Below are 54,116 nucleotides of genomic sequence, written 5' to 3'. Positions count from 1 at the left end.
TCAATTCGCCGGTGCGCGCCTTCCGCTCGGTCGGCGGCACGCCGCGCTTCTTCACGCGCGGCGAAGGGCCCTACGTATGGGACGCCGACGGCAAGCGCTTCATCGACTACGTCGGCTCCTGGGGGCCGCTGGTGCTGGGCCACGCCCACCCCGATGTGCTCAAGGCCGTGCACGACGCCGTGTCGCGGGGACTGACTTTCGGCGCGCCGACGGAAGCCGAGGTCGAGATGGCCGAGCTGCTGACGCAACTGCTGCCCGGTCTGGAGATGGTGCGTCTGGTCTCCTCCGGCACCGAGGCGACGATGAGCGCCATCCGCCTCGCGCGCGGCTTCACCGGCCGCGACGCCATCGTCAAGTTCGAGGGCTGCTACCACGGCCACGCCGACAGCCTGCTGGTCAAGGCCGGCTCGGGCGCGCTCACCTTCGGCAATCCTTCCTCGGGCGGCGTGCCGGCGGATTTCGCCAAACACACCCTGGTACTCGACTACAACGACGTCCAGCAACTCGAGGACACCTTCGCCAAGGCCGGCGACCGGATCGCCGCGGTCATCGTCGAGCCGGTGGTCGGCAACATGAACCTCATCGCGCCGAAGCCGGAATTCCTCCAGGCCATGCGCCGGCTGTGCACGCAGCACGGCGCGGTGCTGATCTTCGACGAGGTGATGACCGGCTTCCGCGTCGGCCTCACCGGCGCGCAGGGCCACTACGGCATCCGGCCCGACCTCACCACCCTGGGCAAGGTCATCGGCGGCGGCATGCCGGTGGGCGCCTTCGGCGGCCGGCGCGACATCATGGAAAAGATCGCCCCGCTCGGGCCGGTGTACCAGGCCGGCACCCTGTCCGGCAGCCCGGTGGCGGTGGCGGCCGGCCTCGCCACCCTCAAGCTCGTCTCGCAACCCGGCTTCTACGAGCAGCTTGCCGCCAAGACGCAGCGCCTGATGGACGGGCTGCAGGCGGAGGCGAAGCAGCGCGGCGTGACCTTCAGTGCCCAGGCCGTCGGCGGCATGTTCGGCCTGTATTTCCGCGCCGCGCCGCCGACGAGCTACGCCGAGGTGATGGAATGCGACAAGGAGGCCTTCAACCGCTTCTTCCACGCCATGCTGGAGAAGGGCGTGTACTTCGCCCCCTCGGCCTTCGAGGCCGGCTTCGTCTCGGCAGCGCATTCGGATGCCGACCTGGCCGCCACCTGCGCCGCCGCCGGGGAAGTCTTCTCAAATTTCTAGGTTGCAATGCCGAAACGGGCGAGAGTAGGCTTGATTCACGCCAAGGCGTGCCCCACATAGTACGCGTGAGAATCCTCCCCATGAAGACCGTCCCCGTCCTGCAGCTTTCCGAGACCAACCGCGAGGCCTTGCGCCGCCACTTCCTCGCCCTCGACGCCGCGGACCTGCGGCTGCGCTTCGAACACGTCATCAGCGAGGTCGCGCTGATGAAGTATGTCGACTCGATCGATTTCGGGCGCGACGCGGTGTTCGGCGTCTTCGACGACAAGCTCGAACTGGCCGGCGTGGCGCATCTCGGCCTGCGCGGCGAGATCGCGGAATTCGGCGTCAGCGTCGTCCCCGGCCATCGCGGCGAGGGCATCGGCACGGCGCTGTACCGGCGCGCCTACGAGTATTCGCGCAACCACCGCATCACCACGCTGTTCGTGCATTGCCTGAAGGAGAACGCGGCGATGATGCACATCGCCCGCAAGGCCGGCATGGAGATCGTGCTCGACGCGGCCGAGGTGGAAGCGCATCTGCGCGTGCCGCCGGGCGATCCGGTGAGCTATACGGAAGAGTTCATCGACGACCGCGTCGGCCTGTTCGACCTGGCGCTGAAATCGCAGTTCCTCGCCGCCCGCACGTTCACCGAAGCCATGGCGAATGCGGCCGATACCCTCGCCCATCCTTCACAGCAGGAAGAGGGTGGCAAGGCCAAGACAACACGCCGCAACGCGGCTTGTTGCGGCAAAGGCTAACCGGCGCAGCCGGTTAAGCGGCGTAGCCGCGGCCGGAGCCAAAAATAAACGAGTTACAGAAGAAACAGGGTAGCGAGCCCAAGGAAGATGAAGAAACCACCGCTATCCGTCACGGCGGTGATCATCACGCTGGAACCGATGGCCGGGTCGTAGCCCAGGCGCTGGCGCAGCAGCGGCACGGCCACGCCGACCACCGCCGCCACCATCAGGTTCAGCATCATCGCCGCCGTCATCACCAGGCCGAGCGGCACGCTGCGGTAGAGCCACCAGGCGACGAAGCCGAGCAGGCTGCCCCAGATCAGGCCGTTCACCATCGCCACGCCGATCTCCTTGCGCAGCAGCACGCGGGCGCTCTCCTGCTGCACCTGGCCCAGCGCCATGGCGCGCACGATCATGGTGATGGTCTGGTTGCCGGAGTTGCCGCCGATGCCGGCGACGATCGGCATCAGTGCGGCGAGGGCGACCAGCTTCTCGATCGAACCCTCGAAGGCGCCGATCACGCGCGATGCGACGAAGGCGGTGATCAGGTTGATCGCCAGCCAGGACCAGCGGTTCTTCACCGAGTCCCACACCGAGGCGAAGATGTCCTCGCCCTCGCGCAGACCGGCGCGGGAGAGCTGTTCCGTCTCCGTCGATTCGCGGATGTAGTCCACCACCGCGTTCACCGTCACCCGGCCGACCAGCTTGTGGTCCTTGTCCACCACCGGCGCCGAGACCAGGTCGTAGCGCTCGAAGGCCTGCGCCGCCGTCTGCGCCTTGTCGTCCGGCTCCAGGGTGAGCGGCTCGGCCACCATGATGTTCGACACCATTTCGTCCGGGTCGGTGACCAGCAGCAGGTTGAGGGGCAGCACGCCCTGCAGGTGCTCTTCGCGGTCGACCACGAAGAGCTGGTCGGTATGATCCGGCAGCTCGTCGAAGCGGCGCAGGTAGCGCAGCACCGCCTCGAGGGTGACGTCCTCGCGCACCGTCACCGCCTCGAAGTCCATCAGGGCCCCGACCGAATCCTCGTCGTAGGACATCGCCGCGCGCAGCTGCTCGCGCTCCTCCACCGAGAGGGCGCGGAAGACGTCCTGCATGACCTCGCTGGGCAGGTCCGGCGCCAGATCGGCGATCTCGTCGGTGTCGAGCTGTTCCGTCGCGGCGACCAGCTCGTGAGAGTCCATCGCCTCGATGAGGGTCTCGCGCACCGCGTCGGAGACTTCCAGCAGGATCTCGCCGTCGCGGTCGGCCTTGACCAGGTCCCAGACGAAGAGGCGCTCGTCGAGCGGCAGCGCCTCGAGGATGTAGGCGATGTCGGCCGGATGCAGCTCATCCAGCTTGCGGCGCAGCTCGGCGATGTGCTGCTTGTGCACGATGTTTTCGACCAGCTCGTGGCGCGGCATCTCCTGGCGGTGCACCAGGCCCTCCACGACGCGATGGCGCGCCAGCAGCTCCTGCACTTCGCGCAGTTCCTGCTGGACGTCTTCGCTCTGGCGGATATCCTCGATGTCGGACATGGCTTACATCACGCTGGGCCGCGCCGCTTGTGCGGTGCCGGAAAGGCGGGATTGTAAGGAATTTGCCCGCGCGAGGCGATTAAAACTTAGGGAATGTCGGCCGCGTTCATGCGGCCGAGAACGACCTGGCTGCGGGCAGCCAGATAGGGCGAGTTCGGCAGGCGGCCGAACTTGCGCGGATTGGGCAGCAGCACCGCCAGACGCGCTGCCTGCTCGGCGGAGAGCTGGGAGGCGGAAACCCCATAGTAGTGGCGGGCGGCGGCCTCGGCGCCGAAGACGCCGCTGCCCCACTCGACGACGTTGAGGTAGATCTCGAGGATGCGCCGCTTGTCCATCACCGCTTCCAGCATGAGGGTGATGACGGCCTCCTGCGCCTTGCGCCAGGGCGTCTTCGAGGCGGAGAGGAACAGGTTCTTCGCCAGCTGCTGGGAGATGGTCGAGCCGCCGGCGACGATGCGGCCCTTCTTTTGGTTCTTCTCCAGCGCCTTCTGGATGCCTTCCCAGTCGAAGCCCTCGTGCTCGGAGAATTTGGCGTCCTCGGCGGCAATCACGGCGCGCTTGAGGTGGACCGAGATGCGCTCGTAGGGCGCCCACTGCTTCTTCAGTTCGGCGCGGGCATCCTTCTCGCGCAACTCATCGAGCCGGAGGGACATGAAGCTGGTGGTGGAGGGGTTGACGAACTTCCACCACACCACCCAGCCGAAATACCAGCCCTGCCATGCGAGCAGCAGCAGGACGAGAACCGCCAGCCCGCGCCGGCTCCACCTCCAGAACGCTTTCATGCCCCTCGCAACAGAGCCAGCACGGGCGCGGTCGGCGGCCTTACGCCGCGCCAGAGGAAGAAGGATTCCGCCGCCTGCTCGACCAGCATGCCGAGGCCGTCGGCCAGCCGCGCCGCACCCTGCGCCCGCGCCGCGGCCAGGAACGGCGTCTCGCGGCCGTACACCATGTCGTAGGCAAGGCTGTGCGCCGCATACAGCCCTTCGGGCAGCGGCGGGGCTTCGTCCGCCAGGCTGGCGGCGGTGGCATTGATGACGAGATCGAACTGCCGGCCGGCCAGTTCGCCGAAGCCGCCGGCATCCATGGCACAACCGCCCGCATGCGGGGAGAACTCGGCCAGCAGCTGCCGCGCCTTGGCGGCCGTCCGATTGGCCAGGGCCAGTGCGGCCGGCCGTTCCGCCAGCAGGGGCAGCATGACGCCGCGCGCCGCGCCGCCGGCACCGAGCAGGAGGATGCGCCGGCCGGCCGGCGGGAACCCGAGATTGCGCACCAGGTCGGCGACGAGGCCAACGCCATCGGTATTGTCGCCATGGATGCCGGCCTGGGAAAAAACCAGGGTGTTGACCGCCTTCGCCGCCTCGGCGCGCGGGGAGCGGGTGCCGGCCAGGGCAAAGGCCTCCAGCTTGAAAGGCACGGTGACGTTCATGCCGCGGCCGCCCGCCGCGATGAAGGCGCGCACCGCCGCCGCGAAGCCGCCCGGCGGCGCCAGGATGGCTTCGTAGCTCATGTCCTGCAAAGTCAGTCCGGCGAAGGCGGCGTGGATCTGCGGCGACTTCGAGTGCGCGATCGGGTTGCCGATGACGGCGTAGCGGTCCGTCATTCCGAGGTCAGGCGGTCGGCCTTGGTGAACACCCAGGTACGGGCGAAGGCGACGATGTCGGTCTGGCGCTTCAGTTCGGCGGAGAAGCTGCCGTAGGGCGCGGCCATGCGCACGATGCGCATCGCCGCCTCGTCGAGGATCTTGTGGCCGGAGGAGCGCTGCACCTCGACGCGCTCGAGGCTGCCGTCGGCCTTGATCTCGACGTAGAGCAGCAGGTTGCCGTAGAGCTTGCCCTTGGCCGCCTCCGGATAGTTGAGGTTGCCGATGCGCTCGACCTTCTGGCGCCAGTCCTCCAGATACTGGGCGGCGGCGTACTCCTCGGTGCGGGCGCCGATGAACTTCTTGCGCGGCCGCTTGTTGTATTCCTCGATCTGGCGCGCGATCTGCGCCTCCATGCGGGCGATGGCCAGGGCGCTCTGCGCCAGGTCGGCGCCGCGCACGCTGGCCTGTTCGGGCTGCACTTCGCTGTGCCTGGCCTCGGCCTGGATGGCTTTCCTGCTCTTCGCCTGGGTCAGCAGCTTCTGCTGCTGGGCTTCCAGCTCCTGCACGCGGCGCTGCGCCTCCATCAGGCTGTCGCCGGGCTGCACCTGCCGGGAGGCCGGCAAGGGCGTCTTGGCGCGGCGGTTTTCGTCGGTATTGCCGCCGCCGTCGAGGTTGGCCTGGGCGCGCGCCTGCGCGTTCACCGGCTTGCGCGCGCTCTTGGCGTTGACCAGCACCACTTCCAGCGTGGCGTTGGTCGCGCGCTTGAGGGCGTCGGGCAGCTTGAAGTGGATGGACAGGAGAACGGCATGGAAGGCCAGCGAGGCGATCAGCGCCAGGGTGAAGCCGCGACGGGAGGGATCCATGCGGGAAAGCCAGCCCGGCCAGGCCAGTCTCATGGCCGCAGTTTGGGGAAGCGTAGCAACTCCGCGCTCTGGCATGGCCTCGAATTCTACTCCGGAAACGTTTCGTCTTCGACGCTTTCCGCGCTGTCCGGTTCGCCGAGCGTCGCCAGGTAACGACACTGCGCTTCTGCCGCCAGCAGGTCGATGCCGGAGATGGCGACGCTGACCCGCGTGCGCGGATCGCAGGCCGGCAGCGACGGGCAGCGCTGGAAGAACGGCAGATGTTCCAGCCGCAGCAGGCTCTCGCGCACGACGCGTGCCGTGGTTTCCCCGACGCCTTCCTGCAGCAGCCAGCGCAGGCACCAGTAGCGCTCCATGCCGCGCTGGAACTCGGCGTAGGCGGCATAGGTGATCTCGAAATCGCGCATCGCCGAGAGCAGCGCCTCGGAGCGCGTCGTGAACGGCGGCGACTCCCCGGAGAGGTGCGCCAGCAATTGCCATTGGTTGACCAGGTCGACATAGCGGCGCAGCGGCGAACTCGACCAGGCGTAGCAGTCGACGCCGAGGCCCTCGTGCGAGAGCGCCGCCGTGGTCATGCGCACCTTGCCGGCGGCCTGCACGCGGTAGATGGCGGCCACCTGCGCTTCGGCCAGCAGCTTGCCCCAGCTGGCGTTGGCGGCAATCATCAGCTCTGCCACCAGCTTGTCGAGCGGCGAACCGCGGCGGCGCTCGACGATGTCGATGCGGCCCTCCGGCTCGGTCCAGTCGACGTGGAAGCTGTACTCGGTGTTCAGCTGGTTGGTCGCGGGCTTGCCGCGGCCGGCTTCCAGCACCGTGGCGAATTCCCACAGCAGGGTCAGTTCGCGCTTGTAGTCGAAGTCCGGCCCGCCCCCGGCCAGCGTCTCTTCGTTGAAGACCGGCTCGATGTCGTGGTGGCGCAGGTTGGCCGCCACCGGCACCCGCTCGACGCGGGAGTTCGCGCCGCGGACGGCGTAGTCCGGCCCCACCTCGAGGTAGAGCGAGAGCGCCGGGCAGTCGCGGCCGGCCGACAGGGTGAAGCGCTCGACCACCTCTTCCGGCAGCATGGTGATCTTGCGGCCGGGCATGTACACCGTGGACAGGCGGCTGCGGGCGATCTCGCCCAGCGCCGATTCCGGGCGGATGCCCAGCCCCGGCGCGGCGATGTGGATGCCGATGCGCCAGCCGCCGCCATCGAGCGGCGTCACCGAGAAGGCATCGTCGATCTCCGTCGTCGCCGCATCATCGATGGAAAAGGCCCGCACGTCGGCCCGCGGCAGGTCGTCCGGCATCCGGGGCGCTTCGTAGTCGCCGAAACCGGTGCCCTGCGGGAAGTATTCGAACAGAAAGCGGTCGAGGTGGTAGTCGTGGCTGGAGGGGAGCGCCCCGCAGCGCGCCAGCAGGTGGGCGGCGGCGAGGCCCGTCTCCTCGCAGGCCAGCTCCAGCGCCTTGGTCTCGAGGCGGTTGCGGTCGGGCTTGTAGAGCAGCGGTTTCAGCAGCGGCGGGAACTCCGCCGGCAGCGTGCCGGCCTTGAGTTCATTGGCCATGCGCTCGATGGCCAGCGCCTGCTGGCGCTTCTTCTCCAGGCCGGCCAGCGCCGCCTTGAGGATGTCCGGCGGCGCCTTGCGGAAGCGGCCCTTGCCCTTGCGGTGAAAGTAGATGGGCGCGGCGTGCAGGCGCAGCAGGATGGCCGCCGCCTCGACCGGCTGCGGCGGGCGGCCGAAGTATTCGCGTGCCAGGTCTTCGAAGCCGAACTCGGCCTCGCCGCAGGCTTCCCAGAGGAATTCCGGCTCGATGCCCTCCGCCTCGGACCCGGCGTGATCGAGCAGTTCGCCCGGCGCCGGGGCGGCGAAGCGCAGCAGCACGTTGGCGGCCTTCACCTTGACGCGCTTGCCGGTACTCGTTTCGATCTGGAGCGAAGTCGCGTTGTCGGCGAGCATGGTGCCGGCCTTGAACGCGCCGTCCTCTTCAAACAGGACATGCATCGGGAGTTGCAGGAAGCAGGAGGGTAGGGCGCGATTATACCCGACGCGCCCTGGCGATCAGGACTTCGCTCTGCGCCACATAGCCCGCGCCCTGCCGGCAGGGCGCCAGTTCCTGCGCCACCTCCTCGCCCAGGCGGGCCAGCGTCGCCTCGGGCAGGCGCGACAGGCCGGCCGCCGCGCCGCCGGCCAGGTCGCGGAAGGCCTGCCAGTAGGCCTGCGGCGTATCGAAGGCGCAGCTGAGGAGGTGGGCATGCAGTTCGACGTCGCCGAAGCCCGCCGCTTCCAGCGTCCGCCGCAGCAGGGCCGGCTCGCCGAAGCGGAAGGGCGACAGGCGCTCGACCTTCGGCGGCGGCAGGAGGCGGCGGATGCACTGCAGGGCGCAGGACACCAGCGGCGCGCGCGCCTCCTCGCCCCACACCGAGAACACGGCGAGGCCGTCCGGCTTGAGCACGCGGCGCATTTCCGCCAGCGCCCGCGGCGCGTCGGGAAAGAACATCAGGCCGAGGCCGCACAGCACGCGGTCGAAGGCGGCATCGCGAAAAGTCAGTCGCTCCGCATCGGCGGCGGCGAACTGCAGGTTGCCCGCCGACGCGCGCCGGCGCCCCTCGGCCAGCGCCTGTTCGGCGATGTCGCTCGCCACCACCAGGCCGCCGGGTATCGCCCGCGCCGCCTCGCACGCCAGCACGCCCGGCCCGCTCGCGAGATCCAGCACGGCCTGGCCGGGCTGCAGGTCGGCCGCGCCGATCAGGGCGGCGTTCAGCCCGGTGCGCAGGGCGGCGCTCTCGGCGTAGCGCGCGGCGATCAGGTTGTAGCCGGTGCGCTCCTCGCGCTTGAAACGGTCAGGATCGAAGCTCATGTCAGCAGTCCGGCAAAGCGCAATACCTCATCCAGGTAGTCCGGCCAGCGCGTGAAGCTGTGGTCGCCGCCCTCGAGCACCGCCTGCCGCGCGCCGGCGTATTTCGCCACCGCCTGGCGATAATCGAGCACCTCGTCGCCGGTTTCGACGAGCAGAAGGAAATCCTGCGGACGGGAAATGCGCGTCACTTCGATGGCGCACAGCGCGTCGATGTATTCAGGCCTGAACTCGAAGGTTTCGCCGGTGTACAGGTTGGTCTGCGGCCCGACGAATTCGGCGAGCGAGAGATGCGCCACCACCGCCGGATTGACCAGCACCGCCTTCAGACGATGCTTCTCGGCGAGATGCGTCGCGTAATAGCCGCCGAGCGAACTGCCCACCACGGTGACCGGCGTGGCAGACGCCGCGATCTGCTTCTCGGCCAGGGCAATCGCAGCGCTCGGAGAGGGCGGCAGCTGCCCGCACCAGAACAGGTGGCCGAGGCCGCGCGCTTCCATGTGCGCCTTCAGCCGCTGCGCCTTGGTCGATTGCGGGGAGGAGCGGAACCCGTGCAGGTAAACAATCATGTCAGTTCGCCGGAACGGTACGGTCGGCCGCCCAGTCGCGCAAGGCGGCCACCCGCTCGGCCATCACGACCGAGAGCGGGCGCGTGCGGCCGACTTCCGCCAGCAGCAGCGCCTGGTCGAGCGGTTGCTTCCGTGCATGCGCCTCGTACAGGGCGGAAACGACGGCCTGCTCGATCTCTGCGCCGGAAAATCCCTCCGCCGCCCCGGCCAGCGCGTCGAGGTCGAACCCTTCCGCCTGCAATTCGCGCCGCGCCAGGTGGATGGCGAAGATCTCGGCGCGCGTCGGCCCATCCGGCAGGTCGACGAAGAAGATCTCGTCGAGCCGGCCCTTGCGGATCAGCTCCGGCGGCAGCTGCTCGATGTCGTTGGCGGTGGCGACGATGAAGACGCGGCCCTTGCGCTCCGACAGCCAGGTGAGCAAGGTGCCGAGGATGCGGCGCGAGACGCCGCCGTCGGTGCCGCCCGACGCATCGCTCGCCAGGCCCTTCTCGATCTCGTCGATCCACAGCACGCAGGGCGCCATGGCCTCGGCCGAGGCCAGCGCCTCGCGCAGGTTGCGCTCCGTCTCGCCGAAGAACTTGTTGTAGAGCGTGGCGAAATCCAGCCGCAGCAGCGGCACGCCCCAGGCACCGGCCACCGCCTTGGCGGCGAGGCTCTTGCCGCTGCCCTGCACGCCGAGCAGCATGATGCCCTTCGGTGTCTGCAGGCCGGCGGCACCCTCACCGACGAACACTTCACGCCGCAATTCCAGCCAGTGCTTGAGCTTCCTCACGCCGCCGACCTGGCCGAAGCTGGCAGTGTCGAGCTCCAGGCTCAGCACGCTGCCGGCGCCAAGGGCGTCGTACTTGAAGCGCAGCACGCGTTCGACATCCTTGCGGGTGATCAGCCCGTCGTCGCGGACGGCCTGGCGCGCCAGCCGGCGCGCGTCGTCGAGGGCCATGCCGGTGAGGTGGCGCGCCAGCAGGTGCAGCGCCTCCTTCTCGCCGCGCACCGGCTCGCCGCCGCCCTGGCTCGCCCACAGCTGCATCTCCTCGCGCAGCAGCGCCTGGATCGCCGCCAGGTCCGGCACGGAAAGCGCGAAGCGTGCGCTCATGCGCGCCAGCTCGGAATCCAGCTCGATGCGCGGGCTGACCAGCACCAAAGTGCGCGCCGCCCTGCCGTGCTCCATGGCGATCTCGCGGATCAGCCGTGCATTGACCGGATCGTCGAGGTAAGGATGGGCGTCGAGCAGGACATAGAGGCCGTTCTGCGGCGTCTTGTCGATGTGGCGCAGAGCATCCTGGAACGCGTAGGTCTGCGTGATCGGCTGGTTGTTGTTGCTGCGCCGCAGGCCGTCGGCGATGCTCCAGACGAACAGCGCCCAGCCCTCCAGGTTGGCCGCCTGCTCGAGCAGGGCCAGCACGCGCGGCTCCTCGTGCGTCTCGATGACCACGAGCGGAAAGCGCGATTGCAGGATCAGCGTCAGGTCGTGCAAATCGTTCATGGCCCGCTCAGGGATTCGTCCAGTCCACCGCGCCCGTGTATGCCGTGCCGAGCACGACCAGGCCGAAGGCGATGCGGTACCAGGCGAAGACCGTGAAATCGTGCGTGCTGATGTAGCGCAGCAGCCAGCGCACGCAGAGGAAGGCCGAGACGAAGGCGGAAACGAAGCCCACCGCCCACATGCCGAGGTCGTCGGCATTCAGCAGCGCCCGCTCCTTCCAAAGCTGATAGGCGGTGGCGGCGAACAGCGTCGGGATGGCGAGGAAGAAGGAGAACTCGGCCGCCGCCTTGCGCGAGAGGCCGAAGAACAGGCCGCCGATGATGGTGGCGCCCGAGCGCGAGGTGCCGGGGATCAGGGCGAAGGCCTGCGCGAAGCCGAGCTTGAGGGCATCCTGCCAGCGCAGCTCATCCACCGACTCGAAGCGGACGACATGCCGGCGCCGCTCCGCCCAGAGGATGAACACGCCGCCGAGGATGAAAGCCAGGGCGACGGGGATGGGCTGGAACAGGTGCGCCTTGATCGCCTTGCCGAAGATGAGGCCGAGGATCGCCAGGGGCAGGAAGGCGATGGCGAGATTGGCGACGAAGCGCTGCGCGCCGCGGTCGCTGCCGAGGCCGCGGGCCACGCTGCCGATCCTGGCGCGGTATTCCCAGCAGACAGCGAGGATGGCGCCGGTCTGCACGACGATGTGGAAAAGCTTGCCGCGCTCGTCGTTGAAGTCGAGCAGGTCGCCGGCGAGGATCAGGTGGCCGGTCGAGGAGACCGGCAGAAACTCGGTGAAGCCCTCGACCGCGCCGAGGATGAGGGCGTGCAGCAGAACGATCCAGTCCATAGGCCGGCGATGGTAGCATGAGCCTGTCGCGTCCCAGCAGGAAGGGTCAAGGACATGAGCATCGATATACCGCGGGAACTCATCGAGAAGCTGGCGCAGACCCGTCGCGTGGCGGTGCTCACCGGCGCCGGCATCTCGGCCGAGTCGGGCATCCCGACCTTTCGCGATGCCCTGACCGGCCTGTGGGCCAACTACGATCCGCAGGAGCTGGCCACGCCGGAGGGTTTTGCGCGCAATCCGAAGCTGGTGTGGGAATGGTATGCCGAGCGGCGGGCCCGCATCGCCGGCGTGCAGCCGAATCCCGGTCACGCCGCACTGGCGGCGCTCGAGAAACGCTATGAGCATTTCACGCTGGTGACGCAGAACATCGACAGCCTGCACCAGCGCGCCGGCTCGCGCGATGTGGTGGAACTGCACGGCAACATCGCACGGGTGAAATGTTCGCGCGAGGAAACCATTGTCCGCGAATTCCCGGACAACGAATCGCCGCCGCGCTGCCCCTGCGGTGCATGGTTGCGGCCCGACGTGGTGTGGTTCGGCGAAATGCTGCCGGCCGACGCGCTGGCGCGGGCCGAGGAGGCGGCCGAGCACTGCGAGGTGTTTCTCAGCATCGGCACCTCGGCCCAGGTCTATCCCGCCGCCGAACTGCCGCTGCGCGCCCTCTCGGCCGGCGCCACCGTGGTGGAAATCAATCCGGAACGGACTTCACTGACGCGCCACGCACACTTCGCCCTGCAGGGTGCTGCGGGGGCCGTGCTGCCGCAGCTGCTGGAGCGGCTGGCTAGCGCTTGAACAGCCCCTTGAGGACATCCTTGGATTTTTCCTGCACCTTTTCCTTGACCTTCTCCTCGACCTTGGCCTTGGCCGCTTCCGCCACCAGGCCGCCGAACTCGATGTTGTAGGCGAGCTTGTCGAAGGGGCCGCTCACCCGCACCGGCACGGTGAGCCCCTTCAGGTGGTCAAGCTCCTTGCCGCCCTGTCCGCCCGAGGTGTTCACCACGCTGGCCTTGGCCAGGTAATCCATGCGGTCCTCGCCGATGTTGATGTCGCCCGCCCCGCCCAGGCGGATGAAGGGCGACTTCATGCTGAGGTCGTCGTTGCGCGCCACGCCGTTGGCGATGCGGAAGGTGGCGGACAGCTCGGAGAAATCGGTCTTCTCGGTCTGCTTCGCCTGCTGCACGGCATCCTTTCGCATCGTGAAGACGGCCTTGGTCTCGCGGAAGGTCTTCGCCAAGTTGATGCCCTTGATGGCACCATCCTTCAGGTTCATGCTCGCCGCGCCATTGAGGCCCTTCTTCATGGCCGCCACGGTGGTGCCGGCGGTCGCGACGTCCAGCGCAACGTTGCCGCGCCCCTCCAGCACGTCCTTGTCGAGGGCATCCTTCATGAGCGGGTTGATGTTGACGTTGGCCAGGTTCTGCTTCAGCGCTACGTGGTTGTTGTTGGCGTTGACCGACAGCGCGCCCGCCAGGCTGCCGTCGTAGAGGTTGGCCGTCAGCGGCGCGACGTCGAGCTTGCCGTTGGCGGCCTTGATCTCCAGGCGCACGTTGCTGGCCTTCACGTTCGACACCTGCAGCTGGCCGATCTTCACCGTGCCGCTGGCGTTGAGCCCCTTGATGGCGGAGAAGTCGAGCGGCTTTTCCGCCGCCGGCTTGCCCGCTGCATTGCCTTCGGCTGCGGCGGGTTTCGGCGGCAGGTACTTGTCGACGTTGAGCCGGTCGATGTCGAGGTCGAAGCCCAGCGCCAGCGGGCTGAAGCGCGAGACGTTCACCTTGGCGGCGATTTTGCTTTCGTCGAACTGGGTGTTGGCGTGCACGGCCGCGGTCTGGCCGTCGATGTCGGCGCGCAGGCCGCCGGTGAGCGGCAGGCGGACAGCTTTCATCGGCATCTGCGGATTCGCCACGTTCAGTTCGCCGTTGAAGGCCGGCAGTTCCACCGTCTGTTTCTCCAGGTTCGCCGCCAGGGCCGAAGCGAGGTTGCCCTTGATCATGGTCTCGCCCTGGCGGGCATCCAGTTCGAGCGTCAGCTTGCCGGCCTGCAGGGACTGACTTTTGCCCTCGACGCCGGACAGGGCGATCTTCGCGTCGACGGCGCGCTGGGCACCTTCCAGCTTGATCGTGGCGCTCACGGCGGCCCCGCTCGCCTTGTCCGCCGCCAGTGCCAGCTTCGGCGCCTCCAGCTTCGCCTCGAAGGCATCGCCCGCTGCCTTGCCCTTTGCCGTCAGCAGGAGCTGTTCCAGCGCAATTTCGTTCGCGCCGCTCAGCTGCAGGGCGGCGGCCGCCAGCGTCAAATCCAGCGACTTCATGTCCGCAACGTCGCCCGTCAGGCGCACGTCCAGCTTCGCGCCGCCGTAGCTCTTCTTGTCGAGGTCGTAGCGGTATTCGCCGCCGGCCTTCAGCGCCGCTGCCATATGGGGCCTGGCTCCCACCAGCGTCGCCGACAGCTCGAACTTGTCGCTGGCGGCGTTCGCCAGGCGGCCGGTCGTCAGGTTGAGGCCGGACAGCGTCAGCTCCTGGCCGGCCTTCTCGTCTCGCCAGACCAGCTCGCCGTTGGCGAACTTCACGCCGGCGACGTCGAAGCGGGCCGGCGGCTCCTTCTCGTCCTTCGCAAGAAGGTCGTCGATGTTCATGCGGCCATCCTTGAAGCGCACCAGCCGGGCCTTGACGCCGTCGAGCTCGACGGTGTCCACCACCACCTGTTTCGACAGCAACGGCATCAGCTGCAGGGAAATGAGGGCATTGCTCACGGAGGCAAATACCTGCTCGCTCTTGTGCTCGGAGAGCGTCGCCTTGCCCAGCTGCACGCCTATCGAGGGAAACAGGGAGAGGGACAGATCGCCCTCGATCTTCAGGCTGCGGTTCTTCTTCTCCTGCACCAGCTGGGAGATCTCGCCCTTCCACTTGTTGGCATCGAAGGTGGCGACGAGGAACGCGGCCGCAGCCGCCAGCAGCACGACGAGCCCCCCCAAGACAAACGCGATGATTTTGACGGCTTTCATGAGTCCCCCTCAGGCAGTGCGGATATCGCAATTCCAGATTAGCAGAGAACTATTGCCGACGCATATTGCGCCGCGGTGCAAATCCGGCAACACTTATGCCGCAACGGTCCAACAGGAAAGGAATGCACATGAGCATCGTCAGCGAATTCAAGGAGTTCGCCATGAAGGGCAATGTCGTCGACCTGGCGGTCGGCGTCATCATCGGCGGCGCCTTCGGCAAGATCGTCGACTCCCTCGTCAAGGACATCGTGATGCCCATGGTCGGGCGGCTCCTCGGCGGCGTGGACTTCAAGCATCTCTACGTCAACCTCGGCAGCAAGACCTTCGAGACCCTGGAGGCGGCCGAGAAGGCCGGTGCGCCTATCGTCAAATACGGCGCCTTCATCAACACGGTGGTCGACTTCATCATCATCGCCTTCGCCATCTTCATGGCGATCAAGGTGATGAACCGGCTCAAGCGCGCCGAAGCGGCGGCGCCGGCGCCGGCCGAACCGACGACGCGGGAATGCCCGCATTGCCTGTCGACCATTCCGCTCAAGGCCACGCGCTGCGCGCACTGCACCGCACAGCTGCAGTAAAGCCTATCGTAACTTGTGTTCACTTTTGAGCTACAATCTCCCCTCCGAAAGGGGAGGGCGAGATGGAGCAGGAGGAACTCGAAGCCAGATTGCGGGATTCGCCCTATCTGCGGCAATCCCTGGCGGAACTCTTCCGATCGATCGAGCAAACCGTGTCGCTCATCGCGGCCGCCGCAGCCCGGCAACTGGATGCGGCGAAATTCGAGGCGGATCTGCTCAGCCTGCAAAGCCAGGCGGCATCCGAGTCGCCGAACCCGACCCGGGACCACATTCTCAACGAAGTGCGGCAACTCCTTCGGGTTTCCAGGCGGATCTGAAAAGGCGGGAAAACTGGCGCGCCCGAGACGATTCGAACGTCCGACCCCTGCCTTCGGAGGGCAGTACTCTATCCAGCTGAGCTACGGGCGCGAGGCTGCACAGGATAGCGGTTTTCCCCTTCAGCGTCCATTCCGAACCGTTATAATTCCCGCTTTAACAGCGAGTTGAGGAAATCCGACATGGCCGAACAGAATGAGCAGTGCGGCGGGCTTTGCGCCTCGCCGGCCCTGATCGCCGTTGCCCTGGTTGCGGCCCTGGCTCTCCCGATCGGCGGTTACTTCGTCGCCAAACTGATCGGCGGCAAGCCCGCCGCCGATCTCGGCGAGGAAGCGGCGATGCGGCGCATCCAGCCGATGGCGCAGGTTTCCCTTGCCGGCAGCGCAGGCGGCGCCAAGGCCGCACGGAGCAGCGAAGAAATCTACAAGGCCACATGCGCGGCCTGCCACGATGCCGGCGTTGCCGGCGCGCCGAAGACCGGCGACAAGGCCGCCTGGGCGGCGCGGATCGGCGTCGGCCTGGAGAAGCTGGCCGCCTCCGGCATCAAGGGCAAGGGCGCCATGCCGCCGAAGGGCGGCGCGGATGTTTCCGATGCCGACTTCACCCGCGTCGTCGCCTGGCTGGCGAACAAATCCGGCGCCGGCTTCAAGGAACCGGCTGCGCCGAAGGCTGAAGCAGCGGCAGCGCCGGCGGCGCCCGCTCCGGCCGCGACGTCCGCACCGGCCCCGGCCGCTGCGGCTCCTGCTCCTGCGCCCGCCGCTCCTGCCGCCGGCAACGGCAAGAAGACCTATGACATGGCTTGCGTGGCCTGTCATGCTGCCGGCGTGGCCGGCGCACCGAAGTTCGGCGACAAGGCGGCCTGGGCGCCGCGCCTGGCCACCGGCCTCGATGCCCTCACGACCAGCGCCCTCAAGGGCAAGGGCGCCATGCCGCCGAAGGGCGGCAATGCCTCGATTCCGGATGCGGACATCCGCGCCGCGGTGGAGTACATGGCGGCCGCGGCGAAGTAAGCGCGGCCCTTTTTGCGCAAGAAGGGGCGGAGTGATCCGCCCCTTTTTTATTTGGCACCGGCCAGCAGGGCGCGCATCTGCGCCAGGCGGGCAGCGCCGGAGGCGCGGTCGGCCGGCTCGGCGGCCTTGCCGCCGGTCAGCTTCAGGTCGTCGCCCATTTCGGCGATGAAGCGCGAGGGCTCGCACTCGCGCCAGTCCTTGCCGGTCTTGCGCCGCTCGCAATGCGAGATCGTCAGGCTGCGCTCGGCGCGCGTGATGCCGACGTACATCAGGCGCCGTTCCTCCTCCACCGTGCCGGCGTCGATCGACTCGCGGTGCGGCAGGATGCCCTCCTCGACGCCGACCAGGAAGACGTGCTTGAACTCCAGCCCCTTGGCGGCGTGCAGGGTGGCGAGTTGCACCTGGTCGCCGCCGTCCTCGGCCTTGTCCAGCATGGAGATCAGGGCCACGGTCTGCGTCAGCTCGAGCAGGGTCTTGCCTTCCTCATCGCCCTTCCTCGACAGCCAGTCCACGAAGTCGCGCACGTTGGCCCACTTGGTCTCGGCCTCGCGCGGGTCGCAGCTGTCGAACAGCCAGGCCTCGTAGGCGATGGCGCGCAGGAAGTCCTCCAGCACCTGGCGCGCCGGCTCGCGCTGGGCGCGCCATTCCAGCTTGTTCACCAGGTTGCCGAATTCGCGCACCGCTTCGAGCTGGCGCGGATTCAGGTAGCCGGCCGCCGCGTCGTCGAAGGCGGCGGCGAAGAGCGAGGCGTGGCGCACGCCGGCGAGCCGCCCCAGCCCCTCCAGCGTGGTGGCGCCGATGCCGCGGCGCGGCGTGGTGGCGGCACGGATGAAGGCGGGATCGTCGTCGCTGTTGGCGACCAGCCGCAGCCAGGCGACGAGGTCCTTGATTTCGGCCTTGTCGAAGAAGGACTGGCCGCCGGAAATGGCGTAGGGGATCTTCTGGTTGCGCAGCTGCTGTTCGAAGACGCGCGCCTGGTGGTTGCCGCGATAGAGGATGGCGTAGTCGCCCCACTTGCCGCGGTGCTCGAAGCGGTGCGCCATCAGCTTCATGACGACCTGCTCGGCCTCCTGCTCGTTGTCGCGGGCGACACTGACCTGGATGGCGTCGCCGTGGCCGTGCTCCGACCACAGGCGCTTGTCGAACAGCTTCTCGTTGTTGCCGATCAGCGCGTTGGCCGCCTTCAGGATGCGCGTCGTCGAACGGTAGTTCTGCTCGAGCTTGATGACCTTCAGCTGCGGAAAGTCGCTCTGCAGGATGCGCAGGTTCTCGACGTCGGCGCCGCGCCAGGCGTAGATGGCCTGATCGTCGTCGCCCACGGCGGTGAAGGCGGCGCGTGCGCCGGCGAGCAGGCGCATCAGGCGGTACTGGCTGCGGTTGGTGTCCTGGTACTCGTCGACCAGCAGGTACTGCAGCCTGCCCTGCCAGCGCAGCAGCACGTCGGCCTCCGACTCGAACAGCCGCACCGGCAGGCGGATGAGGTCGTCGAAGTCGACGGCCTGGTAGGCGCGCAGGGCCTGCTCGTAGTCGCCGTAGAGCCGCGCCGCGGCGAGCCCCAGTTCGTCCTCGGCCAGCGACAGCGCCTCGCCCGGCTCGACCAGCGCGTTCTTCCAGCCGGAGATGCGCCACTGCAGGGCCTTCAGCCGCGCCTTGTCGGCCTCCTTCGCCAGCTCGGCGATCACCGCGCCGCTGTCGGCGGCGTCGAAAATCGAGAAGCGCGGCTTGAGCGCGAGGACCTTCGCCTCCTGGCGCAGGATGCGCGCACCGAGGGCGTGGAAGGTGGACACGTTGAGCGAGTCGAGCGGCTGGCCGGGCAGCAGCCGCTTCACCCGCTCGCGCATTTCCTTCGCTGCCTTGTTGGTGAAGGTGATGGCGGCGATGTGCTCGGCCCTGAAGCCGCGCTGTTCGACGAGATGGGCGATCTTCTGCGTGATGACGCGCGTCTTGCCGGAACCGGCGCCGGCCAGCACCAGCAGCGGACCGTCGAGATACTTCACCGCATCGCGCTGCGGCGCATTGAGTGTCGAAACCATCGGTAAAGTCAGTCCCGCCAGGACGGCGGGGACATTTATCTGAGTGCGCCAAACACCTTCTGCAACAGACTGCTGGCCTGGCCGAGCGGGTTCTTGCGGATCGCCCGCTCCTCCTCGCCGATCATGAGGAACAGGCCGTCGAGGGCCTTCTCCGTGACGTAGGCCTCTAGGCTGGCGTCCTTCTTGTCGATCAGGCCGAGCTTGGCGCCCTGCTTGGCGTAGCGGTTGTACTTCTTCGCCAGCTCGACCCGTTCCGTCGCCTGCCTGACGATGGGCAGGAACTTCTCGGTCAGCGGCGCGGAGGTGGTGCGCTTGAAGTATTGCGTGACCGAGTCGTCGCCGCCGGTGAGGATGCCCTTGGCGTCCTGCAGGGTCATCTGCTTGACGGCATTCAAGAGCAGCTCCTTCGCTTCCGGCACGGCGGCCTCGGCGGCGCGGTTCATGGTGACGATCAGCTCGTCGGCGTATTTGCCCATGCCGAGCTTGCGCATCATCTTCTCTGCCTTCTGCAGGTTCTCCGGCAGGGGAATCTTCACCTTCGGGTTGCCGAGGAAGCCATCCGGCCGGCCGAGGCTGGCCACTGCCGCGTTCGCCCCCTGGGTCAGCGCCTGGCGCAGCGCGCCGCTGCTCTCCTCCGCGCTGACGGCATCCAGTCCGGCAGCCCGCGCGGGCGACAAGGTGACAAGCAGAAACAAAGCGATGAAAATGCGCAAGGGATTGGCCATGACGGAACTCCTGTCTTGATGCCGGCATTCTCGCACGAAAGCAAACGGGGGACACGATGGGCGCGCTGAGCTGGAAGCAGTATTTCATCTACCAGGCCGACTACCAGCACTGGGCCAACGAGGTCCTGTTCGAGTGCCTGGACCGGCTCGACCCGAAGGCCTTGTCCGAACCCCAGGGCCTGTTCTTCTCTACCATCCACCAGACCGTCGACCACATCCTGGTGGTGGAGGAGTTGTGGCGGCTGCGGCTGCAGGGGGAAAGTCCCATCGTCGACTTCAGGACGCTCCACCATCCGGACTGGCGCGAGCTGAAGAATGCCCTGCGCCAGGAGCTGCGCGACCTGCAGCACTGGCTGGAGACCCGCCCCGACAGCTTCTTCGAATCCGAGATCGGCTACCGCAGCAGCGAAGGCAAGGAACGGCGCAACTGGGTGCGCGACGTGCTCACGCACATGATGGGCCACATGGTGCACCACCGCGGCCAGGTCTCCGCCGCCGCCACGCGCCTGGGCGCGCCGGCGCCGGAAATGGACTACATCTACTACAAGCGGGCGGTCGACGCCGCGCTCGCCCAGAAGCGCTAGCGCCTACAGCAGTGGCAGTAATTGCGCCTCGAGCTTGTCTTTGCCGATCCCGCCGATGCGCGAGAAGCGCAGCACGCCTTTCCGGTCGATCAGGTAGAGCGCCGGAATCGCCTTGACCGGCCCGAAAACCTGGGCGTGGGCGGGCCCGCGCATGGCGACCGGGAAGGCGTAATCGTGGTCCTTCCAGAATTCCTCCACAGTGAAGGCGTCGGCATCGATGGACAGGGCCAGGATCTCGAAGCCCTTGCCGCGATGCTTTTCGTAAAGCGACTGCAGTTCCGGCAGCTCCTTGCGGCAGGTCGGACACCAGGTCGCCCAGAACACCACCAGCACCGCCTTGTCCTTCAGCGCCTGCGCGGCGAGGGGCTTGCCGTCGAGCAGCCGGGTTTCGAAGGGCGGCACCGCCTGCCCGATCCTGACCTGGGCCTGGGCGGCGGCAGCGAAGCACAGGGCGGCGACGAGCAGCATTTTCTTCAGCATGGTTACTCCTCAGGAGACGCCGGCAAGATGCGCCTGCATGTCGGCATGGTAGCTCGAGCGCACCATCGGCCCGCAGGCGGCGTGCGCAAAGCCCAGCGCCCGCGCCTCGCGCTCGAACATCGCGAAGACGTCCGGATGCACGTAGCGCAGCACCGGCAGGTGGTGGCCGGAGGGCGCCAGGTACTGGCCGATGGTGAGCATGTCGACGTCGTGGACGCGCAGGTCGCGCATGACGGCGAGGATCTCCTCGTCGGTCTCGCCGATGCCGACCATCAGGCCCGACTTGGTGGGAATGTGCGGGTTGCGCGTCCTGAAGGCCTTGAGCAGGGCCAGCGAGTGCGCGTAGTCGGCGCCCGGCCGCGCCTGCCTGTAGAGCCGCGGCACCGTCTCGAGGTTGTGGTTGAAGACATCCGGCGGCGTGGCGGTGAGGATGTCGATGGCGATGTCCATGCGGCCGCGGAAGTCGGGCACGAGGATCTCGATGCGCGTCGCCGGCGCGGCTTCGCGCACGGCGCGGATGCAGTCGGCGAAGTGCTGCGCGCCGCCGTCGCGCAGGTCGTCGCGGTCGACGCTGGTGACGACCACGTATTTCAGTTTCATCGCCGCCACCGTCTGCGCCAGGTGCGCCGGCTCGTTCGGATCGGGCGGCAGCGGCTTGCCGTGGCCGACGTCGCAGAACGGGCAGCGCCGCGTGCACAGGTCGCCGAGGATCATGAAGGTGGCGGTGCCCTTGCCGAAGCATTCGCCGATGTTAGGGCAGGAGGCTTCCTCGCACACCGTGTGCAGGGCGGCCTCGCGCAGGATGCGCTTCACCTCGCCGAAACGGGCGTGGCCGTTGCCGGCCTTGACGCGGATCCAGTCGGGCTTCTTCAGCGGCACGGCGGCCGGCACCACCTTGATCGGGATGCGGGCGGTCTTGGCCTCGCCCTTCTGCTTGTGCGGTTTGTCGCTGCTCACTTTTCGATCTGTCGTTTCAGTTGTTCCAGCAGGGCCTCGCCGGCGGCCTCCCAGCCGACGGCCACGCCGAGGTCGCGCAGTTGCGTCACCTTCAGCCCCGGATAGCCGCAGGGATTGATCGCCGAAAACGGCGCAAGTTCCATGTCCACGTTGAGCGCCACGCCATGGTAGCAGCAGCCGTTCTTCACGCGCAGGCCCAGCGCGGCGATCTTGGCGCCGCCGACATACACGCCCGGCGCGCCGGCCACCCGCTCGCCGCGGATGCCGTAGCCGGCCAGCAGGTCGATCACCGCCTGTTCGATGCGCGAGACCAGCTCGCGCACCTTGAGGCCGCGCCGCGAGAGGTCGACCAGGAGATAGACAACCGCCTGCCCGGGGCCGTGGTAGGTGATCTGGCCGCCGCGGTCGATCTTCACGACGGGGATGCCGGCGTCGCGCAGCAGGTGCTCGGGCTTGCCGCCCTGGCCCTGGGTGAACACCGGCGGATGCGAGGTGAGCCAGAGTTCGTCCGGCGTGCCGGCATGCCTGCCGGCGGTGAAGCGCTGCATGGCGCGCCAGGTGGGGGAAAAGTCAGTCTCCCCGAGACGGCGCTGGGCAATCCCGCTCACAGCACGACCTTCACCAGCGGGTGGCCCGACAGCTCCTGGTAGAGCGTGTCGAGTTGCTCGCGCGAAACGGCGCGGATGGTGCACGTCAGGCTCATGTAGTTGCCCTTCGCGCTCGGCCGCATTTCCATGGCGGCGGCGTCGAAGTCGGGCGCGTGGCGCAGCACCACTTCCAGCACGGCCTGGGCGAAGCCGTCCTGGCGCTGGCCCATGACCTTGATCGGGAAGTCGCAGGGAAACTGCAGGAGCGATTCTTCACTCACCGGCGCGCATCACCGTCTGCTTGAAGTCCTGATACCAGCCATACATCCGCCTGAAGACCGGGCCGGGCCGGCCCGCATTTTCGTCCCGTCCGACGGGCTGGCCGTCGAGCCGGACAATCGGCAGCACCTCCTTGGTCGAGGAGGTCATCCACAGCTCGTCGGCGGCGCGGGCCTCCGCTTCGAGCACGTCGCGCACCGCGCAGGCCAGGCCATGCCTGGCCGCCAGTTCCAGCACGACGTCGTAGGTGATGCCGGGCAGCATGAGATGGGTCTTCGGCGGCGCCAGCAGCACGCCGTCCTTCACGGCGAAAATGTTCGAGGCGGCGCCCTCGGTCATGCAGCCGTCGCGGAACAGGATCGTCTCGGCGCAGCCGGCATCGACCGCCCGCTGGCGCAACAGGCAGTTGGCCAGCAGCGAGGTCGTCTTCAGGTCGCAGCGCAGCCAGCGCACGTCCGTCGCCGACACCGCGGCGATGCCCGTCTCGCGCTGGGACGGCGGCGGCGTCACCAGCGGTTCGGACATGATGTACACCGTCGGCGCCACCCGCGCCGGGAAGGCGTGGTTGCGCTTCGTGTCCGCGCCGCGCGTGATCTGCAGGTAGACCGACTGGTCCTCGCCGTCGTTGCGCGCGACGATCTCGCCGATCAGCCGCGCCCACTCCGCGTCGTCGTGGGGATTCGCCAGGCGGATGCCGTCGAGGGTATGCCGCAGCCGCGCGAGGTGCTCGGGCAGGCGGAAGGGCCGGCGCGAATAGACGGGGATCAGCTCGTAGGCGCCGTCGCCGAAGAGGAAGCCGCGGTCCATCGCCGACACCTTCGCCTCGGCAATCGGCATGAACTCGCCGTTGAGGTAAACGGTCGTCATTCGAACCACAGGCGCATGGTGTCCCACGCCCGGCCGAGCATGCCGGCCACGGGCACGGTCTCCAGGGCCACGACCGGATACTCGCCGTAGGGCTTGTCGTCGAGGGTGAGCTTGAGGGTGGCGATGCGCTGGCCTTTCTGCACCGGCGCCAGCAGCGGCTGGTTGCTGGTCAGGCTGGCCCTGACCTTCTCCGCCATGCCCTTGGGCAGGGACAGTGTGAAATCCTCGAGGAAGCCGGCCTTGACCGCATTCTGCGCGCCCTTCCACACCTTGAGCTGGGACACCGCCTGGTCTTTCGCGTACAGCCTCACCGAGTCGAAGAACTGGAAGCCGAAGTTGAGCAGCTTCTGCGACTCCTGCATGCGAAGGGTGTCCGAGGCCGTGCCCATCACCACCGACAGCAGGCGGCGCGGCCCGCGCCTGGCCGAGGCGATCAGGCAGTAGCCGGCGCTCTCGGTGTGGCCGGTCTTGACGCCATCGACGGCCGGGTCGGACCAGAGCAGGCGGTTGCGGTTGGCCTGGCTGATGCGGTTGTAGGTGTATTCGCGCAGCGCATAGAGCGGATAGTGTTCGGGATGATCGCGGATCAGCGCCGCCGCCAGCGCGCCGAGATCGCGCGCGGTCGAATAGTGCTGCGGATCGGGCAGGCCGGTGGAATTGACGAAACGCGTGGCCTTCAGGCCCAGCCGCTGCGCCTCGCGGTTCATCGTCTGCACGAAGGCCTCCTCCGAGCCGGCCACCGCCTCCGCCAGGGCGATGCAGGCGTCGTTGCCAGATTGCACGATCATGCCGCGCAACAGCTCGTCGACCGTGACCGGGCGCCGCGGCTCGATGAACATGCGCGAGCCCTGCGCCTTCCAGGCGCGCTCCGACACCGGCACTGCCTGATCGGGCTTGATGCGGCCCTCCTTGAGGGCGGACAGCACCACATAGGCTGTCATCAGCTTGGTCAGCGAGGCCGGCTCGACCCGCTCGTCCGGGTTGTAGGAGGCCAGCGCCTGGCCGGTGGAATAGTCCATCAGCAGCCAGGATTTCGCCGCGATCGTCGGCGCCTGCGGCAGGATCTGCGCCTGGAGTGCCGCAGAAAGGAATAGGGAAAGGAACAGGGCGAGTGCTCTCATCGCGGAACGCAAAACGGGGGAAAGCGGGAATTATACCGTCAGCGCTGAACGACGAAGGGCCTGAAGGCCAGTGTCTCTCGGATGCGTTCGGCGACGCGACCGGCTTCCTGCGCATCGCGGTAGGGGCCGAGGTGCAGGCGGTACATGCCGTCCTTGGGGTGGACGTGGATGGTTTCGCTCAACCAGGTCAGCTGCCTGAGGAGCCGGGCCCGAAAGCTTTCGGCATTGTCGAGATTGCCGAACGCGCCGAGCTGGAGGAAGGTGCCGCGCAGTTCCTCGACGGAAGGCAGCGGCGGCGTGTCGGCGGACACGTCCGCCGGCTCCGGCCTCGCCGCTGCCAGCAGCGTATCCGCAGCGGGCGCTTCCTTCGGGGCCTCTTCCGGCAGCACGCTCTCCACTTCCACCATGGCGCTGCCGCTGGCGATGTAGCCGAGCTTCCAGGCCGCGGCATAGGAAAGGTCGATCACGCGCTCGTGCAGGAAGGGGCCGCGGTCGTTCACCCGCACCACCACCGATTTGCCGCTGGCGAGATTCGTCACGCGGGCGTAGCTCGGGATCGGCAGCGTCGGGTGCGCCGCCGTCATGGCGAACATGTCGTAAACCTCCCCGCTGGAGGTCTTCTGGCCGTGGAACTTGCGCCCATACCAGCTGCCGATGCCGCGTACCTTGTAAGGCTTCAGCTCCTGGGCGGGCACATAGTCCCTGCCCAGCACGGTATACGGCCGGTTGGCGAATCGGTGCAGCGGCTCGGGCCGCGGCTGGGCATCGGGGATGGCATCGAGGTTCTCCGGCAGGCTGTCGGCCGGACCGTCGTCCTGGTAGTAGCCGCCGCCGCGCTTGAGCACGACCTGCGGCTTCTGAGGGGCCGGCTTCGCCGCCGGCGCACCGGATTCGTCCCGCGCGACGGTGCGCGGCGGTTGGCTGCCGCAGGCGGCGAGAAGGATTGCAACCCCGGCGAGGACCAGCCACTCCTTACCCCTCACGTCTCTTTCCTCACTTTTGGACAAGCATGCGGTGCTTGTGTATGGACATCAGTATGCCGACGCCGAGGAACAGCGTCACCAGCGCCGTGCCGCCATAACTGAAGAAGGGCAGCGGCACGCCCACCACCGGCAGGATGCCGCTGACCATGCCCATGTTCACGAAAGCATAGGTAAAGAAGATCAGCGTGATGCTGCCGGCCAGCAGTCGCGAGAACAGCGTCGGCGCGTTCGCCGCGATCATCAGGCCGCGCCCGATGATGAGTGCGTAGAGCGCCAGCAGGAAGGTGTTGCCGAGCAGGCCGAACTCCTCGGAGAGCACGGCGAAGATGAAGTCGGTGTGCCGCTCCGGGATGAATTCGAGGTGCGTCTGCGTGCCGTTTCCCCAGCCCTTGCCGAGGATGCCGCCGGAGCCTACGGCGATGGTCGACTGGATGATGTGGAAGCCCTTGCCGAGCGGATCGGCCTCGGGATTGAGCAGGGTCAGCACCCGCTGCCGCTGGTAGTCGTGCAACAGGGTCCAGACGAAGGGCAGGCTGGCCAGTCCGCCGAAGAACAGCAGCGCCAGGACTTTCCAGGAAAGGCCGGCGAGGAAGATGACGAAGAAGCCCGCCGACAGCACGAGGATCGAGGTGCCGAGGTCGGGCTGCCTGGCGATGAGCGCAACCGGCAGCAGCAGGATGAGGGCGGCAACAACCCAGTCGCGCGCGCGCAGCATCGCCTCGTGCTTCTGGAAATACCAGGCCAGCATGAGCGGCATGGCGATCTTCATGATCTCCGACGGCTGGATGCGCATGAAGCCGAGGTTGAGCCAGCGCCGCGCACCTTTGGAGACATCGCCAAACAGCGCCACGGCGACCAGCAGCAGGACGCCGCCCAGATACAGGGGCAGCGCCAGATACATCAGGCGCTGCGGCGGGATCTGTGCGGCCACGCGCATCACCACCAGCGCCACGGCAAGATTGATGAACTGGTTGTTCATCCGTTCCGGCGAGGCGCTCACCAGCACGAGCAAGGCATAGCCGAGCAGCAGCGCCAGCAGCGCCAGCAGGACCGGATCGATGGGGGCAACGAGACGCTGCCACCATTCGCGCGGCCGGAATGCGAACTCAGTCATCTTCGACGATCTCCCCGTATTCCGGCGCCGCTTCCCTGGGCAACTTGCCGAGCAGGTAGTAGTCGAGCACCTGGCGCGCGATCGGCGCCGCCGTCTGCGCGCCGAAGCCGCCATTCTCCACCAGCACCGCCAGGGCGATCGTCGGCTTGTCGGCCGGCGCAAAGGCGATGAACAGCGCATGGTCGCGCAGCCGCTCGTGCACCTTGCTCGCTTCGTACTTGCCGCCTTTCAGGCTGTACACCTGGGCCGTGCCGGTCTTGCCGCCGGCGACGTACTCCGCCCCGGCGAAGGCGCGCGCGCCGGTGCCCTCCGTGTTCACGCCGACCATCGCCCGCTTGATCACCTCGATGTTGGCCGGCTTGAACGGCAGCGTGCGCAGGGGCTGCGGCTCGATCAGGGTGCGCTCGCCCGTGGCCAGGTTTTCGACGTACTTCACCAGGTGGGGCCGGTAGAGGACCCCGCCGCTGGCAAGCGCCGCCGTCGCCTGGGCCAGCTGGATCGGCGTGTACGCGTTGTAGCCCTGGCCGATGCCGATGGAGATGGTTTCGCCGGCATACCATTTTTGCTGCTCCGGCTTCCTGAAGCGCTCCTTCTTCCAGGCCTGCGAGGGCAGCACCCCCCTCGACTCGCCCTCGATGTCGATGCCGGTGGGACTGCCGAAGCCGAGCTGGCGCATGAAGTTCGCGATGGCATCGATGCCCATGTCGTTGGCAAGCACGTAGTAGTAGGTGTCGCAGGAGTGCACGATGGATTTGTACATGTCCACGATGCCATGGCCGCCCTTCTTGTCGTCGCGGAAGGTATGTCCGCCGAAGGTAAAGAAGCCCGGGTCGGCAATGCTCTGCTGCGGCGTGCGCTTGCCCGTCTCCAGCGCCGCCAGCGCCATGAAGGGCTTGAAGGTCGAGCCCGGCGGATAGGCGCCGTTGAGGGCCCGGTTCACCATCGGCTTGTCCTCCGAGGTGTTCAGCGCCTCCCAGTCCAGCAGATTGATGCCGTCCACGAACAGGTTGGGGTCGTAGCCCGGCATCGACACCAGCGCCAGGATGCCGCCCGTCGAGGGCTCGATGGCCACCAGCGCGCCGCGCCGCTTGCCGAAGGCTTTCTCCACCACCTGCTGCAGCTTCGCATCGAGGGTCAGCACCAGATTGCTGCCCGGGACCGGCGGAGTGCGCTCCAGCACGCGCACGGCACGGCCGCCGGCATCGACCTCGACCTGCTCGAAACCGGTCTGGCCGTGCAGTTCGAACTCGTATTTCTGTTCCAGGCCGGTCTTGCCGAAGTGCTCGGTGCCGCGGTAGTTGTCCTCGGCCTCGTTCTTCTCGATCGACGCCAGATCGCGGTCGTTTACCCGGCCGATGTATCCCAGGGCATGCGAGGCCAGATCGCCGTTGGGATACTGGCGGAACAGGCGGGCCTTGACGTCCACCCCCGGAAAACGGAAGCGTTGCGCGACGAAACGTGCCACCTCCTCGTCGGTCAGGCGGGTGCGGATCGGCAACGACTCGAAATTCCGGCTTTCCTCGAGCAGCTTGCGGAAGCGCTTGCGGTCCTTCGGCTGGATGTCGACGATGTCGGCCAGTTCGTCGATGACGGCCTCCAGGTCGGCCACCTTGCTCGGCATGATCTCCAGGGTGTAGGCGGAATAATTGCGCGCCAGAACGGTGCCGTTGCGATCGACGATGAGGCCGCGGTTCGGCACGATGGGCACCAAGGCGATGCGGTTGTCCTCGGCGCGCGTCCGGTAGTGCTCGTGCTGGATGACCTGCAGCCAGAAGAAGCGCACAAAAAGCAGGAAGAAGGCCAGCAGCACGAGTCCGCCCGCCACCGCCAGGCGTCGCTGAAAGCGCTCGAGCTCCTGTTCAGGGTTCTTGAATTCCGCCAGCCGCATGGTTAGGCGAATCTCATATCGGGCGGTTCTCGTCCTTCTCGATCGGCTGGTACTGCGGCAGCAGCAGGACAAAGGTCAGCGGAAACCAGAGCAGGGCGCCGGTGAAGCTGCCAAGAAAATAGCCCCAGCCGGGAAAGTCCGCTCCGCCGACCAGTCGCGCGACGACCATCACGCCTTGGGTCGCCAGCAGAAGCGGCAGGATGTGCAGCGCCTGCTGGACAAGCGGAAACCAGAGGATGCGTCGCGACAGGCCGCCGGCGGCGAACGTGAGCAGCAGGTAGGCCAAGGGGTGCTGGCCCATCACGCTGCCGGAGGCGACATCCATCAGCAGGCCGGCGAAGAACGCCGTGCCCATGCCGAGGCGCAAGGGCTCGCGCACGCTCCAGAAGGCCAGCACCAGCGCCACCCAATCGGGCACGCCGATGGCGTCGCCGAGCGGGACGAGGTTGAGGAACAGCGCGGCAGCCAGCGAAAACAGGATGAACCACTGCTTGACAGGCAGCAGGATGCGTCGCGAGCTGTGAGTCGGTTGAATGGCCATCAGTCCTTCTTGCGTCCCTTCTTTCCCTTGGAGGGCCTTTCGCGGGTTTCGGTTTCCTCGACCTGCGGCGGCAGCGCCTCGCGCAGGCCGAGGACCAGCACCTGGCCGTGCTTTTCGACGCCGGCCACCGGCTCGCACAGGATGCGGGCAAAGGAATAGGCGGCATCGCGGTCCACACGCACCACCCTGGCGACCGGCAGGCCCGGCTGATAGATGCCGTCGAGACCGGAAGTGACCAGCACGTCTCCAGGCTGCACGTCGGCATTCGCGGCAAGAAAGCGCAACTCGAGCTGGCCGCCGGAAGCGCCGAACAGCACCGTGCGCAAGCCGTTGCGCACGATCCTCACCGGGACTGCCTGATTCTTGTCGGTCACCAGCGTCACCTCGCTTTGCAGCGGGTAGGTGCGCGTCACCTGGCCGAGCACGCCCGCCTCGTCGACCACCGCCTGGCCGGCGACAATGCCATGCTGGCTGCCCTTGTCGACGATGATACGGCGGGAAAACGGATCGCGCGCCGCGTAGAGAATCTCCGCCAGGGTGCCGGATACCGGCTGCCTGGCCTTCATGTCGAGCAGCTCGCGCAGGCGCTGGTTTTCCAGTTCCAGATGCTGCTGCCGCAGCAGCCAGTTGGCGGACTCCAGCTCCTTGCGCTTGAGCTGGGCGTTCTCCCGCTGCACCGCCGCCAGGCTGGAAAAATAATCGCTGAACTGCCCGTAGAGATCGACGGGGGTATAGGCGGCGCGCTGCAGGGGGTAGAGCGCCACGGCCACGCCCTGGCGGGCCATCTCCAGATATCGATACTTGAGGTCGAGCACCAGCAGGGCGAGCGAGAGGGTGACGAAGAAGACCAGCCGCGCCAGCGGCGCAGGACCGCGCTTGAAGAAGGGGGGCGGCTGGTGACCGACGACCGACATCGGCGGCTAGGAACGACAATGCGGCGGCAGGCCGGGAGCCCCGTGCCGCACGCCCTTACTCATTCGCGAAGATGCTCCCGAGCGTATCCACCTTCTCGAGGGCGATGCCGGAGCCGCGCACCACGCAGGTCAGCGGATCGTCCGCCACGATGACCGGCAGGCCGGTCTCTTCCATGAGCAGGCGGTCGAGGTCGCGCAGCAGCGCGCCGCCGCCGGTGAGCACCATCCCCTTGTCGGCGATGTCGGCACCCAGCTCGGGCGGCGTCTGCTCGAGCGCCTGCTTGACGGCGCCGACGATGGCGTTGAGCGGTTCGGTGAGCGCCTCGAGAATTTCGTTGCTGGAAATCGTGAAGCTGCGCGGGATGCCCTCGGCCAGGTTGCGTCCCTTGACCTCCATCTCCTTCACTTCCGAGCCGGGGAAGGCCGAGCCGATTTCCTTCTTGATCGCTTCGGCGGTCGTCTCGCCGATCAGCATGCCGTAGTTGCGGCGGATGTAGTTGATGATGGCCTCGTCGAACTTGTCGCCGCCGACGCGCACCGAGCCGGCGTACACCATACCGCCGAGCGAGATGACGCCCACCTCGGTGGTGCCGCCGCCGATATCCACCACCATCGAGCCGGTGGCATCCGACACCGGCAGTCCGGCGCCGATGGCGGCAGCCATGGGTTCCTCGATCAGATAGACCTGGGAAGCGCCGGCGCCGAGGGCCGATTCGCGGATGGCGCGGCGCTCGACCTGGGTCGAGCCGCAGGGCACGCAGATGATGATGCGCGGGCTGGGCGAGAACAGGCGCGAGTCGTGAACCTTCTTGATGAACTGCTTGAGCATCTGCTCGGTGACCGTGAAGTCGGCGATGACGCCGTCCTTCATGGGCCGGATGGCCGTGATGCTGCCGGGCGTCTTGCCCAGCATCTGCTTGGCGGAATGGCCGACCGCCATGATCGTCTTCTTGGCGTTGGGTCCGCCTTCGGTGCGGATGGCGACCACGGAAGGCTCGTTCAGCACGATGCCCTTGCTGCGCACGTAGATCAGCGTATTGGCGGTGCCGAGGTCGATCGCCAGATCGTTGGAAAAATAGGAGCGGAGAAAACCAAACATCACTTTGTCCCTGCGGGATGCGGAAAATCAATGCCCTATGATACTCTATTGCGCTTCGCAATTTTAGTCCCCCGCACCATGTCCCTCAGCCTCGACCAGGTTCAGCGCATCGCCGACCTTGCCCGCATCGAACTCGCCCCCGGCGAAGCCGAGCAGACCCGCGACCAGCTCAACGGCATCTTCGCGCTCATCGAGGAAATGCAGGCGGTGAACACCGCCGGCGTGGCGCCGATGGCCCATGCCCAGGACGTCGCCCAGCGCCTGCGCGACGATCGTGCGGTCGAAACCGACCGCCACGCCGATTTCCAGAAGATCGCCCCGGAAGTCGAAGCCGGGCTGTATCTGGTGCCCAAAGTCATAGAGTGAACGGGATCCTCCCCCGCCATCCGCCACGATGATCAACGCCAGCCTGAAAGAACTCTCCGCCGCCCTGGCGGCCAAGCAGCTCTCCAGTGTCGAGCTGGCCGGCCAGTTCCTGGACCGCATCGAGCGGCTCAACCCGCTCCTGAACGCCTTCATCACGGTCGACCGTGAAAGGAGCCTGGCCATGGCCCGCGAGGCCGACGCGCGCATCGCCGCCGGCCAGGCCGGCCCGCTCACCGGCATCCCGGTCGCGCACAAGGACATCTTCTGCACCGAGGGCTGGCTCACCACCTGCGGCTCGAAAATGCTGTCGAATTTCGTCAGTCCCTACGACGCCACGGTGATCGAGCGCTTCAGGGCCGCCGGCACGGTGACGCTCGGCAAGACCAACATGGACGAGTTCGCCATGGGTTCCTCCAACGAGACCTCCTTCTACGGCCCGGTCAAGAACCCCTGGGACGCGGCCGTCGTGCCGGGCGGCTCCTCGGGCGGCTCGGCCGCCGCCGTCGCCGCGCGCCTGGCACCCGCCGCCACCGGCACCGACACCGGCGGCTCGATCCGCCAGCCGGCCGCCCTGTGCGGCCTGACCGGCCTCAAGCCGACCTACGGCGTCGTCTCGCGCTGGGGCATGATCGCCTTCGCCTCCTCGCTCGACCAGGGCGGCCCGATGGCAAAGAGCGCCGAGGATTGCGCCCTGCTGCTCAACGCCATGGCCGGCTTCGACGCGCGCGATTCCACCAGCCTGGAGCGGCCCGCCGAGGACTACGCACGGGACCTCGCCAAGCCGCTCGCCGGCCTGAGGATCGGCCTGCCGAAGGAATTCTTCGCCGAGGGCCTGTCGGCCGACGTGGCGCAGGCGGTCGAGGCGGCCATCGCCGAGTACCGCAAGCTCGGCGCCGTCACGGTGGATGTCTCGCTGCCGAACATGAAACTGTCGGTGCCGGCCTACTATGTCATCGCCCCGGCCGAGGCCTCCAGCAACCTGTCGCGCTTCGACGGCGTGCGCTACGGCTGGCGCGCGCCGCAGTACGGCGACCTCACGGACATGTACTGCAAGAGCCGCGCCCAGGGCTTCGGCGCCGAGGTGAAGCGGCGCATCCTGATCGGCGCCTACGTGCTGTCGCACGGCTACTACGACGCTTATTACCTGCAGGCGCAGCGCATCCGCCGCCTCATCGCGGCTGACTTTGCCGAGGCCTTCAAGTCCTGCGACCTGATCATGGGCCCGACCAGCCCCTCGGTGGCCTTCGGCCTCGGCGCCAAGGCCGGCGACCCGGTGCAGATGTACCTCTCCGACATCTACACCATCGCCGTCAACCTCGCCGGCCTGCCGGGCATGTCGATCCCCTGCGGCTTCGGCGCCGGCAGCCTGCCGGTCGGCCTGCAGATCATCGGCGACTATTTCGGCGAGGCGCGCATGCTCAACGCGGCGCACCAGTACCAGCTCGCCACCGACTGGCACCGCCGCGCCCCGGCGCTTTGAGGTCCCGCCATGATGAATAGAAGGCTCGTTCCGCTGCTGCCCGCCCTGCTCCTCGCCGCCTGCGCCGCGCCCGAAAAGGCGCCGCCGGCGGCGGAAGCCCCCCAACCCGCCCCGGTCGCCAAGGCCCCGGCGGCGGCGAAGCCGGCCAGGCCGGGGCCGATCCCGGTACGCCCGCTCAACGTCAAGACCGAATGCAGCTTCCGCGACGAGACCGGCTACAACGGCGCGCTCAAGCTGGACGTGGCGGAGGCGAAGGTGCAGGCCTTCGAGGCAAGGGTGAACATCCCGAAGCGCGGCGCCTGCCGCTTCAACCTGAAGGATTTCCGGCAGACGAAGGAGCTGCCCGCCATCGAGCTCAGCCAGGCCCGGGGCCGCTGCATCGTGCGCGTCTGGGAACAGGGCGAGCGCGTCACGGTCGCCTTCCAGCAGTGCGAGAAAATGTGCTCGGGCAATTCCTACAGCTATCTCTGGCCGATCCTCAACGACCGGGGCAAGGGTTCCTGCGCCTGAGCCGGCCGAACGACCATGCTGCGCAAACTCCTGCTCCTCGCAATCGCGGCCTTCCTCGGTGCCTGCGCCATTCCCGAGCGGGTGACGCCGATCCCGGTGCGCCCGCTCACCGTCAAGACGGACTGCAGCTTCCGCGACGAGACCGGCACCAGCGGCATGCTCAAGCTGGACGTCGCCGCGGCACGGGTGCGCGCCTTCGAGGCGAAAGTGAATTACCCGCAGCACGGCATCTGCCACTTCGTTCTCAAGGATTTCCGCCAGACGAAGGAGATGCCCGCGATCGAACTCACCCAAACCGGCGGGAGCTGCATCGTGCGCATGTGGGAGCAGGGCACGCGCGTCACGGTCGCCTTCCAGCAATGCGAGCGGATGTGCTCGGGCAGCGCCTGGGACCAGCTCCTGCCGCTCATCTACGACCGGCGCGACGGCACCTGCGCCTGATCTGACACGGGATTCTTATGGGCATCGCCAACTGGGAAATCGTCATCGGGCTGGAAACCCACGCCCAGCTCAACACCGCCTCGAAGATATTTTCCGGCGCGTCGACCGCCTTCGGCGCGGCGCCCAACACCCAGGCCTGCGCGGTGGACATCGCCCTGCCCGGCGTGCTGCCGGTACTCAACCGTGGCGCGGTGGAGCGCGCCATCCGCTTCGGCCTGGCGGTGGGCGGGAAAGTCGCGCCGCGCTCGATCTTCGCGCGCAAGAATTACTTCTACCCCGACCTGCCCAAGGGCTACCAGATCAGCCAGTACGAGCTGCCGGTGGTCTCCGGCGGCGGCCTGACGATAAGAGTCAGTGCCGGCGGCACGGCGAGCGAGAAGTTCGTCCGCCTCACGCGCGCCCACCTCGAGGAGGACGCCGGCAAGTCGCTGCATGAGGACTTCCACGGCAAGTCCGGCATCGACCTCAACCGCGCCGGCACGCCGCTGCTGGAGATCGTCTCCGAGCCGGACATGCGCAGCGCCGAGGAGGCCGTCGCCTACGCCAAGGCCCTGCACGCCCTGGTGCGCTGGATCGACATCTGCGACGGCAACATGCAGGAAGGCTCCTTCCGCTGCGACGCCAACGTCTCGGTGCGGCCGAAGGGCTCCGACGTGCTGGGCACGCGGCGCGAGATCAAAAACCTCAACTCCTTCCGCTTCCTGCAAGCCGCCATCGAGTACGAGGCGCGCTGGCAGGTCGAGACGCTGGAGGACGGCGGCCGCATCCATCAGGCCACCGTGCTGTTCGACCCGGCCACCGGCGAGACGCGCGCCATGCGCTCGAAGGAGGAGGCGCACGACTACCGCTACTTCCCCGACCCCGACCTGCTGCCGCTGGAGATTTCCGCCGCCTGGATCGAAACGGTGAAGGCCGCCATGCCGGAGCTGCCGGAAGCCATGAAGTCGCGCTTCGAGCACGACTACGGACTCTCCGCCTACGATGCCGCCGCCCTGACGGCCGCGCGCGAAACCGCCGCCTATTTCGAGCAGGCCGTGGCCGCGGCCGGTGCAGCGAACGCCAAGCTCTGCGCCAACTGGGTGATGGGCGAGCTGGCTGCCCGCCTGAACCGCGAGGAGAAGGACATCGCCGCCGCACCGGTCGGCTCGGCGCAGCTCGCCGGCCTGGTGGCGCGCGTCGCCGATGGCACGCTGTCGAGCAAAATGGCCAAGGAGGTCTTCGACGCCCTGTGGAACGGCGAAGGCGAGAGCGCCGATGCGCTCATCGAAGCGAAAGGGCTCAAGCAGATCTCCGACACCGGCGCCCTGGAGAAGATCATCGACGAGGTGCTGGCCGCCAACCCGAAGTCGGTGGAGGAGTTCCGCGCCGGCAAGGAGAAGGCCTTCAACGCCCTCGTCGGCCAGGCCATGAAGGCCACGAAAGGCAGGGCCAATCCGCAACAGGTCAACGACCTGCTGCGCAAAAAACTAGCCGGCTGAGATCGATAGCGCGATGAGCAGTTGCGCCGCCCAATAGGTCGACAGCGTCGCCGCGCGTGCGGCGCGGAAATGCCAGCGGAAGCGGTCGATCGCCAGCACGGCGTCCGACACGACGAAGAGCCCCGCACCGATCGCCGCCGCCAGCGCCACGACACTTCCTGATGCGTACCAGCGCCCCGTCGCCTGCCCGGCCATGGTGGCGATCACGGCCACGTAGACGACCACCGGCGCGCGCAGCGCCGGCTTCAGTCCCGGCCAGACCAGCGCCAGCACCACGCCTCCCGCCGCGAAGTAAGGCAGCCAGAGCAGCGGCGTTGCGGCAAACGGCACCCCGATGCCGAACGCCCAGACGTAGCACAGGTGGGCGACAAGGAAGCTCGCCAGGCCGGCGACGAAGCGGTCGCGGGGCAGCATGAGGAAAACGTCGCCGGCCGTCGAGAACAGCAGGCCGGCGGCGATGGCCCATTGGTAATCGGCCCGCGCCGGCGTGAGCGCAAGCGCCAGTGCCAGGATCAGCAGCGTGGCGAGCGGCTTGAAGGCATAGACCTGCCAGCGCCGGGCGTCGTCGAGATAGTGGGCGCGGATCGCCAGCGCCGCAACCAGGGCGGCGGATGCGGCCAGCGCAAGCTGAAGCGTCGTCATTCCGCCCGAGATCAGCGCGGCCGGGCCGCAGCGCCCGGAGGCGGCGCGGCCGGAGGCTCGCTCTTCCCCGGCACCGTCTTTCTGGTCAGTTCCCGGTAACGCAACTTCTCTTCCTCGAAGCGGGCCTTCAGCGCCTCGATGTCCTTCTGTTTGCCGTCGATGGCCGCCTGCTGCGCCTTCATTTCGGTTTCGTTGTCGCGTAGCTGCGACTGCAGCTGGGACGGCATGGGTTTTTTCTTGTAGAACTCCGCCTCGGCATCAAGTTTTTTCTGGCGCCCGGCCAGTTCGGCCTGCTTGTCCTGCGCGGCCTTGATGGTCTTCTGGACGTCGGCGATGGCGCGGTCGCGCGCATAATCGATGTCCTGTTCGCTGGCATAGGTGGCAAGCAGGGCGCGATTCTTCCGGTCCTGCTCCAGCCGCCTGGCTTCCTCCTCCTTCGCCTTCTTCGCCTCGGCCTCCTTCGCCGCCCGCTGCTCGGCGTTCAGAGGCGCATCGACGCGCCTGACCGTGATGCCGCGCGAATTGATCTCGCGATAGGCCTTGCCGTAGCACTGCTGCGGCAGGACGTCGGAGCATATCTGCTTGCCGTTGTTGTCGGTGCAGCAATAACTGATGCGTCCCTGCGCCGCCACTGACAGGGGCAGCACCGCCGGGAGAAGCATCAGGGCCGAGCCAAGCCTGAGCATCATGTTTTTATCCCATATTGTCGTCGGTACTCGAATACCGCACGCAAATTCTGCGCCAGTTCCGGTCGACCGCCAAGATAGGCCAGCAGGTCGTCCAGGTTCGCCACCGCCACGACCGGGATGCCGTAGGCCTGCTGCACTTCCTGCACGGCGGAAAGCTCTCCCTGCCCGCGCTCCATGCGATCGAGCGCAATGACCACACCGCCCGGGACGGCGCCGGCGGCGCGGATCAGTTCCACCGATTCGCGCACCGAGGTGCCGGCGGAGATCACGTCGTCGACAATCAGCACCCGTCCGGCCAGGGGGGCGCCGATCAGGGTGCCCCCTTCCCCATGGTCCTTGGCTTCCTTGCGGTTGAAGCAATACGGCAGATTGCGCCCTTTTTGGGCCAGGGCGATGGCGGTTCCGGCCACCAGCGGAATGCCCTTGTAGGCCGGCCCGAACAGCATGTCGCAAGGCAGGTTCGAGGCGAGAATGGCCTTGGCGTAGAAGTCGGTCAACCGGTTGAGCGAGGCCCCGTCGTTGAACAGGCCGGCATTGAAAAAATACGGGCTCAGCCGGCCCGCCTTGGTCTTGAACTCGCCGAAGCGCAATACCCCGGTCTCTACCGCAAAAGCAATGAACTCGCCGCTACAATCCATGTTCCCCATCCGGACGCTCGGAAATGCTGCGTATCATAACCCTGAACCTGAACGGCATCCGCTCGGCCGCCCGCAAGGGCTTCTTCGACTGGCTGGCCCTGCAGGAGGCCGACATCGTCTGCCTGCAGGAACTCAAGGCCCAGGTCGGCGACATGCACCGCGAGTTCCTCAATCCCGAAGGCTATTTCGGCTACTTCCACTACGCGGAGAAAAAGGGCTACAGCGGCGTCGGCCTTTACAGCCGGCGCCAGCCCGAGCAGGTCATCGAGGGCTTCGGCGTGCCCGAGTTCGATGCCGAGGGGCGCTACATCGAGGCGGTGTTCGGCAAGCTGTCCGTGATCTCGGTCTACCTGCCTTCCGGCTCCTCCTCGCCCGAGCGGCAGGAGGCGAAATTCCGCTTTCTCGCGCATTTCCGGCCCCACCTGGAACAACTGCGAAGCGCCGGCCGTGAAATCCTGTTGTGCGGGGACTGGAACATTGCCCACCGGGAAATCGATCTTAAAAACTGGAAAGGCAATCTGAAGAACTCGGGCTTCCTGCCCGAAGAGCGCGCCTGGATGGGTGAGGTATTCGGGCCGGCCGGCTTCGTCGACGTCTACCGGCGCCTGCATCCGGACGCCGAGGGCGATGCCTACACCTGGTGGTCGAACCGCGGCCAGGCCCGCGCCAGAAACGTCGGCTGGCGCATCGACTACCATGTCGCCACGCCCGGACTGGCCGCCGCCGCGAGGCGGGCGGCGGTCTACAAGGACGCCTGGTTCTCGGATCACGCACCCCTGACCATCGACTACGAATACGACGCCGGCTGACCGGCGCATTTGCCATGGAGAGCGAAAATCGGTAGCCTTGAAGCCGGATATCACCCATTCATGCGGAGAGTGCAGCCATGACCGAAATGACCCAAGTTAACAAGGACAAACTCATCGCCGATCTCAAGGTCGTCGTCGCCGATGCCGAGGAAATTCTCAAGGCCACCGCCGGACAGGCGGGCGAAAAGATGGCCGACCTGCGCGTCAAGCTGCAGGATCACCTGACCAGCGCCCGYCAGAGCCTGGCCGACGCGCAGGCCGCCGTCGCCGAAAGAACCAAGCAGGTCGCCCGCGCAACCGACGACTACGTTCACGACAATCCGTGGCGCTCGATCGGCATCGCCGCCGGCATCGGTTTCATCGTCGGCCTGCTCATCGGTCGCCGCTGACCGCTTCCTGAATCATGGAGCCCGCACCGGGCAAAAGCCTGGGTTCGCGGTTGCGCGACTACGCAGCCGGCGCGCTGGGCATCCTGCAGACGCGMCTGGAGCTGCTCGCCACCGAGCTGCAGGAGGAGAAGCTCCGCCTCGGCACGCTGCTGGGCTACGCCGCCGCCGCGTTTTTCTTTCTCGGCTTCGGCGCCRTCCTGCTCGCRCTYTTCCTGACCGTCCTGYTGTGGGACAGCCACCGCCTGCTGGCGCTGGGCGTGTTCACCGCCSTGTTCCTCGCCATCGGCATCATCGCGGCCCTGGCCGCCGCCCGCATCGGGCGCCAGGGAACGCGCCTGTTCKCCGCCAGCATCKCCGAGCTGGCGCAGGATCGCGAGATGATCCGGCCGGACAATGAATCCGAAAATCGTTGAACTGGCGCTGAAGAAGCAGCGGCTTCAGCTGAAGGCCGCGGCCCAGCGCGTCATGATCCTGCACGCGCTCGAGTCCGCTTCTCCCGCCTTCGGCGCGGCCGAAAAGGCGCGGGCGGCACTGCACTGGGCGAAGGCCCATCCGGAATGGCTGGCCGGCATCGGCGTCGCCCTGCTGGTGGCCCGGCCGCGTGCGTTCTTCCGCTGGGCCAAACGCGGCTTCTTCGCCTGGCGCTCCTACCGCCGACTGCGAAGCGCCGTCGCCTCGATCCTGCCCGCCCGCTAAGCCATGCCGCAGGAGCCGCATGGCGAAGCACGTCCCGTTGAAATTGCCGCCCGCGGCAGGCAACGTCCTCGCCTTGGTATCCTGCAGCACATGCTCGAGGCGCAAAAGCGGGAGCGCGACCACGTCCTGCGCGAAGTGCTCAAGGCGAAAGGGCTGATGCCGCTGCTGATGAAACAACGCAACGGCAGCCGCTGGTCCGCCGAAGAACGCAGGGAGCTGCTGGACCGCCTGAATGCCCTGTCGCAGATCTCGCCCTACCTGGTCGCCATGGCCGTGCCCGGCTCGATGCTGATGCTGCCGGTGCTGGCCTGGTGGCTGGACCGACGGCGCGGCCGGCGCTAGGGCGACTCCTGCTCACGCAACACCTGCGCGTCGAGCATCCTTCGCACCCACGGCAACAGCAGGTAGGCGGGGAAGGCGAGAAAGAAGGTGAGCAGAAAATACGGCGCATAGCCCATGGCCTGGGCGCCGATGCCGCCGGCCCAGCCGGCCACGGAACGCGAGGCGGCGAACACCGAAGAGAGCAGGGCGTACTCGGCAGCGCTGTGCTCGCGCCGCACGATGGCCATCAGGAAGGCGAGGAAGGCCGCCGTGCCGAGGCCGCCGGTGAAGGATTCCAGCGCGCTGGCCGCATAGATCAGCGCGCGATGCTCCGGCAGGGGCACGCTGCCGAGCGGGATGGCCCAGGCGGCGAGGGCATAGACGAGGTTGGAGACGGCCTGCGCCAGCCCGAGCACCCACAAGGCCCTGAAGATGCCGGCGCGGTCGGCATACCAGCCGCCGGCGAGCCCGCCGGCGATCGACAGCACCAACCCCATGTTCACCGACACCAGGCCGATCTCCGCCGCGGAAAAGCCGGCGTCCACCCAGAACGGCTTGACCATGAAGCCCATCGAAGCGTCGCCCAGCTTGAAGATCAGCACGAAAGTCAGCACCGGCAGGACGCCGGGGCGCTGCATCATGTCGGCGAGTGCGCCGAACAGCGCGCCGGCGGGGGCCTCGCCGTCCTCCGCCGGCCGGCGCGCGCGACCAGCCAGACGCAGCAGGGCGTAGGCCGCGGCGGACGCGGCGGCCATCGCCGGCCACAGCCAGGTCCAGCGCACGGAGAGCCTGAGCGCGCCGTCGGCCAGCCAGAGCGTGCCGAGGAGCACCATGACGAGCGCGGCCGCGCCGTGCGGCTGCGCCAGGAAGGCGCGGACCTCCTGCGCCAGGCCGGCCGTCGGCGGAAGCACGCGCGCCTGCTCGCGCGGCGCCAGCAGGCAGGCGCCGGCGCAGGCGGCGAGGATGGCTGCGGCGCAGACGAAGGCGCCCGTCCAGCCGAAAAAGTCGGAGGCCATCAGCACCACGCCGGAGGTGATCATGCCGGCACGGTAGAAGCCGATGCGCAGGCCGTTGCCGCGCCCCATCTCGTCGCGGCGCAGCAGCTCGATGGTGTAGCCGTCGATGGCGATGTCGTTGGTCGCCGAGAGCACGGCGAAGACGGCGATCGCCGCCCACACCCAGTACGGCAGGCCGGCCGAGGCGGCGAAGGCGATCATCACGGCGCCCATGCCGAGGTCGGCGGCGGCCATCCAGCGCCGGTGGTGGCGGAAGCGGTCCACCGCCGGCGCCCAGAGGAACTTCAGGGTCCACGCCAGGCCGAGCAGCGAGAGGACGCCGATGTCGCGCAGGTCGACGCCCTGCTGGCGGAAATAGACGGGAAAGATCTCGTAGAAGATGCCGAGGGGAAAGCCTTCGGCGAAATACAGCACCGCGACCCAGAAAAACTTGGAGCGCAGCAGGGGCTGTTGCGCGCTCAACCGGCTTTCCCCAGCCGGTAGACGGCGATGCTGGCGTTGAGGTTGAGGTCCTCGGTGACGGTGGCCTCGCCGTCGAAGCCGAGGCGCTCGCGCAGGACGATGCCGCGCTCGGCGCAGAGCGCCTCGAAGTCGGCCATGGTGAAGAAGCGCACGTTGGGCGAGTTGTACCACTGGTAGGGGAGCGTCTTCGACACCGGCATGCGGCCCAGGGCGATCGCCTCGCGATGGCTGCGCTGGCCGAAGTTCGGGAAGCTCACCACCGCCTCGCGGCCGACGCGCAGCATCTCCGCGAGCAATCTCTCGGTATGGCGCACCGTCTGCAGCGAGAGCGACATCACGACATGGTCGAAGAAGCCGTCCTCGATGCCGGACAGGCCCGCTTCCAGGTCGATCTGGATGACGTTCACGCCGTTGCGGATGCAGGCGAGGATGTTGTCCGGATCGTTGTCCACGCCGTAGCCGAGCACGCCCTTCTCGTCCCTCAGGTAGCGCAGCAGGCTGCCGTCGCCGCAGCCGAGGTCGAGCACCTTCTCGCCGGGCCTGATCCACTTGGCGATGACATCGAAATCGAAGCGTCCCAGGACATTGGTCATACCGCAATCCCCTCGAAATAGGCGCGCATCACCGCATGGTAGTGCGGGTCGTCGAGCAGGAAGGAATCGTGGCCGGCGCTGCATTCGACCTCGGCGTAGCTGACGTCGAGTCCGTTGTGCACCAGGCCGTAGACGATCTCGCGCGAGCGTTCCGGCGCGAAGCGCCAGTCGGTCGAAAAGGAGACGACGAGGAAATCGGCGCGCGCGCGGGCGAGGGCCGCGGCGAGATTGCCGCCGTAATCGCGCGCCGGATCGAAGTAGTCGAGCGCCTTGGTGGTGATGAGATAGGTGTTGGCGTCGAAGTAGCCGGCGAACTTGTCGCCCTGGTAGCGCAGGTAGGACTCGATCTCGAAATCGACGTCGTAGCTGAACTTCAGGTCGCCCTGGCGCAGCTTGCGGCCGAACTTCTCCGCCATCTGGTCGTCCGACAGATAGGTGATGTGCCCGATCATGCGGGCGAGGCGCAGGCCGCGCGCCGGCACGACGCCGTGCTCGTAATAGTGCCCGCCGTGAAAGTCGGGATCGCTGAGGATGGCCTGGCGCGCCACCTCGTTGAAGGCGATGTTCTGCGCCGTCAGCTTCGGCGCCGAGGCGATCACCAGCGCATGGCGAATGCGCTCCGGATACTCCAGCGCCCACTGCATCGCCTGCATGCCGCCCAGGCTGCCGCCGATCACCGCCGCCCAGGAATCGATGCCGAGCCGGTCGGCCAGCCGGGCCTGGGCCGCCACCCAGTCCTCGACCACCACCACCGGGAAATCGGCGCCCCAGGGTTTGCCGGTGGCCGGGTTGTCGGTCACCGGACCGGTCGAGCCGTAGCAGCCGCCGAGGTTGTTCACGCCGACGACGAAGAACTTGCGCGTGTCGAGCGGCTTGCCGGGCCCGACCAGGTTGTCCCACCAGCCGACGCTCTTCGGATCGTCCGCATAGCGCCCGGCGACATGGTGGTTGCCGGAAAGGGCATGGCAGACCAGCACCGCATTGGAGCGCGATGCGTTCAGTTCGCCGTAGGTTTCATAGACCAGGTCGAAGGCGGGCAGCACGCCGCCGCCCGCCAGTGTGAGCGGGGTGTCGAAATGCGCGCGCTGCGGCTGGATCTCGCCTACGCTGTTTGACAAGTTGTTCATGCAATAAAAAACCCAGTCGGCTTCAAGCAGCTAAGCAGGACTGGGTCGCCCTCGCTTTAGCCGTATTTTTTAAGCGCCCGCAAGCTGACGGTCAAATCGGCGCTGTGGGGCAAAGTTACCTTGGCCGGGACGGCTTGTCAATTTGCGGCATTCAGCCGCTCCAGCTGCTGGCGCAGCTTCGCGGGGTCGTCCGTGGCGAGCAGGCGGGTCGCCTTGCGGCGCAGCTCGGCAAGATTGCTGCGCAGCACCTCCTGCTTGACTTCGAGGATCTGCGCCGGGTGCATGGAGAACTGGCGCAGGCCCATGCCCAGCAGCAGGCGCGTCAGCTGCGGGTCGCCCGCCATCTCGCCGCACACCGCCACCGGCAGCCCGGCGCGCGCGCCGGCCTGGATGGTATGGGAGATCAGGCGCAGCACGGCCGGATGCAGCGGATCGTACAGGTGGGCCACCGCCTCGTCCGTGCGGTCGATCGCCAGGGTGTACTGGATCAGGTCGTTGGTGCCGATGGAGAGGAAGTCCAGTTTCTGCAGGAATACGCCGAGGGCCAGCGCTGCCGCCGGGATCTCGATCATGCCGCCGACCTCGATGCCCTCGTCGAAAGGCTGGCTGCGCACGCGCAGCTGTTCCTTGGCCTGCCCGATCAGGGCCAGGGTCTGATGGATCTCGTGGGCGTGGGCCAGCATCGGCACGAGCACGCGGATGCGGCCGTGGGCCGACGCGCGCAGGATGGCGCGCAGCTGCGTGAGGAACAGCTGCGGCTCGGCCAGGCAGTAGCGGATGGCGCGCTGCCCCAGCGCCGGATTGGCCTCGGTGCGCTCGACGCCGCGAAGGTTCTTGTCGGCGCCGATGTCCAGCGTGCGGATGACGACCGGCCGTCCGGCCATGGCCTCGGCCACGCTGCGGTAGGCGGCGAACTGCTCCTCCTCGTCGGGCATGCCGTCGCGGTTGAGGAAAAGGAATTCGGTGCGGAACAGGCCGATGCCGGCGGCGTCGACCGCCTTGACCTGGCCGATGTCGCCGGGCAGCTCGATGTTGGCGGAAAGCTCGACGTCGACGCCGTCGAGGGTGGCCGCGCGCGCCTTCTTCAGGCGCTTGAGCTTGGCGCGCTCCACCTCCAGCGCGCTCTTGCGCAGGCGGTACTCCTCGAGCACGCGCGGATCGGGATCGACGATCAGCACGCCGCGCGTGCCGTCGACGACCAGCATGTCGTCCTCGCGGATCAGGTGGCGGGCATGGTGCAGGCCGACCACGGCCGGAATCGCCAGGCTGCGCGCGACGATGGCCGTGTGCGAAGTCGCGCCGCCCAGGTCGGTGACGAAGCCGCCGATCTTCAGCTGCTTGAACTGGATGGTGTCGGCCGGCGACAGGTCGTGGGCGACGACGATGAGCTGCTCGCCCCGCGCGTGCTTCGGCGGATGGCCCGGACGGCCCATCAGCACCTTCAGCACGCGCTCGACCACCTGCACGATGTCGGCCTTGCGCTCGCGCAGGTATTCGTCCTCGATCTGCTCGAACTGCTCGACGACCTGATCCAGCTGCTGCACCAGCGCCCACTCGGCGTTGCAGCGCCGCTCGCGGATCAGCTGGCGCGTCGCCTCGATCAGCATGGGATCGGCCAGCAGCATGTGGTGCAGGTCGATGAAGGCGGTCAGTTCGGCCGGCGCGCCGGCATCGGCACCGGCCATCAGGGCATCGAGCTCGGCCTGCACCGCGGCCACGGCCTGGTCGAAGCGCGCCACTTCCTCATCGACGTAGCGTCCGGGCAGGACATAGTGCTCGACCTCGAGGGTCGCATGCGAGACGAGGTGGGCATGGCCGATGGCGATGCCGTGGGAAACCGCCAGGCCGTGAATGGTGAAACTCATTCCCCCTCGCCAAATCTATCGGCGATCAGCTTGAGGATGGCCTGGAGTGCGGCATCGGCATCGGCACCCTCGGTATCGACGATCACCGTCGCGCCCTTGCCGGCGGCCAGCATCATGACGCCCATGATGCTCTTGGCGTTGACGCGGCGGCCGTTGCGCTCCAGCCAGACCTCGCTGGCGAAGGCCGTCGCCGCCTGGGTCAGCTTGGCCGAGGCGCGCGCATGCAGGCCGAGCTTGTTGACGATTTCGGCCTCAGCCCTGGGCATCGCGCGCGCCCTTCATCAGCATCACGCCGTCGCGGCCGCCCGCGACGGCCTTGGTCACCAGCGTCTCCATGTCCTTGTCGCGATAGGTCAGCGCGCGCAGCAGCATCGGCAGGTTCACCCCGGCGATGCCTTCGATGCGGCCCGGGGCGAGCAGCTTGAGGGCGATGTTGCTCGGCGTGGCGCCGAAGATGTCGGTGAGCAGCAGCACGCCCTTGCCCGAATCGACCAGCCGCATCATGTCGCGGGCGAGCGGCAGGGCGTCGAGGGGATCGTCCTGGCCGGAGACGCCGAGCTGCACGATCTGCTGCGGCCGCTTGTTGAGGACATGGCAGGCGCACTGGACGAGCGATTCGCCCAGGCTGCCGTGGGTAATGAGAAATAGGCCGATCATGATCGTGACGGATGTACCGTGACGATTGTAACCGAAGCGCAGGGGGGATCAGCGCAGAACGAAGCAGAGAAAAGTCAGTCCCGCCAGGACGGCGAGCGCAATGGTCAGGCGGCGCGCCAGGCGGGCCTTGTCCGCCTCCAGCGCCCGCTCGGCATCGACCAGGCGCCGCAGCCGGCGCAGGGCCTCGAGGCCGACGCGGCGGCGCACCATCCGGTCTACCTGTTCGTCGCTCATGGCTCGTCCGTGATCTTCATGTCCGCTGCCAGCATGGTAAGCCGCTGGCGAAATGCTGCCGTGACATGCATCACGCCGTCGCCGTCGATGCGCAGCGCATGCTCGACGCCGAGGCGCTGCGCGAGGCCGCGCCAATCCCCGGCGCCGGCGATGAAGAGGGGCTTGCTGGCGGCGTCCGACAGGGTGCCGGCTCCCGGCCGCGGCGTGATCAGCACGGTGACCGCCTGCACGCCTTCCGCCGGCCGCCCGCTGCGCGGGTCGAGCAGGTGGCAGTAGCGCCGCCCTTCCAGTTCGAAATAGCGCTGGTAATCGCCGGAGGTGCCGACCGCCTCGCCGTCGCGCAATTCCAGCGTGGCCAGCGGCGCGGCGGCGCGCGGATGCTGGATGCCGACGCGCCAGGGCCGGCCGCCCTTGTCGCCGAGGGCCATGACGTTGCCGCCGATGTTGATGAGGGCGTTGTTCGCGCCCATTTGCCGCAGGATGGCCGCCGCGCGGTCGAGGGCATAACCCTTGGCGTAGCCGCCGAGGTCGAGCTGTACCGAACGGTTGGCGCTCGTCACGCGGTTGTCCGCGACCGCCAGATCCGACATGCGCGGCGCGGCCTTCACCAGCGCGTCGACCGCCGCCGGGTCGGGCAGCTGCGGCTTGAACTCGTCGGCATGGAAGCCCCACAGGGCGACCAGCTGGCCGATGGCCGGATTGAACGTCTGGTCGGACTGCGCGGCGATGGCGGCTGCGCCCTGCAGGATGAAAGTCAGTTCCGGCGACACGGCGATGGCACGCTCGCCGCGGGCGATGGCCGCATTCAGCGCGGTCAGTTCGGACGGCTGCCAGGCGTGCAGCAGGCGGTGCAGGCGGTCGAATTCGGCCAGCACGGCGGACAGCGCCTGCTGCGCCTTGTCCGCGGATTCGCCCCACACCGACACCTCGACGCGGGTGCCGAAGACGTAGGCCTCGCGCTGGTGCAGCGCCGGTGCCTTCGCGCAGGCGGTCAGCAGGAAAAGCAGGGAGAGCGCCAGCGCGGCTGTCAGGCGCCGCATGCCTTTTCCAGCGCGTCCATGAACAGGCCCGCCACGTCGAAGCCGGTCTGCTGGGCGATCTCGACGAAGCAGGTCGGGCTGGTGACGTTGATTTCGGTGAGGCGGTTGCCGATGACGTCGATGCCGGCGAGCAGGATGCCGCGTTCGTGCAGCACCGGCGCCAGGGCCTCGGCGATCTCGCGGTCGTGCAAGGTCAGCGGCTGCGCCACGCCGGTGCCGCCGGTGGCGAGGTTGCCGCGCGTCTCGCCCGGCTTGGGGATGCGCGCCAGGGCGAAGGGCACGACCGCGCCGCCGATGAGCAGGATGCGCTTGTCGCCCTGGGCGATCTGCGGCAGGAAATGCTGCGCCATGATGCTGCGCGCGCCGTGGCCGGTGAGGGTCTCGACGATGACGTTGCGGTTGGGATCGTCGCGGCGGACGCGGAACACGCCGCTGCCGCCCATGCCGTCGAGGGGCTTGAGGATGGCGTCGCCGGCGGCGTCGATGAAGGCCTGCAGCGCCTCCGCCTCGCGCGCCACGACGGTCTCCGGAATGAGCTGCGGAAACTCCAGGATGGCGAGCTTCTCGGAATGGTCGCGCACGGCGCGCGGATCGTTGATGACGCGGGCACCCGCCGCCTGGGCGCGCTCCAGCAGCCAGGTGGCGGCGACGTACTCCATGTCGAAGGGCGGGTCCTGGCGCATCAGCACGGCGTCGAAGGCGTCGAGCGGCGCCTCCACCGGCGCCTGCGCCTCGAACCAGTCGCGGTGGTCCTCGCGCACGACGAGGCGCGAGGCGGCCGCCTGCACGCGGCCCGCGCGCCAGGCCAGCGCCGGGCGCATGACGGCATGCACTTCGTGGCCGCGCGCCTGCGCCGCGCGCATCATGGCGACGCTGGAGTCCTTGTAGGCCTTCAACTGCTCCAGCGGATCGAGGATGAACGCAAAGCGCATGGCGGGCCTTCAGGCCAGGTCCGGCGGCGGCGCCGACAGTTCCAGTTCGACGGCGGCGGCCAGCAGCGCCAGGCGCGCCACCACGCCGTAGGCGAAGAAGCGGTTGGGCGCATCGTCGGGCGCGCAGTTGTAGTCGGGCATGGTGCAGCCGCAGTCGAAGGCCAGCGGCTCGAAGCGCATGCCCGGCGCGTTGAGGTTCTCGTCGCGGCCGCGCTCGGTGTTCACCCGGTAGAAGCCGCCGACGACGTAGCGGTCGATCATGTACACCACCGGCTCGGCGACGTTGCCCTCGATCGTCTCGTGGGTGTGCACGCCCTCCTGGATGATCACCTCGGTGACCTGCAGGCCCTCCTTCACCACCGCCATCTTGTTGCGCTGCTTGCGGTTGAGGCCTTTCACTTCGGAAGCGTCGCGCACCGTCATGATGCCCATGCCGTAGGTGCCGGCGTCGGCCTTGACGATGACGAAGGGCTGCTCCTTGACGCCGTACTGGGCGTACTTGGCCTTGACGCGCGTCAGCACCGTGTCGACGTTGCTGGCCAGGCACTCCTCGCCCTGGCGCTCCTGGAAGTTGATCTGGCCGCAGACGGCGAAATCCGGATTGATCAGCCAGGGGTCGATGCCCACCGCCCGGGCGAAGTCGCCCGCCACGCGGTCGTAGGCGGCGAAGTGGCGCGACTTGCGGCGGATGTGCCAGCCGGCATGCAGCGGCGGGATGAGGGTCTGCTCGTGCAGGCCGTCGAGGATCGCCGGCACGCCCGCGGAGAGGTCGTTGTTGAGCAGGATTGCGCAGGGATCGAAACCGTCGAGGCCGAGGCGGCCGTTCAGGCGCCTGAGCGGCTCCAGCAGCAGCGTCGAACCGTCCGGCAGCGCGAGCGGGGTCGGCGCGGCGATCTCGGGGATCAGCGTGCCGATGCGCACGCTCAGGCCGGTGCGCTCGAGGATGGTCGCCAGGCGCGCCACGTTCATCAGGTAGAACTGGTTGCGCGTGTGGCTCTCGGGGATCAGCAGCAGGTTTTTCGCATCCGGGCAGATCTTCTCGATCGCCGTCATCGCCGCCTGCACGCACAGCGGCAGGAAGGCCGGGTTGAGGTTGTTGAAGCCGCCGGGGAAGAGGTTGGTGTCCACCGGCGCCAGCTTGAAGCCGGCATTGCGCAGGTCGACCGAGCAGTAGAACGGCGGCGTGTGCTCGTGCCACTGCGCGCGGAACCACTGCTCGATGGCGGTGGCGCGGTCGAGGAAGGTCCGCTCGAGGTCGAGCAGCGGGCCGGTGAGGGCGGTCGTCAGTCTGGGAACCATGGGCCGATCTTATACCAGTCCGCGCACCGTGAACGGCGCGAAGGCCTCGGGCAGCAGGGCATGCTCCAGGCTGCGCTGGGCGAAGAGGAAGCGGCCGTCGCAGACGAAGCCCAGCTCGGCCCAGTCCACCTCGTTGAGCAGGTCGCGCAGGCGCGCCAGGTCGGCGTCGCGGCGGTGCGGAAACAGGGCGAGGATCGAGCCGTCGTAGTTGCGGCAGTCGTCGAGGAAGAAGGGCTGCGGGTTGCGCGTCTTCTGGTTGACGTAGAGGCGCGGCGCTTCCGACACGTGATGGCGGCGGCCCCACTTCCACCAGTTCGACTCGTCGAACCGCGTCACCCGCCGCGCCAGCAGGCGCTCCTTGAACGGCTCCAGGTAGGCGATCGGCCCCTCGCGGTCGAGGTAGATCATGCGGCGCAGCTCGCCGGTCTGCGCCGTCTTCGAGCAGACGAAATCGGCATTGCCCAATTCGGCGTTGGCGAAGATCTCGTCGGCGCCGGACACCGCGCCGACCTTCACGGCGAAGACGCTGGCGAGCGGTACGCTGTAGATGCCGCGCGTGAGCAGGATCTGGCCGCCGGAGAGCGCCATGCGGCGGCCGTCGCGCAGGCGCCGCGTCACGTTCCCCTTCTCGAAGCGCCAGATGGCGCAGTTGGGCACGACGCCGTCGAAGATGCGCGCGTCGCCCAGTTCCTGGAAGTCGGTCAGGGTGCCCTGGTCGTAGAGCCAGGTGTTCAGCCGGGCGCTGCCCGTGGATTTCAGGAAGTCGCGCGGCGTGATGAAGATCAGCTCGCCGCCGGGCTTCAGGTGGCGCACGCACTTCTCGATAAAGAACAGATACAGGTTGGCGTGGCCGTTGAGCAGCTGCGAGCCGAGGTGCCGGCGCGTGCCGGGCAGGATGTCGCGCGCCTTCACGTAGGGCGGATTGCCGATGATGGTGTCGAACCGTTCCGTCTCGGGAAAGGCAAAGAAATCGAAGTTCAGCGCGCCCGCCGGACAGTGCGCCGGGTCCAGCTCGATGGCGGTGCAGCCCGGGATGCGGGACGAGAAGGCGCCGTCGCCGCAGGCCGGCTCCAGCACGCGGCCCTGGTTGCGGCGCAACGCCAGCATGGCATCGACGATGGCCGGCGGGGTGAATACCTGGCCATGGCGGGCGATGTCGCGTTGCGCCTCTGTGGTCATGGGGCGATTCGGTAGAATTCGGAAGGGGCGCCGGACAGCGCCTGGCTCGAGCAGAAATTGACGACGAATATTAACATGCGGCCCGGCCCGTTCGCGCGCTTCTGCGGCGCGCTGCTGCGGCTTTTCGGCTGGCGCGTGAAGCTGGTCTGGCCGCCGGTGCCGAAGGCGGTGGTGATCGTCTATCCGCACACTTCGAACTGGGATTTCATCGTCGGCATCCTGGCCCGCTTCGCCGTCGCCATCCCGATCGGCTTCGTCGGCAAGCACACCCTGTTCCGCCCGCCCTTCGGCAGCCTGTTTCGCCGCCTCGGCGGCATTCCGGTCGACCGACGCCAAAGCACCGGCTTCGTCGACGGCCTCATCGAGGCCTTCGCCAGGACCGACAGCCTCTACCTGGCCATCGCGCCGGAGGGCACGCGATCGAAGGTCGACCACTGGAAATCCGGCTTCTACCGCGTCGCGCTGGCGGCCAGGGTGCCGCTGGGGCTGGCCTTCATCGACTACGCGCGGCACGAGGTCGGCGTCGAGCAGTGGCTGGTGCTCTCCGGCGACGAGGCGGAGGACCTGGCGCGGATACGCGACTATTACGCGGACAAGCGGGGGAAAAGGCCCGGGATGGAGGGAGACATCCGCTTCAGATAGCTACTGCGGAACCGCCTGGCCCTGCTGCTGCGCCCGCTCCAGCTGCCGGGCCCGTTCCTCGGCGAGCCGCTTGCGCTTCTTTTCCCGCTCGAGCGCCTTGCGTTCGGCCTTCTCTTCCTTCTGCCGGCGCGCCTCGAGTTTTTCCTGGCGCTCGCGCTCGCTTTCGCGGGCGCGAGCGCTGGCCTGCTGCGCCTCCTGCGCCTTCTCGGCCGCTTTCTTCTCGCGCTGCTGCTGCTGTTCGGCCGCCTTTTCCTTTTCCCTGGCGATTTTCTTCTCGCGCTCGGCCTGCTTCTGCGGCGCCTCGGCGGCCTGCTTCGCCTGCTTCGTGGCGCGGTCGCGCTCACGCACCTCGCGCTCTATCCTCTTGGCGTCCACGTCCAGCTTGCGGGCCGCGGCCATGCTGTCGAGATATTCCCGGTGGGCGTCCCGCTGGCAACCCGACACCAGCGTCTTCTTCCAGCAGTCGGTATCCGCTGCCGCGCGCTTGCGCTCCGCCTCCTGTTTGATCCTCGAAGATTCCGACTTGAGGGATTTCGCCCGGTCGAGGAGTTGCTCGCGCTCCGCTTCGGTGATGGTGGCGGGGGGCGGCGCGGAAGCGGAAGAGGGGGCGGGACTCGGCGCCTGTCCCCAGGCGGGGGCGGTCAGGCAGGCAAGGATCAACAGCAGGCGTTTCATGACGGTCTCTCGAAAAAGCATGCGTACAATAGCGCCTTTTTCCCTCGCCGGTCACCCCGGCGTTGTAACAAATTGTGATCCTGCTGCGCAACCTCGCCCTCGCCCGCGCCGGCCGGCCGCTGCTCGAAGGCGTCAACCTCAGCCTGCATGCCGGCCAGAAGGTCGGCGTCACCGGCGCCAACGGCTGCGGCAAGTCCAGCCTGTTCGCCCTGTTCACCGGCGCGCTGCACCAGGAGGCGGGCGACCTCGAGCTGCCGCCCAACTGGGTGATCGCTCACGTCGGCCAGGAGACGCCGGCGCTCGCCACCGGCGCGCTCGACTTCACGCTCGACGGCGACGCCGAGCTGCGGCGCATCGAGGCCGACCTGCGCGAAGCGGAGGACAAGCACGACGGCGAGGCCATCGCCCACCTGCACATGGATTACGGCAACATCGACGGCTACAGCGCCCGCGCCCGCGCCGCCGCGCTGCTGCACGGCCTCGGTTTCGCCGATGCCGATTTCGAGCGGCCGGTGGCGGAATTCTCCGGCGGCTGGCGCGTGCGCCTCAACCTCGCCCAGGCGCTGATGTGCCGCTCCGACCTGCTGCTGCTCGACGAACCGACCAACCACCTCGACCTCGACGCGGTGATCTGGCTGGAGGGCTGGCTGCGCGCCTACCGCGGCACCCTGCTGATGATCTCGCACGACCGCGACTTCCTCGACGCCGTGGTCGGCCACATCGCCCACATCGAGGGGCGGCGCCTGAAGCTCTACACCGGCAACTACAGCTTCTTCGAGCGCGCCCGCGCCGAGCAGCTGGCGCTGCAGCAGGCGATGTACGTCAAGCAGCAGCGCGAGATCGCCCACCTGAAGAGCTACATCGACCGCTTCCGCGCCAAGGCCACCAAGGCGCGCCAGGCGCAGAGCCGCATCAAGGCGCTGGCGCGCATGGAGGAGGTCACCGCCGCCCACGTCGACACGCCCTTCGAGTTCCGCTTCTTCGAGCCGGTCGGCAGCCCCGATCCGCTGCTGATGCTGGAGGACGCGGCGGCCGGTTACGGCGACACCGCCGTGCTGCAGGGACTGACTTTGACGCTGCGCCCGGGCGAGCGCCTCGGACTGCTCGGCCGCAATGGCGCCGGCAAGTCCACGCTGATCCGCCTGCTCGCCGGCGAGGCGCCGCCGCTGGCCGGCATCCGCCGCGAGGGCAAGGGCCTGAAGATCGGCTACTTCGCCCAGCACCAGCTCGAGCAGCTGCGGCCGGACGAAAGCCCGCTCTGGCACATGAACCACCTCGACCCGCGCACGCGCGACCAGGATTTCCGCAACTACCTCGGCGGCTTCAACTTCCACGGCGAGATGGCGACGGCGAGGGTCGGTCCCTTCTCCGGCGGCGAGAAGTCGCGCCTGGCGCTGGCCCTGCTGATCTGGCAGAAGCCGAACCTGCTGCTTCTGGACGAGCCGACCAACCACCTCGACCTGGAGATGCGCCACGCCCTGACGCTGGCGCTGTCGGAATACGAGGGCGCGGTGGTGCTGGTCTCGCACGACCGCCACCTGCTGCGCACCGTCTGCGACAGCTTCTGCCTGGTCTCGAACGGCGGCCTCAAGCCCTTCGACGGCGACCTCGACGATTACCGCAAGTGGCTCGACCAGCCGCAGGAAGCGAAAGCCGGGGCAAAAGTCAGTCCCCCGGACACGGCGAAGGCGGCGCCGGCGCCCGAGCGCAAGCCCTCCGGCAAATCGCGCGCCCTGGAGAAGGAAATCGGGCAGCTGGAAAAACGCATGGCACAATTGGCGGCCGAGAAGCAGAAACTCGACGCCCGCCTGGCCGACCCGGCGCTCTACCAGTCGCCGGACAAGAAGGAATTGCAGGCCTGCCAGCAGCGGCAGGCGGAGGTGGCGGGCGAACTGGCCGAAACCGAAGCCGCCTGGCTCGCCGCACAGGAAAAACTGGAAAAATCGGAGTGACCGTGCACGCACAACGCCGCTACACCCTGACCGCCGCCTGCCCCGACCGCGTCGGCATCGTCGCCCGCGTCGCCACCTTCATCGCCGAGAACCGCGGCTGGATCCTCGAGACCAGCCACCACGCCGACGACGACACGCAGCGCTACTTCATGCGCATCGAGATGAAGGCCGATTCGCTGCCCTTCGATCTCGCCGAGTTCCGCCGCCGCTTCCAGCCGATCGCCGACGAGTTCCGCATGGACTGGCGCATCACGGATTCCGCCGCGAAGAAGCGCCTCGTCGTCCTCGTCTCGCAGCAGGAGCACTGCCTCTACGACCTGCTGGCGCGCTGGCAGTCGAAGGAGCTCGACGTCGAGATTCCCTGCGTCATCTCCAACCACGAGACCTTCCGCGGCTTCGTCGAGTGGCACGGCATCCCCTTCCATCACGTGCCGGTGACGGCGGACAACAAGCGCGAGGCCAATGCCGAGATCGCGCGACTGTTCGAGCAGGCGCAGGGCGACATCATGGTGCTGGCGCGCTACATGCAGATCATCCCGGCCGAGCTGTGCGAGCAATACCCCGGCCGCATCATCAACATCCACCACTCCTTCCTGCCCTCCTTCGTCGGCGCCAAGCCCTACCACCAGGCCTACCGGCGCGGCGTCAAGCTGATCGGCGCCACCTGCCACTTCGTCACGGCCGAGCTCGACGCAGGCCCGATCATCGAGCAGGACACCGTGCGCATCGACCACGGCGACACGGTGGAGGACCTGGTGCGCTACGGCAAGGACATCGAGAAGGCGGTGCTGGCGCGCGGCCTCAGGTACCACGTCGAGGACCGCGTGCTGCTCAACGGCAACCGCACCGTCGTCTTCCGGTAATAAAAACGGGCGCCCCGGTTTCCCGGGGCGCCCGTCACCGACCTTCGAGGGAGGGCGAAGGTCAGTAGTGGTAGGCGCTCTCGCCGTGCGAGGTGATGTCGAGGCCCTCGCGCTCTTCCTCTTCCGGCACGCGCAGGCCGATCGTCAGATCCACGATCTTGAAGGCGACGAAGGAGACCGCGCCGGACCAGACGATGGCGGTGCCGACGCCCCACAGCTGGCTGACGATCTGCGCGCCCATGTTGAACTCGCCGACCTTGTTGGCGACGTAGTCGTACACTCCCGTGCCGCCGAGGTCCGGCGAGACGAAGACGCCGGTCAGGATGGCGCCGACGATGCCGCCGACGCCATGCACGCCGAAGACGTCGAGCGCGTCGTCCGCGCCGAGCAGCTTCTTCAGGCCATTCACGCCCCACAGGCAGAGC

General features: G+C 67.8%; 60 protein-coding genes, 1 tRNA gene and 1 riboswitch (2 of these 62 running past the window's edge). Of the genes, 20 read left to right on the top strand and 41 right to left on the bottom strand.

The window, feature by feature from the left end; all coding sequences use genetic code 11:
• Positions 1-1,223, top strand: the 3' portion of a protein-coding gene (hemL, locus tag ROZ00_14525) for a glutamate-1-semialdehyde 2,1-aminomutase (GenBank protein ID MDT3737440.1). It extends 58 nt beyond the left edge of the window; only the last 1,223 of its 1,281 coding nucleotides appear in the window; its start codon lies off the left edge, out of view; its stop codon occupies positions 1,221-1,223.
• Positions 1,224-1,303: 80 nt separating this feature from the next.
• A complete protein-coding gene (locus ROZ00_14520) occupies positions 1,304-1,963 on the top strand; it encodes a GNAT family N-acetyltransferase (protein MDT3737439.1) in 660 nt (219 codons plus the stop codon).
• Between the two features lie 53 nt (positions 1,964-2,016).
• Here ROZ00_14520 and mgtE read toward each other — a convergent pair whose 3' ends face one another.
• From mgtE to ROZ00_14475, 9 genes are all read right to left on the bottom strand, one after another.
• Positions 2,017-3,459, bottom strand: a complete 1,443-nt coding sequence (mgtE, locus tag ROZ00_14515) for a magnesium transporter (protein ID MDT3737438.1) — start codon at positions 3,457-3,459, stop codon at positions 2,017-2,019.
• 86 nt (positions 3,460-3,545) lie between these two features.
• A complete protein-coding gene (gene mtgA, locus ROZ00_14510) occupies positions 3,546-4,241 on the bottom strand; it encodes a monofunctional biosynthetic peptidoglycan transglycosylase (GenBank protein MDT3737437.1) in 696 nt (231 codons plus the stop codon).
• A complete protein-coding gene (gene aroE / locus ROZ00_14505) occupies positions 4,238-5,059 on the bottom strand; it encodes a shikimate dehydrogenase (protein MDT3737436.1) in 822 nt (273 codons plus the stop codon). Before aroE ends, mtgA begins: the two co-directional genes overlap by 4 nt.
• The gene (locus tag ROZ00_14500; protein ID MDT3737435.1) at positions 5,056-5,904 is read right to left on the bottom strand and encodes a TonB family protein; all 849 of its coding nucleotides are present in this window, start codon (positions 5,902-5,904) and stop codon (positions 5,056-5,058) included. Before ROZ00_14500 ends, aroE begins: the two co-directional genes overlap by 4 nt.
• Before the next feature lie 86 nt (positions 5,905-5,990).
• Complete coding sequence (locus ROZ00_14495) at positions 5,991-7,886, bottom strand: RNB domain-containing ribonuclease (GenBank protein MDT3737434.1); 1,896 nt, start codon at positions 7,884-7,886, stop codon at positions 5,991-5,993.
• Between the two features lie 34 nt (positions 7,887-7,920).
• Positions 7,921-8,742, bottom strand: coding sequence for a methyltransferase domain-containing protein (locus ROZ00_14490; GenBank protein MDT3737433.1), 822 nt, complete (start codon positions 8,740-8,742; stop codon positions 7,921-7,923).
• The gene (locus ROZ00_14485; protein MDT3737432.1) at positions 8,739-9,308 is read right to left on the bottom strand and encodes a YqiA/YcfP family alpha/beta fold hydrolase; all 570 of its coding nucleotides are present in this window, start codon (positions 9,306-9,308) and stop codon (positions 8,739-8,741) included. The genes ROZ00_14490 and ROZ00_14485 overlap by 4 nt, the downstream gene beginning before the upstream one ends.
• 1 nt (position 9,309) lies before the next feature.
• On the bottom strand, positions 9,310-10,791 hold the full coding sequence (locus tag ROZ00_14480) for an AAA family ATPase (GenBank protein MDT3737431.1): 1,482 nt from the start codon (positions 10,789-10,791) through the stop codon (positions 9,310-9,312).
• Positions 10,792-10,798: 7 nt separating this feature from the next.
• Positions 10,799-11,623 carry an undecaprenyl-diphosphate phosphatase gene (locus ROZ00_14475; protein MDT3737430.1) on the bottom strand — a complete coding sequence of 275 codons (825 nt, stop codon included), beginning with the start codon at positions 11,621-11,623 and terminating at the stop codon, positions 10,799-10,801.
• Positions 11,624-11,677: 54 nt separating this feature from the next.
• On the opposite strand from ROZ00_14475, the gene ROZ00_14470 reads away from it, so the two are divergent.
• On the top strand, positions 11,678-12,415 hold the full coding sequence (locus ROZ00_14470; protein MDT3737429.1) for an NAD-dependent deacylase: 738 nt from the start codon (positions 11,678-11,680) through the stop codon (positions 12,413-12,415).
• Here ROZ00_14470 and ROZ00_14465 read toward each other — a convergent pair.
• Entirely contained in the window at positions 12,405-14,621 is a 2,217-nt protein-coding gene (locus ROZ00_14465; GenBank protein MDT3737428.1) for an AsmA family protein, read from the bottom strand. The genes ROZ00_14470 and ROZ00_14465 overlap by 11 nt on opposite strands.
• Positions 14,622-14,749: 128 nt before the next feature.
• On the opposite strand from ROZ00_14465, the gene mscL reads away from it, so the two are divergent.
• Together mscL and ROZ00_14455 are read left to right on the top strand one after the other, a co-directional pair.
• Positions 14,750-15,199, top strand: a complete 450-nt coding sequence (gene mscL, locus ROZ00_14460) for a large conductance mechanosensitive channel protein MscL (protein ID MDT3737427.1) — start codon at positions 14,750-14,752, stop codon at positions 15,197-15,199.
• Positions 15,200-15,261: 62 nt separating this feature from the next.
• Positions 15,262-15,516 (top strand): hypothetical protein, encoded by a 255-nt coding sequence (locus tag ROZ00_14455; GenBank protein MDT3737426.1) that lies wholly within the window; start codon positions 15,262-15,264, stop codon positions 15,514-15,516.
• Positions 15,517-15,530: 14 nt separating this feature from the next.
• Here ROZ00_14455 and ROZ00_14450 read toward each other — a convergent pair.
• Positions 15,531-15,607, bottom strand: a tRNA-Arg gene (locus tag ROZ00_14450).
• Positions 15,608-15,696: 89 nt separating this feature from the next.
• Between ROZ00_14450 and ROZ00_14445 the strand changes: the two genes are divergently transcribed.
• The gene (locus ROZ00_14445) at positions 15,697-16,524 is read left to right on the top strand and encodes a c-type cytochrome (GenBank protein MDT3737425.1); all 828 of its coding nucleotides are present in this window, start codon (positions 15,697-15,699) and stop codon (positions 16,522-16,524) included.
• Positions 16,525-16,571: 47 nt separating this feature from the next.
• Here the strand turns inward: ROZ00_14445 and ROZ00_14440 are convergent, their stop codons facing one another.
• Together ROZ00_14440 and ROZ00_14435 are read right to left on the bottom strand one after the other, a co-directional pair.
• A complete protein-coding gene (locus ROZ00_14440) occupies positions 16,572-18,557 on the bottom strand; it encodes a UvrD-helicase domain-containing protein (GenBank protein ID MDT3737424.1) in 1,986 nt (661 codons plus the stop codon).
• 35 nt (positions 18,558-18,592) lie between these two features.
• A complete protein-coding gene (locus tag ROZ00_14435; protein ID MDT3737423.1) occupies positions 18,593-19,282 on the bottom strand; it encodes a DUF4197 domain-containing protein in 690 nt (229 codons plus the stop codon).
• Positions 19,283-19,338: 56 nt separating this feature from the next.
• Between ROZ00_14435 and ROZ00_14430 the strand changes: the two genes are divergently transcribed.
• Complete coding sequence (locus ROZ00_14430) at positions 19,339-19,866, top strand: DinB family protein (GenBank protein MDT3737422.1); 528 nt, start codon at positions 19,339-19,341, stop codon at positions 19,864-19,866.
• Positions 19,867-19,869: 3 nt separating this feature from the next.
• Here the strand turns inward: ROZ00_14430 and ROZ00_14425 are convergent, their stop codons facing one another.
• Genes ROZ00_14425 through ROZ00_14370 form a run of 12 tightly spaced genes read right to left on the bottom strand, consistent with a single transcriptional unit; the run spans position 19,870 to position 30,696 of the window.
• Positions 19,870-20,346, bottom strand: a complete 477-nt coding sequence (locus ROZ00_14425; protein MDT3737421.1) for a TlpA disulfide reductase family protein — start codon at positions 20,344-20,346, stop codon at positions 19,870-19,872.
• A 9-nt stretch (positions 20,347-20,355) separates the two neighbouring features.
• On the bottom strand, positions 20,356-21,303 hold the full coding sequence (lipA, locus tag ROZ00_14420; protein MDT3737420.1) for a lipoyl synthase: 948 nt from the start codon (positions 21,301-21,303) through the stop codon (positions 20,356-20,358).
• Positions 21,300-21,911: a lipoyl(octanoyl) transferase LipB gene (gene lipB / locus ROZ00_14415; GenBank protein ID MDT3737419.1), complete on the bottom strand. Its 612-nt coding sequence runs from the start codon at positions 21,909-21,911 to the stop codon at positions 21,300-21,302. The genes lipA and lipB overlap by 4 nt, the downstream gene beginning before the upstream one ends.
• On the bottom strand, positions 21,908-22,171 hold the full coding sequence (locus ROZ00_14410) for a DUF493 domain-containing protein (protein ID MDT3737418.1): 264 nt from the start codon (positions 22,169-22,171) through the stop codon (positions 21,908-21,910). The genes lipB and ROZ00_14410 overlap by 4 nt, the downstream gene beginning before the upstream one ends.
• On the bottom strand, positions 22,164-23,036 hold the full coding sequence (locus tag ROZ00_14405) for a D-amino acid aminotransferase (protein ID MDT3737417.1): 873 nt from the start codon (positions 23,034-23,036) through the stop codon (positions 22,164-22,166). The genes ROZ00_14410 and ROZ00_14405 overlap by 8 nt, the downstream gene beginning before the upstream one ends.
• Positions 23,033-24,157: a D-alanyl-D-alanine carboxypeptidase family protein gene (locus ROZ00_14400; GenBank protein MDT3737416.1), complete on the bottom strand. Its 1,125-nt coding sequence runs from the start codon at positions 24,155-24,157 to the stop codon at positions 23,033-23,035. Before ROZ00_14400 ends, ROZ00_14405 begins: the two co-directional genes overlap by 4 nt.
• A 38-nt stretch (positions 24,158-24,195) precedes the next feature.
• Complete coding sequence (locus tag ROZ00_14395; protein MDT3737415.1) at positions 24,196-25,140, bottom strand: septal ring lytic transglycosylase RlpA family protein; 945 nt, start codon at positions 25,138-25,140, stop codon at positions 24,196-24,198.
• A 10-nt stretch (positions 25,141-25,150) separates the two neighbouring features.
• Positions 25,151-26,254 carry a rod shape-determining protein RodA gene (rodA, locus tag ROZ00_14390; protein ID MDT3737414.1) on the bottom strand — a complete coding sequence of 368 codons (1,104 nt, stop codon included), beginning with the start codon at positions 26,252-26,254 and terminating at the stop codon, positions 25,151-25,153.
• Entirely contained in the window at positions 26,247-28,136 is a 1,890-nt protein-coding gene (gene mrdA, locus ROZ00_14385; protein MDT3737413.1) for a penicillin-binding protein 2, read from the bottom strand. The genes rodA and mrdA overlap by 8 nt, the downstream gene beginning before the upstream one ends.
• Before the next feature lie 19 nt (positions 28,137-28,155).
• Complete coding sequence (gene mreD, locus ROZ00_14380; protein MDT3737412.1) at positions 28,156-28,683, bottom strand: rod shape-determining protein MreD; 528 nt, start codon at positions 28,681-28,683, stop codon at positions 28,156-28,158.
• Positions 28,683-29,597 (bottom strand): rod shape-determining protein MreC, encoded by a 915-nt coding sequence (mreC, locus tag ROZ00_14375; protein ID MDT3737411.1) that lies wholly within the window; start codon positions 29,595-29,597, stop codon positions 28,683-28,685. The genes mreD and mreC overlap by 1 nt, the downstream gene beginning before the upstream one ends.
• A 55-nt stretch (positions 29,598-29,652) precedes the next feature.
• The gene (locus tag ROZ00_14370) at positions 29,653-30,696 is read right to left on the bottom strand and encodes a rod shape-determining protein (GenBank protein ID MDT3737410.1); all 1,044 of its coding nucleotides are present in this window, start codon (positions 30,694-30,696) and stop codon (positions 29,653-29,655) included.
• A 78-nt stretch (positions 30,697-30,774) separates the two neighbouring features.
• On the opposite strand from ROZ00_14370, the gene gatC reads away from it, so the two are divergent.
• Genes gatC through gatB form a run of 5 tightly spaced genes read left to right on the top strand, consistent with a single transcriptional unit; the run spans position 30,775 to position 34,971 of the window.
• Positions 30,775-31,062: an Asp-tRNA(Asn)/Glu-tRNA(Gln) amidotransferase subunit GatC gene (gene gatC, locus ROZ00_14365; protein ID MDT3737409.1), complete on the top strand. Its 288-nt coding sequence runs from the start codon at positions 30,775-30,777 to the stop codon at positions 31,060-31,062.
• 28 nt (positions 31,063-31,090) lie between these two features.
• On the top strand, positions 31,091-32,542 hold the full coding sequence (gatA, locus tag ROZ00_14360; GenBank protein ID MDT3737408.1) for an Asp-tRNA(Asn)/Glu-tRNA(Gln) amidotransferase subunit GatA: 1,452 nt from the start codon (positions 31,091-31,093) through the stop codon (positions 32,540-32,542).
• 9 nt (positions 32,543-32,551) lie between these two features.
• Positions 32,552-33,052 carry a hypothetical protein gene (locus tag ROZ00_14355; protein MDT3737407.1) on the top strand — a complete coding sequence of 167 codons (501 nt, stop codon included), beginning with the start codon at positions 32,552-32,554 and terminating at the stop codon, positions 33,050-33,052.
• Between the two features lie 15 nt (positions 33,053-33,067).
• Positions 33,068-33,493 carry a hypothetical protein gene (locus ROZ00_14350; protein MDT3737406.1) on the top strand — a complete coding sequence of 142 codons (426 nt, stop codon included), beginning with the start codon at positions 33,068-33,070 and terminating at the stop codon, positions 33,491-33,493.
• Positions 33,494-33,510: 17 nt separating this feature from the next.
• The gene (gatB, locus tag ROZ00_14345; protein MDT3737405.1) at positions 33,511-34,971 is read left to right on the top strand and encodes an Asp-tRNA(Asn)/Glu-tRNA(Gln) amidotransferase subunit GatB; all 1,461 of its coding nucleotides are present in this window, start codon (positions 33,511-33,513) and stop codon (positions 34,969-34,971) included.
• Here gatB and ROZ00_14340 read toward each other — a convergent pair.
• Genes ROZ00_14340 through pyrE form a run of 3 tightly spaced genes read right to left on the bottom strand, consistent with a single transcriptional unit; the run spans position 34,960 to position 36,949 of the window.
• Entirely contained in the window at positions 34,960-35,613 is a 654-nt protein-coding gene (locus ROZ00_14340) for a lysoplasmalogenase (protein ID MDT3737404.1), read from the bottom strand. The genes gatB and ROZ00_14340 overlap by 12 nt on opposite strands.
• Positions 35,614-35,624: 11 nt before the next feature.
• Complete coding sequence (locus ROZ00_14335) at positions 35,625-36,302, bottom strand: hypothetical protein (GenBank protein ID MDT3737403.1); 678 nt, start codon at positions 36,300-36,302, stop codon at positions 35,625-35,627.
• Positions 36,299-36,949 (bottom strand): orotate phosphoribosyltransferase, encoded by a 651-nt coding sequence (gene pyrE / locus ROZ00_14330; protein ID MDT3737402.1) that lies wholly within the window; start codon positions 36,947-36,949, stop codon positions 36,299-36,301. The genes ROZ00_14335 and pyrE overlap by 4 nt, the downstream gene beginning before the upstream one ends.
• A gap of 14 nt (positions 36,950-36,963) precedes the next feature.
• On the opposite strand from pyrE, the gene ROZ00_14325 reads away from it, so the two are divergent.
• From ROZ00_14325 to ROZ00_14305, 5 genes are all read left to right on the top strand, one after another.
• Entirely contained in the window at positions 36,964-37,749 is a 786-nt protein-coding gene (locus ROZ00_14325) for an exodeoxyribonuclease III (GenBank protein MDT3737401.1), read from the top strand.
• A 77-nt stretch (positions 37,750-37,826) separates the two neighbouring features.
• On the top strand, positions 37,827-38,138 hold the full coding sequence (locus ROZ00_14320; GenBank protein MDT3737400.1) for a DUF883 family protein: 312 nt from the start codon (positions 37,827-37,829) through the stop codon (positions 38,136-38,138).
• Between the two features lie 50 nt (positions 38,139-38,188).
• Positions 38,189-38,551: a phage holin family protein gene (locus ROZ00_14315; protein MDT3737399.1), complete on the top strand. Its 363-nt coding sequence runs from the start codon at positions 38,189-38,191 to the stop codon at positions 38,549-38,551.
• Positions 38,532-38,834, top strand: a complete 303-nt coding sequence (locus tag ROZ00_14310) for a YqjK-like family protein (GenBank protein MDT3737398.1) — start codon at positions 38,532-38,534, stop codon at positions 38,832-38,834. The genes ROZ00_14315 and ROZ00_14310 overlap by 20 nt, the downstream gene beginning before the upstream one ends.
• A gap of 90 nt (positions 38,835-38,924) precedes the next feature.
• Positions 38,925-39,176 carry a hypothetical protein gene (locus tag ROZ00_14305; protein MDT3737397.1) on the top strand — a complete coding sequence of 84 codons (252 nt, stop codon included), beginning with the start codon at positions 38,925-38,927 and terminating at the stop codon, positions 39,174-39,176.
• Here the strand turns inward: ROZ00_14305 and ROZ00_14300 are convergent.
• From ROZ00_14300 to ROZ00_14250, 11 genes are all read right to left on the bottom strand, one after another.
• The gene (locus ROZ00_14300) at positions 39,173-40,633 is read right to left on the bottom strand and encodes a hypothetical protein (protein ID MDT3737396.1); all 1,461 of its coding nucleotides are present in this window, start codon (positions 40,631-40,633) and stop codon (positions 39,173-39,175) included. The two genes, ROZ00_14305 and ROZ00_14300, sit on opposite strands and share 4 nt — an antisense overlap.
• Positions 40,630-41,226, bottom strand: coding sequence for a methionine biosynthesis protein MetW (gene metW, locus ROZ00_14295; protein ID MDT3737395.1), 597 nt, complete (start codon positions 41,224-41,226; stop codon positions 40,630-40,632). Before metW ends, ROZ00_14300 begins: the two co-directional genes overlap by 4 nt.
• Positions 41,223-42,353: a homoserine O-acetyltransferase gene (locus tag ROZ00_14290; GenBank protein MDT3737394.1), complete on the bottom strand. Its 1,131-nt coding sequence runs from the start codon at positions 42,351-42,353 to the stop codon at positions 41,223-41,225. The genes metW and ROZ00_14290 overlap by 4 nt, the downstream gene beginning before the upstream one ends.
• Before the next feature lie 39 nt (positions 42,354-42,392).
• Positions 42,393-42,466: riboswitch (SAM riboswitch) on the bottom strand.
• A 24-nt stretch (positions 42,467-42,490) separates the two neighbouring features.
• Positions 42,491-44,218, bottom strand: a complete 1,728-nt coding sequence (ptsP, locus tag ROZ00_14285) for a phosphoenolpyruvate--protein phosphotransferase (protein MDT3737393.1) — start codon at positions 44,216-44,218, stop codon at positions 42,491-42,493.
• Positions 44,215-44,484 carry an HPr family phosphocarrier protein gene (locus ROZ00_14280; GenBank protein ID MDT3737392.1) on the bottom strand — a complete coding sequence of 90 codons (270 nt, stop codon included), beginning with the start codon at positions 44,482-44,484 and terminating at the stop codon, positions 44,215-44,217. Before ROZ00_14280 ends, ptsP begins: the two co-directional genes overlap by 4 nt.
• Complete coding sequence (locus ROZ00_14275) at positions 44,471-44,875, bottom strand: PTS fructose transporter subunit IIA (GenBank protein MDT3737391.1); 405 nt, start codon at positions 44,873-44,875, stop codon at positions 44,471-44,473. The genes ROZ00_14280 and ROZ00_14275 overlap by 14 nt, the downstream gene beginning before the upstream one ends.
• Positions 44,876-44,923: 48 nt before the next feature.
• Complete coding sequence (locus ROZ00_14270; protein MDT3737390.1) at positions 44,924-45,109, bottom strand: hypothetical protein; 186 nt, start codon at positions 45,107-45,109, stop codon at positions 44,924-44,926.
• Positions 45,106-46,149 (bottom strand): FAD:protein FMN transferase, encoded by a 1,044-nt coding sequence (locus ROZ00_14265; protein ID MDT3737389.1) that lies wholly within the window; start codon positions 46,147-46,149, stop codon positions 45,106-45,108. The genes ROZ00_14270 and ROZ00_14265 overlap by 4 nt, the downstream gene beginning before the upstream one ends.
• Positions 46,137-47,081 (bottom strand): glutathione synthase, encoded by a 945-nt coding sequence (gshB, locus tag ROZ00_14260; GenBank protein MDT3737388.1) that lies wholly within the window; start codon positions 47,079-47,081, stop codon positions 46,137-46,139. Before gshB ends, ROZ00_14265 begins: the two co-directional genes overlap by 13 nt.
• Positions 47,082-47,090: 9 nt before the next feature.
• Positions 47,091-48,380: a glutamate--cysteine ligase gene (gshA, locus tag ROZ00_14255; GenBank protein ID MDT3737387.1), complete on the bottom strand. Its 1,290-nt coding sequence runs from the start codon at positions 48,378-48,380 to the stop codon at positions 47,091-47,093.
• 9 nt (positions 48,381-48,389) lie between these two features.
• On the bottom strand, positions 48,390-49,559 hold the full coding sequence (locus tag ROZ00_14250) for a class I SAM-dependent methyltransferase (GenBank protein ID MDT3737386.1): 1,170 nt from the start codon (positions 49,557-49,559) through the stop codon (positions 48,390-48,392).
• Between the two features lie 75 nt (positions 49,560-49,634).
• Here ROZ00_14250 and ROZ00_14245 point away from each other — a divergent pair, with 75 nt between their 5' ends.
• Positions 49,635-50,201 (top strand): lysophospholipid acyltransferase family protein, encoded by a 567-nt coding sequence (locus ROZ00_14245; protein ID MDT3737385.1) that lies wholly within the window; start codon positions 49,635-49,637, stop codon positions 50,199-50,201.
• On the opposite strand, the gene ROZ00_14240 is transcribed toward ROZ00_14245, so the two are convergent.
• The gene (locus ROZ00_14240; protein ID MDT3737384.1) at positions 50,202-50,876 is read right to left on the bottom strand and encodes a hypothetical protein; all 675 of its coding nucleotides are present in this window, start codon (positions 50,874-50,876) and stop codon (positions 50,202-50,204) included. It lies immediately after the preceding gene.
• A gap of 74 nt (positions 50,877-50,950) precedes the next feature.
• Between ROZ00_14240 and ROZ00_14235 the strand changes: the two genes are divergently transcribed.
• Both ROZ00_14235 and purU read left to right on the top strand, forming a co-directional pair.
• Positions 50,951-52,828 (top strand): ATP-binding cassette domain-containing protein, encoded by a 1,878-nt coding sequence (locus tag ROZ00_14235; GenBank protein MDT3737383.1) that lies wholly within the window; start codon positions 50,951-50,953, stop codon positions 52,826-52,828.
• Positions 52,829-52,830: 2 nt separating this feature from the next.
• Positions 52,831-53,691 (top strand): formyltetrahydrofolate deformylase, encoded by an 861-nt coding sequence (gene purU / locus ROZ00_14230; GenBank protein MDT3737382.1) that lies wholly within the window; start codon positions 52,831-52,833, stop codon positions 53,689-53,691.
• Positions 53,692-53,752: 61 nt separating this feature from the next.
• Here the strand turns inward: purU and amt are convergent, their stop codons facing one another.
• Positions 53,753-54,116, bottom strand: the 3' portion of a protein-coding gene (amt, locus tag ROZ00_14225) for an ammonium transporter (protein ID MDT3737381.1). 1,100 nt of this gene lie beyond the right edge of the window; 364 of the gene's 1,464 nt are visible here — the last part of the coding sequence; its start codon lies off the right edge, out of view; its stop codon occupies positions 53,753-53,755.

The organism is Denitratisoma sp. (assembly GCA_032027165.1).
GTDB lineage: Bacteria > Pseudomonadota > Gammaproteobacteria > Burkholderiales > Rhodocyclaceae > Desulfobacillus.
Note: the sequence above shows the minus strand (reverse complement) of the source record. Positions and strands in the feature narration are given on the sequence as shown.

Bases quoted from the DNA above. Each gene is read 5' to 3' on its own strand.
- ROZ00_14520 (MDT3737439.1), top strand. From the start codon at position 1,304: ATGAAGACCGTCCCCGTCCTGCAGCTTTCCGAGACCAACCGCGAGGCC.
- mgtE (MDT3737438.1), bottom strand. From the start codon at position 3,459: ATGTCCGACATCGAGGATATCCGCCAGAGCGAAGACGTCCAGCAGGAA.
- mtgA (MDT3737437.1), bottom strand. From the start codon at position 4,241: ATGAAAGCGTTCTGGAGGTGGAGCCGGCGCGGGCTGGCGGTTCTCGTC.
- aroE (MDT3737436.1), bottom strand. From the start codon at position 5,059: ATGACGGACCGCTACGCCGTCATCGGCAACCCGATCGCGCACTCGAAG.
- ROZ00_14500 (MDT3737435.1), bottom strand. From the start codon at position 5,904: ATGGATCCCTCCCGTCGCGGCTTCACCCTGGCGCTGATCGCCTCGCTG.
- ROZ00_14495 (MDT3737434.1), bottom strand. From the start codon at position 7,886: ATGCATGTCCTGTTTGAAGAGGACGGCGCGTTCAAGGCCGGCACCATG.
- ROZ00_14490 (MDT3737433.1), bottom strand. From the start codon at position 8,742: ATGAGCTTCGATCCTGACCGTTTCAAGCGCGAGGAGCGCACCGGCTAC.
- ROZ00_14485 (MDT3737432.1), bottom strand. From the start codon at position 9,308: ATGATTGTTTACCTGCACGGGTTCCGCTCCTCCCCGCAATCGACCAAG.
- ROZ00_14480 (MDT3737431.1), bottom strand. From the start codon at position 10,791: ATGAACGATTTGCACGACCTGACGCTGATCCTGCAATCGCGCTTTCCG.
- ROZ00_14475 (MDT3737430.1), bottom strand. From the start codon at position 11,623: ATGGACTGGATCGTTCTGCTGCACGCCCTCATCCTCGGCGCGGTCGAG.
- ROZ00_14470 (MDT3737429.1), top strand. From the start codon at position 11,678: ATGAGCATCGATATACCGCGGGAACTCATCGAGAAGCTGGCGCAGACC.
- ROZ00_14465 (MDT3737428.1), bottom strand. From the start codon at position 14,621: ATGAAAGCCGTCAAAATCATCGCGTTTGTCTTGGGGGGGCTCGTCGTG.
- mscL (MDT3737427.1), top strand. From the start codon at position 14,750: ATGAGCATCGTCAGCGAATTCAAGGAGTTCGCCATGAAGGGCAATGTC.
- ROZ00_14455 (MDT3737426.1), top strand. From the start codon at position 15,262: ATGGAGCAGGAGGAACTCGAAGCCAGATTGCGGGATTCGCCCTATCTG.
- ROZ00_14445 (MDT3737425.1), top strand. From the start codon at position 15,697: ATGGCCGAACAGAATGAGCAGTGCGGCGGGCTTTGCGCCTCGCCGGCC.
- ROZ00_14440 (MDT3737424.1), bottom strand. From the start codon at position 18,557: ATGGTTTCGACACTCAATGCGCCGCAGCGCGATGCGGTGAAGTATCTC.
- ROZ00_14435 (MDT3737423.1), bottom strand. From the start codon at position 19,282: ATGGCCAATCCCTTGCGCATTTTCATCGCTTTGTTTCTGCTTGTCACC.
- ROZ00_14430 (MDT3737422.1), top strand. From the start codon at position 19,339: ATGGGCGCGCTGAGCTGGAAGCAGTATTTCATCTACCAGGCCGACTAC.
- ROZ00_14425 (MDT3737421.1), bottom strand. From the start codon at position 20,346: ATGCTGAAGAAAATGCTGCTCGTCGCCGCCCTGTGCTTCGCTGCCGCC.
- ROZ00_14405 (MDT3737417.1), bottom strand. From the start codon at position 23,036: ATGACGACCGTTTACCTCAACGGCGAGTTCATGCCGATTGCCGAGGCG.
- ROZ00_14400 (MDT3737416.1), bottom strand. From the start codon at position 24,157: ATGAGAGCACTCGCCCTGTTCCTTTCCCTATTCCTTTCTGCGGCACTC.
- rodA (MDT3737414.1), bottom strand. From the start codon at position 26,254: ATGACTGAGTTCGCATTCCGGCCGCGCGAATGGTGGCAGCGTCTCGTT.
- mreD (MDT3737412.1), bottom strand. From the start codon at position 28,683: ATGGCCATTCAACCGACTCACAGCTCGCGACGCATCCTGCTGCCTGTC.
- mreC (MDT3737411.1), bottom strand. From the start codon at position 29,597: ATGTCGGTCGTCGGTCACCAGCCGCCCCCCTTCTTCAAGCGCGGTCCT.
- ROZ00_14370 (MDT3737410.1), bottom strand. From the start codon at position 30,696: ATGTTTGGTTTTCTCCGCTCCTATTTTTCCAACGATCTGGCGATCGAC.
- gatC (MDT3737409.1), top strand. From the start codon at position 30,775: ATGTCCCTCAGCCTCGACCAGGTTCAGCGCATCGCCGACCTTGCCCGC.
- gatA (MDT3737408.1), top strand. From the start codon at position 31,091: ATGATCAACGCCAGCCTGAAAGAACTCTCCGCCGCCCTGGCGGCCAAG.
- ROZ00_14355 (MDT3737407.1), top strand. From the start codon at position 32,552: ATGATGAATAGAAGGCTCGTTCCGCTGCTGCCCGCCCTGCTCCTCGCC.
- ROZ00_14350 (MDT3737406.1), top strand. From the start codon at position 33,068: ATGCTGCGCAAACTCCTGCTCCTCGCAATCGCGGCCTTCCTCGGTGCC.
- gatB (MDT3737405.1), top strand. From the start codon at position 33,511: ATGGGCATCGCCAACTGGGAAATCGTCATCGGGCTGGAAACCCACGCC.
- ROZ00_14340 (MDT3737404.1), bottom strand. From the start codon at position 35,613: ATGACGACGCTTCAGCTTGCGCTGGCCGCATCCGCCGCCCTGGTTGCG.
- ROZ00_14335 (MDT3737403.1), bottom strand. From the start codon at position 36,302: ATGATGCTCAGGCTTGGCTCGGCCCTGATGCTTCTCCCGGCGGTGCTG.
- pyrE (MDT3737402.1), bottom strand. From the start codon at position 36,949: ATGGGGAACATGGATTGTAGCGGCGAGTTCATTGCTTTTGCGGTAGAG.
- ROZ00_14325 (MDT3737401.1), top strand. From the start codon at position 36,964: ATGCTGCGTATCATAACCCTGAACCTGAACGGCATCCGCTCGGCCGCC.
- ROZ00_14310 (MDT3737398.1), top strand. From the start codon at position 38,532: ATGAATCCGAAAATCGTTGAACTGGCGCTGAAGAAGCAGCGGCTTCAG.
- ROZ00_14305 (MDT3737397.1), top strand. From the start codon at position 38,925: ATGCTCGAGGCGCAAAAGCGGGAGCGCGACCACGTCCTGCGCGAAGTG.
- metW (MDT3737395.1), bottom strand. From the start codon at position 41,226: ATGACCAATGTCCTGGGACGCTTCGATTTCGATGTCATCGCCAAGTGG.
- ROZ00_14290 (MDT3737394.1), bottom strand. From the start codon at position 42,353: ATGAACAACTTGTCAAACAGCGTAGGCGAGATCCAGCCGCAGCGCGCG.
- ptsP (MDT3737393.1), bottom strand. From the start codon at position 44,218: ATGAGTTTCACCATTCACGGCCTGGCGGTTTCCCACGGCATCGCCATC.
- ROZ00_14280 (MDT3737392.1), bottom strand. From the start codon at position 44,484: ATGCCCAGGGCTGAGGCCGAAATCGTCAACAAGCTCGGCCTGCATGCG.
- ROZ00_14275 (MDT3737391.1), bottom strand. From the start codon at position 44,875: ATGATCGGCCTATTTCTCATTACCCACGGCAGCCTGGGCGAATCGCTC.
- ROZ00_14270 (MDT3737390.1), bottom strand. From the start codon at position 45,109: ATGAGCGACGAACAGGTAGACCGGATGGTGCGCCGCCGCGTCGGCCTC.
- ROZ00_14265 (MDT3737389.1), bottom strand. From the start codon at position 46,149: ATGCGGCGCCTGACAGCCGCGCTGGCGCTCTCCCTGCTTTTCCTGCTG.
- gshB (MDT3737388.1), bottom strand. From the start codon at position 47,081: ATGCGCTTTGCGTTCATCCTCGATCCGCTGGAGCAGTTGAAGGCCTAC.
- gshA (MDT3737387.1), bottom strand. From the start codon at position 48,380: ATGGTTCCCAGACTGACGACCGCCCTCACCGGCCCGCTGCTCGACCTC.
- ROZ00_14250 (MDT3737386.1), bottom strand. From the start codon at position 49,559: ATGACCACAGAGGCGCAACGCGACATCGCCCGCCATGGCCAGGTATTC.
- ROZ00_14245 (MDT3737385.1), top strand. From the start codon at position 49,635: ATGCGGCCCGGCCCGTTCGCGCGCTTCTGCGGCGCGCTGCTGCGGCTT.
- ROZ00_14240 (MDT3737384.1), bottom strand. From the start codon at position 50,876: ATGAAACGCCTGCTGTTGATCCTTGCCTGCCTGACCGCCCCCGCCTGG.